The sequence below is a fragment of the Paraburkholderia sp. GAS41 genome, from assembly GCF_050436545.1.
In the GTDB taxonomy this organism is placed as follows: domain Bacteria; phylum Pseudomonadota; class Gammaproteobacteria; order Burkholderiales; family Burkholderiaceae; genus Paraburkholderia.
This window is the reverse complement of record NZ_JBNDMK010000004.1, coordinates 56,764-114,434: the sequence shown is the minus strand read 5'-3', so window position 1 is coordinate 114,434 and position 57,671 is coordinate 56,764. Positions and strand designations below refer to the sequence as shown.

The window sequence follows — 57,671 nt, the reverse complement described above, 5'->3', positions numbered from 1 at the left end:
ACGCAGCGACCCCTCTGCCAAACCCGGTCCCAGCGACGGTTAACACGCAACAGCGGGACGCGCCGCTCGCGCGCCCCGCTGTGCAGGTCGAAGCTTGCCCGGTTTCACCCAAAATCCAGGAGACGATCGTCATGACCCAGATCAACCGCCAACTCGTTCTCGCGTCCCGTCCGGATGGCGCGGCCACGCCGGATAATTTCAGGCTCGTCGAAACGCCGCTGGCGCCGCTCGCGCAAGGCGAGTTTCGGGTGCGCAATCACTACTTGTCACTCGATCCGTACATGCGCGGGCGCATGAACGACAGCAAGTCGTACGCCGCGCCGCAGCCGCTCGACGAAGTGATGATCGGCGGGACCGTGGGCGAAGTCGTGGAATCGAAGCATCCGAAATTCGCCGTGGGCGACAAGGTCGTCGCGATGTTCGGCTGGCAGGAATACGGCACCTCGGACGGAACCGGTGTACGCAAGGTCGACGACACGCATGTGCCGCTCTCCGCGTATCTCGGCTCGGTAGGCATGCCGGGTGTCACCGGGTGGTACGGTCTGAACAGGATCATCGCGCCGAAGGCCGGCGAGACCGTGGTGGTCAGCGCGGCGAGCGGGGCGGTCGGCAGCGTCGTCGGGCAACTGGCGAAGCAGGCTGGTGCGCGGGCGGTCGGCATTGCCGGTGGTGCGGACAAGTGCCGTTACGTGGTGGAGCACCTCGGCTTCAATGCGTGCGTCGACTACAAGGCCGGCAACCTGTATCAGGACCTCAAGGCCGTGACGCCGCAGGGTGTCGACGGGTACTTCGAGAATGTCGGCGGCGAGGTGCTCGACGTGGTGCTGGCGCGGATGAACGCGTTCGGCCGCATCGCATTGTGCGGGATGATTGCCAGCTATGACGGCCAACCGTTGCCGCTCAAACACCCGGCGCTCCTGTTGACGCAGCGTTTGCTGGTGCAAGGCTTCATCGTCAGCGAGCATCCGGAAGTCTGGCCCGAAGCGCTCACGCAGCTCGGCATGCTCGTCGCGCAAAAGAAGCTGCACTTCCGCGAAAGCATCGCCCAGGGGCTCGAACAGGCGCCGGAGGCGTTCATCGGCCTGCTCAAAGGCAAGAACTTCGGCAAGCAACTGGTCAGGCTGATCTGAGACAGCCCGGCCGGTCCGTCAGAACGGATTGGCCGCGTGTCGTATCCGGGACGGCGCCGCTGCACGCGTGCGTCCCGCACAACCCATAAATAACGGAGACACTCGATGTTCCAGTTCGAAGGCAAAGTGGCGGTCATCACCGGCGCGGCGAGCGGCTTTGGGCGGGCGTTCGCCGAAAAAGGTGCGGCGCTCGGCATGAAGCTGGTGCTGGCCGATGTCGACGATGTCGCGCTCGCTCAGACCGTCGAGGCATTGCGCACGGCTGGCGCCGACGCGATCGGCGTGCCGACCGACGTTTCGGATGCCAGCCAGGTTGAAGCGCTGGCCCTCGCGGCCCTCGACGCATTCGGCAAGGTCCATCTGCTGTTCAACAACGCAGGCGTGGGCGCGGGCGGCTTCCTGTGGGAGAGCACGGCCAACGACTGGACGTGGGTGTTCGGTGTCAACGTGATGGGCGTCGCGCACGGCGTGCGCGTGTTCACGCCGATCATGCTGCAGCAGAGCGAACCGGCGCATATCGTCAATACCGCCTCGGTGGCGGGGCTTTTGTCGCCGCCGGCGATGGGCATCTACAACGCCTCCAAGCACGCCGTCGTTTCGCTGACGGAGACGCTTTACCACGATCTGCAGAATACCGGCGGACAGGTGGGATGTTCGCTGCTGTGCCCGGCGTTCGTGCCGACCGGCATCGCCAATGCCGAACGCGCGCGTCCCGACACCTTGCGCAACGACGCGGCGCCGACCCGCTCGCAACTCGCCGCGGGCAAGCAATTGCAGCGGGCGGTGCAGTCGGGCAAGCTGAGCGCGCAGGATGTCGCGGAGCTGACGTTCGCGGCGATTGAAGCAGGGCGCTTCTACATCGTCACGCACCCGGCGATCATGCCGACCGTGCACCTGCGCCACGAAGATATCGAGCAGCAGCGCAATCCGACCGATCCGCTGTCGCTCAAGCCGGAGGTCAAGGGCGCATGAGTGGCGCCGAGTGATCGCTGAACGCCTCGCCGACGCGGGCCACAGCGCGCGGGCCGTAGCCGCTTCATGGCATCATACGGCGCACACTTGTTCCGTGGCGCGTCTGCGCCGCCCGACGCACGATGCCGCTGAATCCGAAGATCGAGCAGGTGCTCGACATGATCGCGCGGGCGAACCGCCCGCCGTACCACACCCTCACCGCGCAACAGGCGCGCGCCGCGTACGAGATGAGCGCGCCGATTCTCGAGATTCCGGGCGCGCCGATGTTTTCCGTCGAAGATCTCAGCGTGCCGACGCGCGATGGCGCGACGATCCGCGCCCGCCTTTATCAGCCGTCCGAGGCGAGTTGGGCCGAGCCCGCGCCTGCGCTCGTCTATTACCACGGCGGCGGGTTGACTGTCGGCAGCGTCGACACGCACGATGCGCTGTGCCGGATGTTCGCGCGCGACGGGCGATGCGTCGTGCTCTCAGTCGACTATCGGCTCGCGCCCGAACATAAGTTCCCCACTGCCGCGCATGACGCGTTCGATGCATTGAGCTGGCTGCACGCCAATGCGGGCTTGTATGGCATCGACACAGGACGCATCGCCGTCGGCGGCGATAGCGCGGGCGGCACGCTCGCCACGGTCTGCGCGGTGTTGGCCCGCGATGCCGGTCTGCCGAAACTAGCCTTGCAAATGCTGATCTACCCGGGCACGAGCGCGAATCAGCAGACCGGTTCGCACGCGAGGCTTGCCGAGGGCTATCTGCTCTCGGGGGCCACGATCCAGTGGTTTTTCGAGCAGTATCTTCACGATGCCGGCGAGCGCGACGACTGGCGCTTTGCGCCGCTCGACGGCACGCGTGGTGCACCCGCTTTCGGTGGTCTCGCGCCGGCCTGGATTGCGACGGCGGAATACGATCCGCTGAGCGACGAAGGCGTCGCTTACGCAGAGAAGCTGCGTGCGGCCGGCAACGACGTCACGCTCAAGCGTTACGCCGGCATGATCCACGAGTTTTTCAAAATGGGCGGCTTCGTTGCCGATGTGGCGCAAGCGCATGCCGACGCAGCCGGCGCGTTGCGCGTGGCTTTCGGGCTCGACCCGGATTGAGCATCGAAACCAAAGCCAAAGACGAAGCCAAAAACGAAGCCCGCCTCAGCGTTCGATATTGAACGCGAAACTTCGCTCGAAATCACCAGGACGGACTACCCGATGCGAGCCGTTGTCGTCGCTGCGTTCGGCGACGGCAGCGCTGAGATGCTCGCCATGCTTGCAGTTCGCCACGACCCTCAATGCGGTCGTGCCGCGCGTGCCATACTCCGGCGACTCAATAAACGCCGCCGATAGCGCCCGTTCGCGTTCGAGCGGAATCCCGGTCGACGGCAACTCGTCGTCGCGGGCGAGGCGCGGATCGCGCATCAGATCGATGAGTCGCTCGAGCGGCACGAGGGGATCCGCGCCGACGAGCGCACCTAACTCGGCACGCTTGCGCACGAGCTTGGGCCATGGTGTGTCGAGCACCGCATTGGAGATGCCGTGCGTACCGGCCGCGAGCAAGGCGGGGCCCGCCGTCGAGCGGTTGCAATACCAGCCGAGCTCGCGCCGCGACCAGTCACCCACCAGCAGGTTAAAACCGTTATAGATCTCGCCGTCCTGGGCGACCTCGTGCAGGTAATCGAGCGGCGCGCGCTGCGCGGACGGTTCGCCCAGCAGCCAGTTGCTGACGAGCGTCCCGCGGGTGGGGGCATCAGGGCGCATTTCGTGCGGCGCCCGGTAGTTCGTCAAGGCTGCGAACCGGCCGTCGCGGGTCATGCCGAGCCACGTGCCGCCGCCCACCAGATCACGTCCAGCCAGCACACCCGGCGCTTGCAGCCACCAGTGCATGGGCTCGGCCGTACGGCGCAGAAACTCGTCGCGATTGGCGGCAAGCGTAAAGAGCGGTCCATCGAGCGCATCGGGCCGCCAGTCGAAGACGATCAGGCACATCGGGGCGAGTCTCCCGCGGTGGGGTAAGGAGGTTCAATGTGGCCGTGCAGCGGTACATGCATGGCGCCGGGACCTCGATAAACGGGCACAAGATACAGGCTCAGGATGCCGGCGACAGCGGTGCGGTAAATGGATTGCGAATCCGCAACTGCTGGTCGACTAGCAGGCCGTCCTGCATGTCTTCGGAGTACAAGGTTTCGCATCCACTCACGAGCGCGGCGCCGACGATCATCGCGTCATAAACGCTGAACCCATATCGCTGCGCCGCCAACCTGCCGCGCTCATGCATTTCGACAGTCAAGGGCTCGACCGCGCACAGCGAGCGTATGAGCGTCAACACTTCATCGAGCTGGGCCCAAGGCATCGCCAGCTTGCGTCGTGCGACATTGGTGATTTCGTTCAGCACCTGCACGCCGATCCGGCCGCCGGCCCGAACGGTGGCCTCGGCGCGGTCAGCTTTGGCCGCATCGGCCGATAGCAGGTAAAGCAATACATTGGTATCGATGAACGCTTTAGCCGCGGGCATTCGCGTCGTCCCGGTCGAACGTGAAATCGGCAGGAAGTGTGCCGCGGAACGCGCGCAGGCGGGCGAGGAATTCCTCGCTTCCGGGTTTCCTGCTCAACTCGAACACCCGGGCGTCGGCGACACGTACTTCAATGTCGTCGCCTTCGTGCAACGCCAGCGCTTCGACCACCGAAGCAGGCAGCCGGATGGCCAGACTATTTCCCCACTTTGAGACTTGCATGGCAGGCGCCCGATTGGTTGATATACATGTCGAAAAGTATATCAACGACGTAGCGCAGCGCCACGCCGTCTCAAACCTCAGCGGGCAACGCGTACGGCAGCGGCAGGAAGGCCAGCGCCGGCCCGTCAGCCGCGCCCAGATGAACCGAACCCGTTTCCAGCGCGGCGAGCTTGACCTCGACCAGCACATCCACGCCGCCATCCGGCGCCGACGCAGCGTTGACGATCATGCCGCACGGCTGACCCGGATCGTCCGAGTGGAACACTTCCGCGCCCGGCGCGACGGTGTCGAGCCCACCCGCGATGTTGGCGAGCGCGGTGCGCCGCTTGATCGTGCCGCGATACTGGCTGCGCGCGACCACTTCCTGACCGGGGTAGCAGCCCTTGCGAAAATTCACGCCGCCGAGCACGTCGAAATTGACCATCTGCGGCACGAACTGTTCAACCACTGGCTGAGTGATGCGCGCCTCGCCCGCGTGGATATCGAGCCAGTCCCACACGGCTGCGGAGGCGCGCGTGAGCTTGCCGTCGAGCACCGGCAAACGTGCTTCGACCTCGGCCTTCGGCCCGATCCACAGATACCGCAAGCGTCCGAGCGCGTCCGGTACGCGGATCAGCGCGCCCGCCGGGCCGTCCACCTTGACGTGCACACCATCCGGCACCGCGTCGAACACGCCCGAGAGCGCCTTGCGCACGTCGCCCGCGAGGCCCACCACCGCCAGTTCGGCGCTGGCATCCGTGAGCTTCGCCTTGGCGCGCAGCACGAACATCGACAGACGCTTTTGCACGGCGGGCTGGACGTCTTTCGATACCAGCAGACGGATCGTTTCGCCGCTGCGCCAGCTCAGAAACGACGCCAGCAAGCGGCCCTTGGCCGAGCAGTAACCGGACAGCCGGGCGATGGCCGCTTCAAGATGCTGGGTGTCGTTGGTCAACTGGCCGTGCAGGAAGCTCGCTGCATCGTCACCGGTTGCGTCGATGACGCCGAATTGCGTCAGCGGCATATACGCGCCGTGCTCCGTCACAGCGTCGAATTCCGCGCGCGCGGGACGCGGCAGCGGCGGGAGTGAGACCGGTGTGGCAGCAGCAACGGTGCCGGGGACAGGAGCGAGCGGTGCATTCATGGATTCACTGAGCAGTCAATTCTGACTTTAGCTAGGGCAAGCAAGTATTATATGGGGTCCACCCCAGCCATGTTTCGCATGTCCCTTCTGAAGAAATGTCTCGTTGCCGGCACGATTGTCGTTGCGCTGGTCGCAGCCGCTGTTGCCGGCGGATATCACTGGGCCAACACCCCCGTCAACCTGAACCCCGCGCAACTCGACGTCACCGTCAAACCGCACAGCAGCCTGCGCAGCGTCACGCTGCAGCTGAATCGCGGCGGCGTGCCGCTCGAGCCGGAGCTGTTCGTCATGATGACGCGCCTGCTCGGGCTGCAAAGCGAGCTCAAATCGGGCAATTACGAGTTCAAAAGCGGCGTGACGCCGTACGAAGTCCTGCAAAAAATCGCGCGTGGCGACGTGAACGAGTATGTCGCCACGATCATCGAAGGCTGGACCTTCAAGCGCATGCGCGCCGAACTGGACACCAATCCGGCCTTGACGCACGATACGGCCGGCATGAGCGACGCCCAGCTGCTGACCGCGATCGGGGCACCGGAAGCGTCCGTTGGCAACGGCGAAGGGCTGTTTTTCCCGGACACGTATCTGTTCGACAAGAACACCAGCGACCTCGACGTCTACCGCCGCGCGTATCGTCTGATGCACGAGCGCCTCGACGAGGCGTGGTTGGCACGGGCGCCAGGCCTGCCGTACAAGACGCCGTATGATGCGCTCACCATGGCATCCATCATCGAAAAGGAAACCGGCAAGCCGTCGGACCGGCCGATGGTGGCGGCCGTGTTCGCGAACCGCCTGCGGGTGGGCATGCCGCTGCAGACCGATCCGACCGTGATCTACGGCATGGGCGACAGCTATGCGGGCCATCTGCACAAGCGCGATTTGTTGACCGACACGCCCTATAACACCTATACGCGGATGGGCTTGCCGCCAACCCCGATTTCGTTGCCGGGGGTTGCGTCCTTGCAGGCGGCGCTCAATCCGGCGCAGAGCACCGCGCTGTACTTCGTGTCGCGCGGCGACGGCAGCAGCATTTTTTCTGACACACTCGGCGATCACAACAAGGCCGTCGACAAATATATTCGAGGGCAATGATGGCGCGGGGCAAATTCATCACGTTCGAGGGCATTGACGGTGCGGGCAAGACCACCCATCTCGCATGGTTTCGCGAGCGCCTCGAACAGCACATCGCGTCCAGCGGCCGGACGGTCGTCATGACCCGGGAGCCCGGCGGCACCGCGCTCGGCGAGGCGCTGCGCGAGATCCTGCTGCATCGGAAAATGGATCTCGAAACCGAAGCCTTGCTGATGTTCGCCGCCCGCCGCGAACATCTTGCCGAGGTCATCGAGCCGGCTCTGGCGCGCGGCGACTGGGTCCTGTCGGACCGCTTCAGCGACGCGACCTTTGCGTATCAAGGCGGCGGCCGCGGCCTGCCGCGCGACAAGCTCGAAGCACTCGAACGCTGGGTGCAGGGCGGCTTTCAGCCGGATCTGACGCTGCTGTTCGACGTGCCGCCCGATACGGCCAGCGAGCGGCGCAGTTCCGCGCGTGAACCGGACCGTTTCGAGAGCGAATCGGACGCGTTTTTCACCCGCACGCGCGCCGAGTATTTACGCCGTGCGGAAGAAGCGCCGTACCGGTTCGCTATCATTGACTCTTCGCAGAATATTCCGCTGATTCAGGAAAGACTCGAAGAGTTGATTGCAACGCTTTGATTTTAAATAAATATAATCGCCAATTATAACGAGTCGACAGTTCTTGTTGCACTTGAGATAGAGTTGTCAACCGATTGAATTCAAAGAGAAACAATGATTTATCCGTGGCAAGCCGATGACTGGAACCGTCTGCAACAACTGCGCGGGCATTGGCCGCATGCGTTGCTGCTTCATGGGCAGGCGGGAATCGGCAAGCTGCGCTTTGCGCAGCATCTGGCGCAAGGCCTGTTGTGCGAGGCGCAGCTTCCCAGCGGCGAGCCGTGCGGCACCTGCGTCGCATGCAACTGGTTCGTGCAGGGCAATCATCCGGACTACCGGCTGGTCGTGCCGGAGGCACTCGCCGCGGAAGCGGGCCTCGCCAGCGCCGCCGCGGACGAAAAAGCCGAAAAGGCCGACGCCGACGACAGCAAAAAGACCCGCACGCCAAGCAAGGAAATCAAGATCGAACAGGTGCGCGCGCTGCTGGATTTCACCGGCGTGGGTTCGCACCGCGGCGGCGCGCGGGTCGTCGTGCTGGCGCCTGCCGAGGCGCTCAACGTCGCGGCCGCCAACGCGCTCCTGAAAACGCTCGAGGAACCGCCCGCGGGCGTGGTGTTCCTGATGGTGTCGGCGCGCATCGACCGTCTGCTGCCGACGATCATCAGCCGCTGCCGTCAGTGGCCGATGACGGCGCCCGCGGCGCAGGTCGCCACCCAGTGGCTGGCCGCGCAGGGCGTGGCCGACGGCGCGGCGCTGCTGGCCGAGGCGGGCGGCGCGCCGCTCACCGCGCTGGCGCTGGCCAGCGACGAAAACCGCACGCTGCGTGACTGGACCCTCAGGCAACTCGCCGCCGGGCCGCAGTGCGACGCGTTTGCGTGCGCCGAGGCGTTGCAGAAGCTGCCGGTGCCGCTCGTGCTCGGCTGGCTGCAGCGCTGGCTGTATGACCTGCTCGCGCAACGCACCGCCGGCGCACCGCGCTATTTCCCGCAGGCTGGAGCGGCGCTCACGCGCTGTGCGGCCCAGGCGGACGCCACCGCATTCGCCCGTTACACCCGGACCGTGACCCGCCAGCGCGCGGTGGAAAATCATCCGCTCAACGCGCGGCTGGTCTTCGAGGAGCTGTTTATCGGCTATCGAGACCTGTTCGCCTGAGCCCCGTTTGATCCACCCTGATTCTGACTTTCCGACTGATACCTGATACGTTCGCCACCGCCATGAGCCTTTCTTACCGCGATGCCACGCTCGACGATCTGCCCGCCATCGTCGCCATCTACAACTCAACCGTGCCTTCGCGGCAGGTGACGGCCGATCTGGAGCCGGTGAGCGTCGAAAGCCGGCTTGCCTGGTTTCATGCGCATGGACCGGAAAAACGGCCGTTGTGGGTCGTCGAAGCAGACGGCCGGGTGGTCGCTTGGCTGAGTTTTTCGGATTTCTACGGCCGCCCGGCCTATTCGCGCACCGCCGAGGTCAGCATCTATCTGGACGACGCAGCGCGCGGCAAGGGACTCGGCAAGCAGTTGCTGGCGGCATCTCTCGAGGCCGCGCCGGCGCTTGGCATCGATACCGTGCTGGGTTTCATTTTCGGCCACAATGAAGCGAGCCTGCGGCTGTTCCGCAGTTTTGGCTTCGGCGATTGGGGTTCGCTGCCGCGCGTGGCGGTACTGGATGGCGTCGAGCGCGATCTCATCATTCTCGGCCGGCGGCTCTAGGCGGCTGCCTGAGGTGTCGGCGTGAGGCGTGGGCTGGCTCGGGGGCCTGAGGGATCAACCTTAGGCAACGGCCCGAAACAACGGCCTGAGTCAACGGCCCAATACCGCGACCCAAAGCCTCGACCCAAACACCCCGCTCCAGAAGCATTCAGACCACTATCGGATTCATCGCAGGACACCACCATGTTTGTCGACTCGCACTGCCACATCAATTTCGAAGGACTCGCCGACCGCCTGCCGCAGGTCATCGAGAACATGCGCAGCCACTCGGTCACGCATGCGCTGTGCGTCTCCGTCGACCTGGAAACGCTGCCGTCCGTGCTGGCAGTCGCCGAGGCGTACGAGAACGTCTACGCGTCGGTTGGTGTGCATCCGGATCACGAGGACGCGCAGGAGCCGAGCGTCGCCGAACTGATCGACCTGGCCCGGCACCCGAAAGTGGTCGCGATCGGCGAGACAGGGCTCGACTACTACCGTCTCGAAGACCGCACGATTGCCGACATGGAATGGCAGCGCGAGCGTTTTCGCACCCATATCCGCGCCGCGCACGCGACCGGCAAGCCGCTGATCATCCATACGCGGTCGTCGGCGCAAGACACGCTGCGGATCATGGCCGAGGAGCAGGCGGGCGTTCCCGGCGGCGTGATGCACTGCTTTACCGAACCATGGGCGATTGCCGAACAGGCGCTGGCGCAGAATTTTTATATCTCACTCTCCGGCATCGTTACGTTCAAGAGCGCAACCGACGTGCAGGACGTGGCACGGCGCGTGCCGCTCGAACGGCTGCTGATCGAAACCGACTCGCCGTACCTCGCGCCCGTGCCGTATCGCGGCAAGCCGAATGAACCTGCGTACGTAAGTTATGTCGGACGCTTCATCGCGCAACAACGCGAGATGCCGGACGCGGCGCTGGCCGCCGCGACGACGGCCAACTTCTTCCGGCTCTTCAGGCTTCCGGCGCCGGCCGGCGTCTGAGCCGTAAAGGCAAACATTATCAACAGGATAGGGACGATTCCTAAAGCCATTTATGAACCAATACTCGACTCAAATCCTCGCCCCGATCAACGCATCGTCCGCCGAAAACCGTCCGCGGAGTCTGTCGTCACTGCGCCTTGGCGCGGTTCGCGTCGCCCGGGCGGCAGCGCGCGTGACCCTGGCAGGCGGTTTCGCCTGCGCCGCGCTGGTCGCACTGCCGGCGCAGGCCGCGCCTGCTGACACCCTGATCAAGGCCGTCAAGTTCGACGACGTCAACGAAGTCAACAAGCAGCTTTCACACGGCATGGACCCGAATCTGACCGACGACCAGGGCATGCCGCTGCTGGTAATCGCCGCCCGCGAAAAGTCGGACAAGGTCGCCGCCGCGCTGGCCGCCAACCCGAAGACCAACCTCGAAATCACGGACAAGGCCGGCGAAAACGCCATGATGCTGGCCGCGCTGAACGGCGACATGGAGATGGTGCAACTGCTGATCTCGAAGGACGCCGAGGTCAACAAGAAGGGCTGGGCGCCGCTCCATTACGCGGCCGCCAACGGCCATGACGACGTCGTCAAGCTCCTGCTCGACCACTCGGCGTATATCGACGCCGGCTCGCCGAACGGCACCACACCGCTGATGATGGCCGCACGCGGCGGCCATGTCTCGACCGTGAAGCTGCTGCTCGACAACGGCGCGGACCTGAACGTAAAGAACCAGATCGGCCTGAATGCGCTGGACTTTGCCAAGCAATACAAGGAACCGGACGTCGTGGAAGGTCTGACGGCGCGCATGCAGCAAACGCCGCAGAAGTAACGCAAGTAACGCAGCCGGTATGCTTCGCATTCCGTAAAAACAGTGCAGAATAACGGTTACGGCGCGCTTTGGGGCGCGCCGTTTCTATGCGGCATCAGACCGCTCGATAATTTCCTGGAAGGATCACCATGCTGCGGGCTTTGATTTGCGCCAGCGCGTTTGCCGTACCGCTCACGGCAGCCGCGTTTACGGGAGGCGACCTCAACAGGCTGTGCGAGAAAACGGACGTGGCGTCACGCAGTGCCTGCGCCGCCTATATCGAAGGCGCGGCTGACGGCGTCTTCAACACCATCGACGCGATCGGCGGCACCACCGGTCCGCGGGTCGGCCAGTACTTCTGCCTGCCGCAGGACGCCCGCTCGCAACAGTTGACCGATGCGGTGCGCAAGTACATCGCGGAGAATCCGAACGCCGCCGGCTATAACGCCAGCACGGCCATTTCGTTAGGGCTCGGCAAGGCGTTTCCCTGCAGAAGCGGCGAGTAAGACCGCATTGATAAGGCCCGGCGCCTCGCGACGGGCTTGCAACTGACCTCCTCGAGGCGGGTCGAAGTGTCATTCTCACCTGACGAGCGTTGCTGGGCGGCGCGCCGGCAGCGGCGTCTCCCGAACCGAGGAGGACAACAGACATGGGCCGACTGATCGTCGTGTCGAATCGCGTCGCAACGCCGACGGAAACCAAAGGATCCGCGGGCGGCCTTGCGGTTGGCGTATTCGGTGCATTGAAGGACGCCGGAGGCGTGTGGTTCGGCTGGAGCGGCGACGTGGTCAGCGAGACCGTCGCCAACGGCGGTCCGACGCTGGAGCAGGAAGGCGCGGTCACGTTCGCGACTGTCGGGCTCACGCGCAAGGACTACGATCAGTACTATCGCGGCTTCTCGAACGCGACCTTGTGGCCGGTGTTTCACTACCGCAATGACCTCGCGCGGTACGAACGCGAGGAGTATGCAGGCTACCGGCGCGTCAACGCCTGGCTGGCACACCGCCTGATCAAGCTGCTCGAGCCCGACGACGTGATCTGGGTGCACGACTATCACCTGATTCCGTTCGCCGAAGCGCTGCGCTCGGAAGGCATGACCAATCGCATGGGCTTCTTCCTGCACATCCCGTTTCCTGCGCCGCAGATCCTGCTCAATATCCCGCCGCACGAAGAACTGGTGAAGTCGCTGTGCTGTTACGACCTGCTCGGCTTCCAGACCGCCACCGACCAGCTCGCGTTCCACGACTACGTGGTCCGGCATGCGCGCGGCAGCGTGAGCGCGGACGGCCACGCGGAAGCGTTTGGCCGCAAGCTGCGCACGGGCGTCTACCGGATCGGCGTGTTCCCCGACGAGATCGCCGAACAGGCGCAGCGCTACGAAAGCCGCCAGCATGTGCTCGACCTCAAGCAGAGCCTCGAAGGCCGCAAGCTCATCATGAGCGTCGACCGGCTCGATTATTCGAAAGGTCTCGTCGAGCGATTTCGCGCGTTCGAGCATCTGCTGGAGCGCTCGCCCGAATGGCGCGGCAATGTCACGCTGGTGCAGATCGCGCCGCCTACGCGCTCCGATGTCGCCACGTATCAGCAGATCCGCCAGGACCTCGAATACGAAGCGGGGCGCATCAACGGCCGCTATTCAGGCCTCGACTACACGCCGATCCGCTATCTGAACCAGCGGTACGATCGCTGGAAACTGATGTCGCTATTTCGCGAGTCGCAGATTGGCTTTGTCACGCCGTTGCACGATGGGATGAATCTGGTCGCCAAGGAGTATGTGGCCGCGCAGAATCCCGACGATCCGGGCGTGCTGGTGCTGTCGATTTTCGCGGGCGCGGCGGCGGAACTGACCGGCGCGCTGCTGGTGAATCCGCATGATTCCGTTGGCATGTGCGAGGCCTTGCAGCGCGCGCTTTCGATGCCGCTCGAGGCGCGTCAGCGCCGTCACGAGATCAATATGGCCGCCTTGCGCGAGAACGATCTGGGCGTCTGGCGCGATTCGTTCCTGAGCGATCTGCGCAGCGTGCCGCTGCATGGAGCCACGCATGGGCCACGCAGTGCGGGACGGTCGTCCTGATGCGAGGGCGGCCGTCATGCTGAGCGCGCTCGCGATTGCCAACTATCGCTCGCTGCGTGAAGTGATCGTGCCGCTCGGCGCGCTGAATATCGTCACCGGGCCGAACGGCAGCGGCAAATCCAGCGTGTATCGCGCCTTGCGGCTGCTGGCGCAGACCGCGCGCGGCGGTGTGATCGGCGCGCTGGCGCGCGAAGGCGGTCTGCCCTCGACACTCTGGGCCGGCCCCGAGCGTTTCGCGCGCGCCATGCTGACGGGCGACATGCCCGTGCAGGGCACGGGTCGCCGCGAGCCTGTCAATCTGCGGCTGGGCTTTGCCAGCGATACGTTCAGCTATGCCATCGATCTCGGCCTGCCGGCCATCCAGCCGTCCGAGACGGCGTTCGCGCTCGATCCGGTCATCAAGCGCGAATGCATCTGGAGCGGTTCGCTGCTGCGGCCTTCGGCGCTGCTCGTAGACCGTCAGGGCGTGTCGATCCGGACCCGCGGGAACGGCGGTGAATGGCAGACCATTCCGCAGCCGGTCGCGAGTTTCGACAGCATGATGACGGAGTTCTCCGACCCGCGAACCGCACCGGAAATGATCGCGGTTCGCGAGCAGATCCGCTCGTGGCGCTTCCACGACCATTTCCGCACCGATAGCGAGGCGCCGGTGCGCTTACCGCAGATCGGCACGCACACGCCGGTGCTGAGCGACGACGGCGCCGATCTCGCCGCCGCGCTGCAGACCATCCGCGAAATCGGCGACGCCGTGGCGCTCGATGCGGCGATCGAGGACGCGTTTCCCGGTTCGCGCGTGTCGATCGCGAGCCTCGAAGGCCGTTTCGAACTGACGATGCGTCAGCATGGGCTGTTGCGGCCGCTGAAAGGCGCGGAACTGTCCGATGGCACCTTGCGTTACCTGCTGCTGGTCGCCGCGCTTCTCACGCCCCGTCCGCCGGCCTTACTGGTGCTGAACGAACCGGAGACGAGCCTGCATCCCGATTTGCTGCTGGCGTTGGCGCGGCTGATTGCGCAGGCCGCCAGGCATTCGCAGGTGGTGGTGGTGTCGCATGCGGCACGCCTGATCGCGGCGCTCGAATGCGAGAACGGCAGCCGTTCGATCGTGCTCGAAAAGGAACTGGGCGCCACGCGGATAGCCGGCGCAGATGAGCTTGATATACCGCCATGGAAGTGGCCGGCAAGGTAACGCGCCGCCTGATTCGTTTGCGATGCGCTAGTGTGCCGGGATGTTTCTTGACTGTAACAGCGCAAAGGAATTGAAAGGATGGCGGTTTTTTTGGGGCGTAATCGGCAATAATCCTATCCAGGGCAAGCCACCTGGAAACGCTCCGGGTCGAGCCTATAAACAGAACGCATGGGCCGGCACGACCAGCCTGTCGCGTTGATTGGAGACACCGGCGTTGGCCTGGTCGCGCGCCGCTGGCGCGAGGCCGCGTAGCGCAGCATCCTGGCCGTCAGTATCACGGAGACACACGATGAGAATTGCCCAGATCGCCCCTTTGACGGAATCGGTGCCGCCCAAGCTGTATGGCGGGACTGAGCGCGTCGTGTCGTACATCACCGAGGCGCTGGTCGACCTCGGCCACGATGTGACGCTGTTTGCCAGCGGCGACTCTGTCACCAGCGCGAAACTCGAAGCGGTGTGGCCGCGCGCGCTGCGGCTCGATCCAGGCATTCGCGACCGGATTGCGCCGCATATGCTGCTGATGGAACTGGTGCGCCGCCAGGCCGATTCGTTCGACGTGCTCCATTTCCACATGGATTACTACTCGTTCTCGGTGTTCAAGCGCCAGGACACACCGTTTGTCACCACTTTGCATGGCCGGCTCGATTTGCCCGAACAGCAACCGGTGTTCGACACCTTCAACACCGCGCCGGTGATCTCGATTTCGAATTCGCAGCGCCAGCCCTTGCCGCAGGCCAAATGGCTGACCACCGTGTATCACGGGCTGCCTGAGATGCTCTATACCCCGCAGCCGGTCGAGCAGAAGTATCTGGCGTTTCTCGGCCGCATCTCGCCGGAAAAGCGCGTGGATACGGCGATTCGCATTGCCGGCCGTTGCGGGCTGCCCATCCGCATCGCGGCGAAGGTCGACTCGGCCGACCGCGAGTATTTCGAACGCGACGTCAAGCCGCTGCTGGATCTGCCGTATGTGGACTTCATCGGCGAGATTGCGGACGATCAGAAAGCCGAATTCCTTTCGGGCGCGCATGCGCTGCTGTTCCCGATCGACTGGCCGGAGCCGTTCGGTCTGGTGATGATCGAGGCCATGGCGTGCGGCACGCCGGTGATCGCTTTCAATCGCGGCGCCGTGCCGGAAGTACTGGAGGATGGCGTGACGGGCTTCATCGTGGAAGACGAGATCGGCGCCGTGGCGGCCGTGAACCGTCTGCACAAGGTGCCGCGGGCCGGCGTGCGGGCCGCCTTCGAGGCGCGTTTTACTTCGCACCGGATGGCGCAGCAGTATGTTGACGCGTATCAGTCGGTGGTTCGCGCGCAAAAACGCTCGCGCTTCAAGGTGATCGATACGACCACGCCGCGTTGAGCCACGCGTCTCGCGCAGCATAAAAAAACGGCGATGCGTGCAGCATCGCCGTTTTTCATGGGGACCTGGCGTCCCGCATGCCGTGCGCCTAGATATGCAGGCGTGAGACCTTCGTGCCGTTGATCGAAATGTCGCCCATCAGACCGGCGTTCGTCATCACGAACACTTCCACCGGCGCGGTGGCCGTGGTGGTGTCGATGGCGCCGTTCGCGCCCATCTTCACGAGCGCCACCGAAGCGTCGCCGCCTGCGGACCAGCCGTCGGTATTGCGGAATTTGTCGAGCGCGTCCTGCGTCATGAACAGGAAGATGATGGCCTTCGACTGCGCACCGGCCTGCAGGCCGAACGAGCCCGAAACCGTGCTGTAGTAGCCGACCGTACTGCCGCCGACCCGCAGCGAACCCTCGCCATACTGGCCGCCGACAATCAGGCCCGCCTGAATGACCGACGGGAATACGAGCACACCACGCGCCTTCGACACGAGCTCACGCGAACCGGGCACCGTCTGGAAGAGGCGCGACATGGTGCCGTCGACACTGGCGTCGATAGATTGACGCTTCGACATGTCGGTCGCCGCGTTGTCGGGCGTACCCGAGGTCGTGGTACAGCCAGCGAGTGCAAGGCCTCCGAAAGCTAGCGCAACGGTAGTCGACAGCATGAAGTTTCGTCTTTGCATCGTTTTTCTCCATCACGGTTCCTGGGCGCAACCTCTGCGTGTGTTGCCGGGCTGCCTGATTAGTTATATCACACGCAAGCTTAAAGGGTGCAAACCCTCGCTCCGCGAGAACCCTTGCGGGACGGGCGTTCGCGGACAATCTGTAAATTCTTTCGGGTAACTCTGACCGATCGCAACGCAACCTTCGAAGCCCTTCGTTTGCTTAAGACACGACGGCTCTTGCGTCCGCGGCGCGCGCTCGGCACCGCCATGCGGTGGGCGCGATGCAGCCGCAGCCGCGTTACTTTTTACCGATTTCCCATACGTGGAGACGGTCTGGAATAAAAATGAAAGAATTGTGCGAATGTGTTGCACGCAAGCCGCAAGGCGCGATGGCAATCCGCACGGAACCCGCTGGCGCCGGCTTTCAATGATTGGGGGTGCTTTTGACCGACGGTGGGCGGCGCAGCGCGCGGCGAATCCCGCCGATCACCATGCCGATCAGAAACAGCGTAACGGCCGGCACGACCCAATAACCGACGAAGGCGTGCCACAGATAGGCGAAGAGCGTGCTGCGACGCAGGGCATATTCGTCGCGCGCCTCTTGCTGGCGCGGCGCGTTGGCCGCCAGCACAGCGGCCGGACAGCCCGCTGCGCGCGCCTCGTCGGGCTCGCCCCGGCAGCGGGTGGCGGCGCCTGCGGCGCGCTGGGCATCGGTGAGATCCCAGCTGGTCAGCGCACGATCGAGGTCGACGGCGTTATACGCCATCTCCTCCTGGATCTCGCGTACCGCGACGATCGCGACCGGAACCGCCCAAAAGACGATGACGACCAGCCACCGTCTAAACCAGCGGTTTTTGTGTCTCCATACCATTCTTGCCTCCGTTCAATGCTCTGTGGCATCAACGACAAGATGGCGGCCCAATGGCGCGTGGTGTTTTATAGACGGGCCGTCTCCGCAGCAATCATAGAAGAAAATGCTGTATTCGGGCGAACGGACTTTGAAAGGTGGGAAAGCGGCCTGACTGGCGGCGCGCGAAAGGATGAGTCTCCGAGCGTCGCGACCGCGGCCGCGGCGCTCAGGGGCGGGGCGCGCCTAGCTCTTGTTGCTCAGGCACGACGACATGAAGGCCTTGCGGTCATCGCCTTTCTTGCCGGTGGCTTGCGCGTTGCAGGCCTTCATCTTGTCCTGCTGGGACATCGGCGCAGCAGCGGGTTTCGCCGACAGACACGAGGACATGAACGCCTTGCGGTCGTCGCCTTTCTTGTCGCCGGCCTGCTTGTTGCAGGCCGTCATCTTCGACTGCTGGCTGTTCTGCGCGAACGCGGGCGACGCCAGCACGGCGCCGAGTAGGAGGGCAGCGAGAGCGGATTGCATCTTCATGGGACACTCCATCGGTGGTGAAACTGTTATTGATAGTCGTACAACCGGGCGTCACAGGCATCCGTTTGCCCATCGCCGTCGTTATTATGGCAAAGCTGTCAGGTAAAACGGATGACACTGTAGGCCGGTTGACAGGCGCAGGGACAGGTTTTCCCTGGCCTGCAGTCGTGGTAATCGTAGGATGACTGCCGCCCAAGCGGCGTCTGTTTAGTAGCGGAGCTAAACTGATACGGAATCCGAATTGAATACCAGTGTGTAACGGGACATTTCGCAAGCTTAATTCTGCTTTCAACGCGACAGGTATGTCCCACCCATTGGTATCTCAGTCATTCGCTCATCCTTCAATAAGAATCCGGCAGAAAATTCCGTAAATAATGTAATGTCGAACAATTGACGGCATTGACTCGATGCCATTTTTATTGTCCTGTAATTCGTGAGGCGCGACCATGCACTATCTGTTGATCTATGACTTGACCGAGGACTATCTCGAGCGCCGCGCCGCCTGGCGCGACGAGCATCTGAAGCTTGCGTGGGCGGCGGCCGCACGCGGCGAATTGCTGCTGGGCGGGGCGCTCGTCGAGCCGACCGATACCGCGATGTTGCTGTTCGAGGGCGACTCATCCGCTGCCGCCGAAGCGTTTGCAAATGCAGATCCCTACGTGCGTGAAGGGCTCGTTGCGCGTTGGCGTGTGCGAGCATGGATGACGGTGGCAGGTGAGCACGCGTCGCATCCGGTGCGGGGCGCCGCAACGCCATGAGCCGCTCATGATTCGCTCGCGATCCGTTCAGGGGGCATGAAAGTGGGCGTTCATCGATGCGCAGCCACACGACGCGACGTACGCGGCCGGCAATTCATCGCGTGCGCCCGGCTTTGTCCGGCTATAAAAAATCCATAAAAACTTTAAGCGATCTTTACGCCGAAATTCTATGGAAATTCCCCTATCTGGATATGCACAATAGCGGCTAGTGCTGTTACCACTGCCAGGATTTCTGTGGCGGCTTTTGGAAATCCAATGTGACAAATAGAAGAAGATTGTTTCCATCAGTAACATCTGTCATTGCCATATTCATGCAAACCCTGGTGGTGGTATGCTTCCTGCACAATTTCTCCAATGCACGAGTGAGACCACGTTTTATGCCTCGCGATGGGGAAGCTTCGCACTGTCGTAGTGCGGCATTCGCGATCGGGCGGGAACGTAAATACATATTTGTGCAACCGAAGGCGCTACACGAATCGTTCACGCTGAATTCGTGAGTAGCCCAAAGCCACAGCCCGGCCAGGCTGTGTGGAGAACCGCATGTTTTTCGATGAGCTAAGCAATGACGAATGGGCGCTGCTGGCAGCGCTCGTTTCCGACGAGCCAGCGGTCCGTTTGAATCGACGCGGCCGGCCGCGCGCCGAGCCACGTGTTGTGGCAAATGCTGTCCTGTGGATTCTGACCACTGGGGAACCGTGGTCGAAACTGCCGGGCCGCTATCCGTCGGGTCCGACCTGCCGGCGCCGTTTTGAAGAATGGCAATTGAACGGCACGCTTGCCGAGATGATCCGGCTGCTTGCTGTGACGGGGCGCACGTTCGTCTATGTGCCGCAAGCGCCGCAACCGGTGGCGGCGAAGCCTGTCGTGGAGGCGCAAGTGGTCAGCGTGCGCGAAGACCCGCTGCGCGGCGTGAACTGGAAGAGTCCTGAGTCATGGCAGACGCCTGCGGGTGTCACGCAAGGCTGGCGCTCGCTCGATCCGCTCGCCGACATGACCCGACAGCTGGCCGGCACGCTGCCCCACGAAGCGGTGCGTGCCGAGCCGTCTATCGGTCGCGCGGATGCGCGCGGCGGCACGCCGCTGCGCGAGCTTCCGCGTAACCCGTTGCCCATGAGTGCGGCGGCGAGCGGCATGCAGGTCGTCGACCGGCGCGGCTATGTGATCCACGTGGCGGCCGAACGTGTGCCGAACGCGATGTATCGCGCATGGGCGGAGATCGAACAGGATGGCCGGCGCGTTGAACGCTCGGGCCTCGTCGGCCCGCGTTTCGCGGATGCGGACGCAGCGCAGGAGTACGCGCTCGAATGGGCGCGTCAATGGATCGACCGGCAATGCCGTATGTTGAGCGCTGCGTCGAGCGGACCCGCGCCCGGTAGCTTCACGCGGCCCTTGCCGGGTGCACGGCACCTGCCGAATACGCCAGGTGCCGGTGCCACGGACACGCATGGCGACGCCTCGGGAAGCGCGCACGTCGGTGATCACGCCGTTGGACACGCGAGCGGGCAACCAGGCGCGCACGCGCCGAAGCCGCTGGGTGGGTCAATGAGTGGCTCAATGAGCGGCCCGCTGCACAGCCCGATCAGCCCGGTCAGCGCGTCGCGAGCACCGTTGCGCCGCTATCCCGGCGAAGCGTCCACAGACGGCCCAGCTGAACGATTCCCGCTGGCGCCAGAGATTTCCCACGCAGGGTGAATCACGCGGCAACCCGCGGCGGGTAGATGCCACCGCCGCAGGAAATCGCATCGCCAGCAAGCAACTCGCCGCACCGTCTATTGTCGTCCGTACGTATCGTCGAAGCGCACGATGTCGTCTTCCCCGAGATACGAGCCGGACTGCACTTCGATCATTTCCAGCGGCATCTTGCCGGGATTCTCGAGACGGTGAGTCGTGCCCAGCGGGATATAGGCCGACTCGTTCTCCGAGACGATCAGGCGCTCGTCGCCACGCGTGACGAGCGCTGTGCCACGTACGACGATCCAGTGTTCGGCGCGGTGATGATGCATTTGCAGCGACAAACGTGCGCCAGGATTGACGACGATGCGTTTGACCTGGAAGCGCTCGCCGCTATCCACCGAATCGTAATGCCCCCACGGACGATGCACCTTGCGATGATTCGCCGCCTGCGGGTCACCGGCGGCGCGAAGCCGTCCGACAATTTTCTTCACGTCCTGCACGCGCGATTTGTCGGCCACCAGAATCGCATCGGCGGTTTCCACGATGACGAGATCGTGGGTGCCGACGCAAGCGATCAGGCGTCCTTCGGAATGCGCGAAGGTCGAGGCCGCGCCTTCGAACATGACGTTGCCGCGGGCTACATTGTGGGCCCCGTCCTTGTCCGAGATCTGCCAGATCGCATCCCACGAACCCACGTCCGACCAGCCCGCCCGCAACGGCACGACCACGCCGGACGCGACTGACGGCGCGCTGCCGAGTTGCTCCATCACCGCGTAGTCGATCGAATTCGAGGGCGAGGCGCTGAAGGCGTCGCGTTGCAGCCGGAAGAAATCGCCGTCTGCCTTGCCGCCGGCATAGGCCGCCTGGCAGGCTGCGAGAATCGCCGGCTGAAAATGGCCAATCGCGGCGAGCCACGTTGAAGCGCGCATGATGAAGATGCCGCTATTCCACCAGTACTCCCGAGATTCGACATAACGTTGCGCGAGTTCGAGGTGCGGCTTTTCGACGAAGCGGTCGAGCTGGTGCGCCTCGCTCGCGCCGACGCGGCCCAACGGCGCGCCCAGACGGATATAGCCGTAACCGGTTTCCGCGTGCGTCGGTACGATGCCCATCGTGACGATATGGCCTTCGTGCGCGTGCTGCACGCCTGCGGCGACCGCCGCATGGAACGCTTCGACATCGGTGACCGCGTGGTCGGCAGGCATCACCACCATGATGCCGTCATCGTCCTCGGCGGCAATCGACAACGCCGCCACCGTCAATGCCGGCGCCGTGTCGCGCCCGGTGGGTTCGAGGATCAGGCGGCTCGCCTTGCCGCTGGTGCGGAGTTGCTCGGCGGTCGTGAAGCGATGTTCTTCGTTTGCCACCACGATCAGCTGGTCGGCGAGCGGATGTCCGGCTTCGAGCGCATCGAGACGGCGGGTGGTGGACTGCAGCAGCGAGTCGGCGCCTAGCAGGCCGATCAGCTGCTTCGGATGCTGCTCGCGCGACATTGGCCAAAGACGGGTGCCGGAGCCGCCCGCCAGGATGACGGGATGAACCTTCAGCTTGACCTTCAGGGGTGCTGCGGTGTCTGGCCGGATGTCGGCGACGGGCGCCGTAACCGTTGCTGTCATGGTGATCTACTCCTCGGGGCTGGGTGAGTGCGTCGAGTTTTATCACGGCGTAAATGACCAATAAAAGATCGTTATTCGTCGATTCAGAAAAATTAATTGAGTCGCGGAATAAAAATCCATCAATGATTTAAGTTTTATTTCAAAGAATTTGCAAAATATAAAAAATAATCGCAGAAAAATTGGTGTGATTTTTGACTGATCCTGACGCACCCGCGGATGCTCAAAAAGAGGGCGGCAAGCAGAGGTCCCGCGCCGCATAAGGTTCCGCTGAAAAGATTGGCAATCGCGCCAGCGCACCGCCGGAACCGGCAACCAATGCGTCCAATTGCAGCAACAATTACCGAAAAAATCCATAAAAAACTAGGCAAATATGACCGATACATTTTGAGATTTTTTGCGATCTTGCAGTGCGAATTTTAATGCCGCCTTATCTAGGCCTGTACGGGTATCTACTCATCCGGATTGACGCTTTTCGAATTGGGCCGATAAGCACAGGCGCTGAATCCTTTGCCATTGCGTGAGTTGCGCGAGGCACACGAAGCGAGTGCCGTCTACCGGATGCCGATACCTTTCCACGCGGTGCGCACGCCCGCTTACTTCACGGATGGACCTTGACTGACGAACTGAGGTGCAGCGCATGCTGAGCGTTCTATCGAGAATCATCGACATCGCCATGGTCGCACTGGGCGCGCTGATCGCAGCGGCCGTGCACAACGGACATGGGGTCTGGCTGGACGACATGCAGAGCGTCTCGCTGGCGTTCGACTGCCTGCTGGTGGTGGTGTTCTTCCCGGCACTAGGGATCTACCAGTCGTGGCGCGGCAAACCGCTGATGGACCTGCTATTGCGGGTCTCGGGCGCATGGGCGATGGTCGAAACCACCGGCGTGCTGATCAGCTTCAGCCTGCACCGCTCGGACCTGCTGTCGCGCCTGTGGCTGCTGTACTGGGCCGCGGCGGTCATCGTCCTGCTGATCGTGACCAAGGCACTGGTGTACTCGGTCCTCAAGGGCCTGCGCCGCGAGGGCTTCAACCACAAGACAGTGGCAATCGTCGGCGGCGCGCCGTACGGCAAGTTTCTGATCGAACAGATGCGCAGCCATCCGGAAGCCGGCTTCAGTCCTTTGGTGGTGTACGACGAAAGCGGCCCAGGCGATCTTGATCAGGATGCCGAAGCGGTCCACGCGGTGGAAGGTGTGCCGGTGGAGCGTGAGTTCGACGCCATGATCCGGCTGGTGCGCGACCGGGGAATTCGCGAACTGTGGCTCGCGCTGCCGATCTCGAAGGAGAAGACCATCCATCGCTTCGTGATGGAGTTGCGCAACGACTTCGTGAACATTCGCTTCATTCCGGACGTGCGCAGCCTGACGCTGTTCAGCCAGCCCATGGTGGATCTGCTCGGCGTGCCGGCCATCAATCTCGCGGCTTCGCCGATCACCGATCTGCGCGTGCTGCCCAAGCGCGTGTTCGACCGCCTGTTCGCCTTCGGCGCGCTCACCGCGCTGGCTCCGCTGATGCTCGTCATCGCGGTGATGGTGAAGCTGTCTTCGCCGGGGCCGGTGTTCTTTCGCCAGAAGCGTAAGGGCATCGACGGTCACCAGTTCGAGATCTACAAGTTCCGCTCGATGAAAGTGCATGCGGAAGTCGCTGGCAAGGTGACCCAGGCAACGCGGCGCGACCCGCGCATCACGGCTGTAGGCGCGTTCCTGCGCCGCACCAGCCTCGATGAGCTGCCGCAGTTCATCAACGTGCTGCGTGGCGAGATGTCGGTAGTCGGGCCGCGTCCGCACGCGCTCGCCCACGACGACATCTACAAGGACCTGGTGAAGGGCTATATGCACCGTTACCGCATCAAGCCGGGTATCACCGGCTGGGCGCAGATCAACGGCTACCGGGGCGAGACCGACCGCATCGAAAAGATGATGGGGCGCGTGAAGCTCGACCTGTACTACATGCAGAACTGGACGTTCTGGCTCGACATCAAGATCGTTGTACTGACGTTCTGGAAGGGCTTTGTCGGCAGCAACGCTTACTGAGCCACGGAATCACCAGGCAATCCTTAAGCGGGCGCCGGCAGGCAAGACGATGCAGGCGCCCTGTTTCAGAACCATTCAAATCTCCGAGGTGTAATTCATGAACCTGACGATCATTGGTAGCGGTTATGTGGGCCTCGTGACCGGCGCCTGTCTTGCCGACATCGGCAACGACGTGTTCTGTCTCGACCTCGATCAGCGCAAGATCGATGTGCTCAACAGTGGCGGCGTACCGATTCATGAGCCGGGTCTGCAGGAGATCATTGCGCGCAACCGTCGCGCAGGACGCCTGAAGTTTTCGACGGACGTCGCCGAGGCGGTGGCGCACGGCGATATCCAGTTCATCGCAGTCGGCACGCCGTCGGACGAAGACGGTTCGGCCGATCTGCAATACGTACTGGCCGCCGCGCGCAACATTGGCCGCCATATGACCGGCTTCAAGGTGATCGTCGACAAGTCGACCGTGCCGGTCGGCACCGCGGTACGCGTGCGCAAGGCCATTGCCGAAGAGCTGGCCGCGCGCGGTGCGCAGCATATGTTTTCGGTGGTGTCGAATCCGGAGTTCCTGAAAGAGGGCGCAGCCGTCGAAGACTTCACGCGGCCCGATCGCATCGTGCTTGGCTGCGACGAGGACATGCCCGGCGAGAAGGCGCGCGAACTGATGAAGCGGGTCTACGCGCCGTTCAATCGCAACCGCGAACGCACCTTGTATATGGACGTGCGCTCGGCCGAGTTTACCAAATACGCCGCCAACGCCATGCTCGCGACGCGCATCTCCTTCATGAACGAACTGGCGAATCTGGCCGACCGCGTCGGCGCGGACATTGAAGCGGTGCGGCGCGGCATCGGCTCGGACCCGCGCATCGGCTACGACTTCCTGTACGCGGGTTGCGGCTACGGCGGTTCATGCTTCCCGAAGGACGTGCAGGCGCTGATCAATACGGCGGTCGAGCATCGCGCGGGCCTGCGCATTCTTGAAGCGGTCGAAGCCGTCAACGAAACGCAGAAGAAGATTCTCGCGCACAAGATCGTGGCGCGCCTGGGCGAAGACCTGTCGGGCCGGACCTTCGGTGTGTGGGGCCTTGCGTTCAAGCCCAACACCGACGACATGCGCGAAGCCCCGAGCCGTCCGCTGATTGCGGAACTGCTCAAGCGCGGCGCGCGCGTGAAGGCCTACGACCCGGTGGCGGTCGATGAGGCGAAGCGGGTTTTCGCGCTCGACCTGCAACATGTGCCGCAACAGCTCGCACGGCTCTCGTTCGAGAGCGAAGAAATGGACGTGGCACGCGGCGCCGATGCGCTGGTGATCCTGACGGAATGGAAAGTCTTCAAGAGTCCTGATTTCGGCAGCCTCAAACAACATCTGAAGACGCCGCTGATTTTCGATGGCCGCAATCTGTATGAGCCGGAGGCGCTGCAGGAACTCGGCATCGAATATCACGCGATTGGCCGCCAGCATGCGCAGCGCGAAGCCTCGGCCCGTGCCGGGTCGCACGCGGCTAGCCACGCCGTCAGCGCGACGGCTGCGGCACGCTGAATTCAAGCGAGGGAGTCCGCCTATGTTCGCCAACGTACTGATTGTCTGCCACGCCAACGTTTGCCGGTCGCCGGCCGCCGAGATGCTCTTCAAGGCGCGCCAGCGCGCGGCCGACGGCACCGACGGGTGTGCGCGGCGCGCGATCAGGTTTCATTCGGCGGGCATTCGCGCCGTCGACGGCTACGCCATGGACCCGATCATGCGCCGCCTGCTTGCCGAGCGCGGGGTGGTCTCAGGCGCGCATCATGCGCGCCGTCTGAATCGCCAGATCGTGCGTGACGCGGAACTGGTGCTGGTGACCGAACGCCGCCAGGTGAAGGACGTCGAGGCGCTCGATCCGGCTTCGCGCGGCAAGGTCTATCCGCTGGGACAGTGGGAGGACTCCGACGTAGCCGATCCGCATGGCGGCGCGGAAACCGAGTATCGCGAGAGCCTCGTGCTTATCGAACACCTGGTCATGGGATGGCTGAAAAAAATATGCTGAAACGAAATCTCACTGTTGCACTTTTGCTGACGTCCTTTCTGTCGGCCTGCGTGACCGCGCCTGGCAACTATCTCGACACCTCCAGCCTCAAGGAGGATTCGTCGAGCAAGCCGGCCGAGACTTATCCAGTTCACCTGATCGACTCGGATCTCGTCATGAGCGAGGCTCAGCAGGCGGCTGAGCATCAGACGATCCTGCCGCCCGGCAAGTACAGCGATCCGTCGCAGTACGTCTACCACGTGGCGCCGCAGGACATACTCGGGATTACCGTCTGGGATCACCCCGAACTGACGACACCGAACGGCAGCACGCTGTCGACCGGCGACAACACCACGCAGACGCTCGCGGGCGCCGTGCAACAGCCGTATACCACGGCCTTGCCGGGCCAGGCCGACCCCTATGGGCAGACGGTCGCGCCCGACGGCACGATCTTCTTCCCGTTCGTGGGCCGCATGCAGGCGGGCGGCAAGACAGTGGGCGACATCCGCAGCGAACTGGCGGCGCGTCTGGTGCCTTACATCCGCAATCCTCAGGTGGATGTGCGGGTGTTGTCGTTCCGCAGCCAGAAGGTGCAGGTGACGGGCGAAGTCAAATCGCCCGGGCCGCTCGCGCTTAGCGACGTCCCGCTCACGCTGCTCGACGCGATCACGCGTTCGGGCGGCAGCACGTCGATAGCGGATATCCAGCGCGTGCGCCTGACCCGCAACAAGCAGCTCTATGTGCTCGACGCCAACAGCCTGCTCGATAAGGGCGATACGCGCCAGGACGTGATGCTGCAGGCCGGCGACATCATCAACGTGCCGGATCGTGAAGATAGCCGCGTGTTCGTGATGGGTGAGGTGAAGAATCCGCAGACCGTCTCGATGTTGAGAGGACGCCTGACGATTGCCGACGCGCTGACCCAGGCCACCGGGATTCTCGATACCGACGCGAATCCGCGCCAGATTTACGTGCTGCGCGGCATGAAGGATCACCCGACCACGCCGGAAGTCTATCGCCTCGATATGACCCAGCCGAACGCCATCATGCTGTCGTCGCAGTTCCAGTTGCAACCGCTGGACGTGGTGTACGTCGGCACGGCGCTTTCCACGACCTTCAACCGCGTCATCCAGCAGGTGTTGCCGGCCATCCAGTCGGTGTTCTACATCAAGGAATTGGCCAACTAGGCGTTTGACCTGCCTCGGATCCTGGGCTGTGCGAAACAATGCGCAGCCCAGGGATCCGGGGCGACCCAACCTGGATCGAATTGTGAGCACTCAAGTAAATCCTCATATGGCCATGCCGGCCAGGACCGAAGAAGAGGACGTCGTCCTCGGTCAACTGCTGCAGGTTCTTCTCGACGACATCTGGTGGCTGATTGCCATTGCGGTGACGATCGTCACGATGGCCGCGCTCTACTGCTTCGTGGCGAAGCCGATCTATTCGGCCGATGCATACGTCCGGGTGGAAACGTCGGACAACACCTCGCAGGCCCTCACGCAGACACAGACGGGCGCGGTGATTTCGAGTCCGCAGACGACGCTGCCCACCGACGCCGAGATCGAGATCATCAAGAGCCGCGGCGTCGTCGGCCCGGTGGTGCAGCAGTGCAAGCTGAACTTCTCGGTCGAACCGAAGACGATTCCGCTGCTCGGCAGCCTCGCCGCGCGGCTCGCTACGCCTGGTGCGCCAGCCCGTCCGTGGCTCGGTCTCACGAGCTATGCGTGGGGGGGGGAACTTGCCGATGTCGACAGCGTCGAGGTCGTTCCAGCGCTCGAAGGCAAAAAGATGGTGCTGACGGCGCTGTCCGATACGCAGTACGAACTGCGGGCGCCAGATGGCATGCTGCTGTTGCGCGGCGTCACGGGTCAAACCGAACAGGGCGGCGGCGTCACGATGCGGGTCAACAAGCTGGTGGCGCGTGCCGGCACGCAATTCACGGTGATGCGCGCGAACGACCTCGACGCGATCACCGCGTTTCAATCGGCGGTCAAGGTGGAGGAGCAGGGCAAGCAAACCGGCGTGATCGAAATCTCGCTCGAGGACAAGGACCCGGCGCATGCCGCGCTGGTCGCCAACGCACTGGCCGAGTCGTATCTGCGCCAGCACATCGCCACCAAGCAGAGCGATGCGAACAAGATGCTCGAATTCCTCAAGAGCGAGGAACCGCGTCTGAAGGGCGACCTCGAACGGGCGGAAGCCGCGCTCACCGCGTATCAACGCCAGTCCGGCTCGATCAACGCCAGCGACGAAGCGAAGGTCTATCTGGAAGGCAGCGTGCAGTACGAGCAGCAGATTTCCGGTCTGCGCCTGCAGATCGCTTCGCTCCAGGAGCGCTATGGCGACGAGCATCCGCTCATCAAGGCCTCGCGCGAGCAGATGGCCGAACTCGAAGCACAACGCGACAAGTACAGCGACCGTTTCCGCGATCTGCCGGCCACCGAAGTCAAGGCCGTGCAGTTGCAGCGCGATGCCAAGGTGGCCGAAGACATCTACGTGCTGCTGCTCAATCGCGTGCAGGAGCTCTCGGTGCAGCGGGTCGGCACCGGCGGCAACGTGCATATGGTCGACGAGGCGCTGCGTCCGGGCACGCCGGTCAAGCCGAAGAAGCTGCTGATCGTGTCGGCTGCGGTGATTCTCGGTCTGATTGCCGGTGCCGGTTTCGTGTTCCTGCGCCGTAATATGTTGAAGGGCATCGACGATCCAGAACGCGTCGAACGCATGTTCCACCTGCCGATCTATGGGCTCGTGCCGCTCTCCGCCGAACAGGCCGTGCTCGAAAACTCGTTCGAGCGCGGCGGCAATCGTCTGCGTTCAGTGCTGGCCGACGCAAAGCCGAAGGACGTCTGCATCGAAAGTCTGCGCAGTCTGCGCACGTCCATGCAGTTCACGATGCTGGACGCGCGCAACCGCGTGGTCGTCCTCACGGGCCCGATGCCTGGCGTGGGCAAGAGCTTCCTCACCGTCAATCTGGCGGTGCTGCTCGCGCATTCCGGCAAGCGCGTGCTGATGATCGACGGCGATATGCGGCGTGGCGCGCTCGAACGTTACGTCGGCGGCGCGCAGAACAACGGTTTGTCCGAACTGCTGAGCGGGCAGATCTCGCTGGAAGAGGCCATTCGCCCCACCAGCGTGGACGGTCTGAGCTTTATCTCCTGTGGCCAGCGTCCGCCGAATCCGTCGGAACTGCTGATGTCGCCGCGCCTGCCGCAGTATCTCGAAGGTCTGGCCAAGCGCTACGACGTAGTCCTGATCGATACGCCACCGGTGCTGGCCGTGACCGATGCGTCGATTATCGGCGGTTACGCCGGCTCGACCTTCTTCGTGATCCGTTCAGGCATGCATAACGAAGGTGAAATCGCCGATTCGTTGAAGCGCCTGAAAGCGGCCGGCGTGCATGTGCAGGGCGGCATCTTCAACGCCATGCCGCAGCGCGCCCGCGGCGGCTACGACCGCAGCTACGCCGCAGTGCAGGAATACCTGAGTGCGTGAGGAATCCCGATAAGGAGCATGAAGCGATGAAAGTAACGGTACTGGTTCCCACCTTTCGCCGCCCCGGCGATCTGGCGCGCTGCCTCGCCGCGTTGCAACGGCAGTTGCGTGCGCCCGACGAAGTGATCGTCGTGGCGCGTCCCGACGACACCGCGACCCATGTGTGCCTGCGCGATCCGGCAGTGATCGGCGCGTTGCCGCTCTCGGTGGCGCTGGTCGAGATACCGGGGCAGGTTGCCGCACTCAATCGCGGCCTCGACGCCGCCAACGGCGACGTGATCGCGATCACCGACGACGATGCCGCGCCGCGCCCCGACTGGGTCGAGCGGATCGCCGCCGCGTTCGCGAACGATGCGCGTCTGGGCGCGCTGGGTGGACGCGACTGGGTGCACGAGAAGGGACGTGTGCTGGACGGCGAACGGCCGCTGGTGGGCAAAGTGCGGCCATCCGGGAAGATCATCGGCAATCACCACCTGGGGGTGGGCGGGGCGCGCGAGGTCGATCTGCTCAAGGGCGCCAACATGAGCTACCGGCGCGAGGCGGTCCGCAAGATCCGCTTCGACGCGCGTTTGCGCGGCGCGGGCGCCCAGGTCCATAACGACATGGCCTTCAGCATGAGCGTCAAGAACGCGGGCTGGAAGCTCGTCTACGACCCGCGGGTGGCGGTCGACCACTACCCGGCTGAACGCTTCGACGACGATCGCCGCGATGCGCAAACGCTGATGGCGGTGCGCAACGCCGCCTACAACCTGCATCTGATCCTGCAGGACCATCTGCCGCCGCTGCGCCGCGAGGCCGCGTGGTGGTGGTACGCGCTGGTCGGCACACGGGTCTATCCGGGCTTTGCGCATGTGGTGCTCGCGCTCGCTTCGAAGCAGGGCCGCACGCGTGTGTCGCGCTGGCGCGCGGTACGCACGGGCGCTCACGAAGCGCGCCGCGCAGCGGCCTCGTAATGCGTGTTCGCCCCATGACCACACTGCGCGAGCTCGCACCGGGGCCGGCGCGGCCCTGTCCTCGCAAACTGATTCACCCCGCAGACCGGAGCGCCTGAATGAGTACGAAAGTCCACGTTCATCTGTTTTACGGCGCCGATCCACGCTTCTATCGCCAGGGCGACAACATCGGCTGCCTGTACGGCTATCACCATGCGGAGTCCGAAGCATTCGCATTGACCTATTCACAGGATGCGCGCGAAAACGCGCCGGTGCGGCTGCTGCGCCGGGCGCTGAAGACGGTGCTCGGCTTCGATCTGATCCATACGTTGCGCAATCGCGACGAGATCCTGCGCTCGGACGTCATCTGGACGCATACCGAGCACGAGTACCTGTCGGTCGCACTGGTGCTGCTGCTGAGCGGCCGCCGTGCGGCACCGCCGTTGTTGCTTGCGCAAAGCGTGTGGCTGCTCGACAAATGGCCCACTTACGGGATGCTGCGGCGCTGGCTGTATCGCAAGCTGATCGCGCGGGCCGACGTGCTGACCACGCTGGCTAGCGAGAACGCCGGGTTGTGCGAGCGCTACCTGGGGCGCAAGGCGACGCACGTGTTCTATGGCCTGAACACCCTCGATTTTCCGGTCAGGATGCCTGATGAATGGCAGCCGCATACGCCGGTGCGGATCGCCGCGATCGGCAACGACCGCGACCGCGACTGGGAGACGCTGATCAAGGCGTTCGGCAACGATTCCCGCTATACGGTCAGGCTTGCGACGCGGCGCCGGATTCCCGCCACGCTGCGCGCCTCGAACGTGGAGATTGCCCCTGCTGCCGGGCTGAAAAAGGCCCGCGAACTGTACGACTGGGCCGATGTCGTGCTGGTCCCGCTGCGGCCGAATTCGCACGCCTCAGGTATCACCGTGATGCTGGAGGCCGCGGCGCTCGGCAAGCCGATGGTGGTCACCAATGTGGGCACGCTCAACGACTATTTCCCGTACCGCGCGGCGGCTTATGTGCCGCCGTTCGACCCCGCCGCCATGCGCGAGGCGGTCGACCGGCTGGCCGCGTCGCCGGCCGAAGGCTTGCGCCAGGCGCGTGCCGCCGCGGAACAGCTGCTATCGCGCGATCTGACCACGCGTCAATTCGCCATGCAGCATGTTCGCATTACTGAGGAACTGCTGCGCCGGCGCGCCGCGCCGAGTGGCCGTACGGCCGACGAGCGGCGCACACCGGTCACGGTGCAGCGTCCGTCTCGCGGAGGTCGCTAACCGATGTCAACGATCGCGCGTAGCGCTGCGAGCGGCGCCGTCCGCCGCCTCAAAAGCGATCCGATGGAATGGGGGCCGCCCGCCATGCTGTGGTGTGTCACCGTGCTGCTGATCGGCGCGCATCAGGGGACGGTGCTCACGCTGGCGTTTCCGGTGCTCGCCACGCTGACGGGTCTCTGGCTGTATTTCAAAAGCCCGGCGCGCTACGTGGGCTTCATGTGGTGGCTATGGTTTCTGAGCCCTGAAGTGCGACGCCTTGCCGACTGGTCGAAGGGCGCATTCACGCCGACCAGCCTGATCCAGGTCGCGCCGCTGGCCGTCACGATGATCAGCGGGCTATCGCTGCTGCGTCATTACCCGGTGCTCGCGCAGCGGCGCGGCTTGCCGGTGCTGCTGATTCTGGCGGGACTCGCGTACGCGTTCATGGTCGGTGTCGTGTCGAGCGGGCCGCTCGCGGCCACTTACGACCTTGCCAACTGGCTCTACCCGATCCTGATCGGCTTTCACATCATGGCGAATACGCGGGACTATCCCGCGTATCGCGACACCATCATCAACACCTTTATCTGGGGCATGCTGGTGATGGGCGGCTACGGTCTCGTGCAGTTCGCCATCATGCCGCCGTGGGATGCGCTGTGGATGCTTGGTTCGCAGATGAACTCGCAGGGCGACCCGGTGCCGATGGGCGTGCGCGTGTTCAGCACGATGAACTCGTCCGGCCCGTTTGCGTTTGCGATGATGGGCGCGATGGTCTACGTCATGGCCGCGAATCACCGCGTGCGCTGGATCGCCGCCACGCTGGGCTTCTTTGCATTCGGCCTGAGCCTCGTCCGTTCGACGTGGGGCGGCTGGGTCATCGCGTTGCTGATCCAGCTGGTCAAGTCGAACAACCGCGTGCGGCTGCGCATTGTCGGCAGCGGAATTCTGCTGGCCGGCCTGTGCGTGCCGCTACTGGCGGTGGGCCCGGTGGCCGACCGGATGCAGACGCGTCTGAACAGTATCGTCAATCTCAAGGACGATCAGAGTTATGCCGCGCGTAACGAGTTCTACGCGACCTTCGCGAAGACCGCGTTTACCGACGTTTCCGGCGAAGGCATGGGCGCGACCGGCACGTCCACCAAGCTGTCTAACGACGGCGGGCAGCTCGGCCAGTACGGCAATTTCGACAGTGGCGTGATGAACATCCCGTTCGTGCTCGGCTGGCCCGGCACGTTGCTGTACCTGTCCGGCATCCTGTGGCTGCTGGTGCGGGCGGTGCTGACTTCGTTCAAGATGCGCGACGACAAATTCGTCTCCGCTTCGTTGAGCCTGGGTCTCGCGATCTTCGCGATGCTGGTGTTCACCAATTCGCTCGTCGGTACAGGCGGATTGCTGCTTTTCATGAGTCTTTTTTCGATCCTCTCCGCGGCGCACTGGCAAAAGCAGCAGCGTCGCCGGGAGTTCATTCTGCACGGAGGCACCTGATTGAGAGTCGCCATAGTCACGCACGTGGTGCGCCATAACGACGGCCAGGGGCGCGTCAACCATGAGATCGCGCGTGCGGCCCTTGACGCGAATATTGCCGTGACGCTCGTCGCCTCACACGTGGCGCCGGACCTGCTCGCGCATCCGTCGGTTCGCTGGGTGCCGATGAAAATCGGCCGCTGGTGGCCGACCAATCTGCTGCGCCAGCAGGTGTTCGCGCTCAAAAGCGCGCTCTGGCTGCGCAGGCACCGCAGCGAGTTCGACGTGCTGCACGTGAACGGCTTCATCACGTGGATGCGCGCCGACGTGAACACCGCGCACTTCGTGCATAGCGGGTGGTTCGGCAGCAAGTACTATCCGTTCGGGCTGACCAAGGGGCTGTGGTCGGCGTATCAGTTTGTCTATACGCGCGCGAATGCCTCGCTCGAACGCTGGGCGTATCGCCGCTCGCGCGTCATCACGGCGGTCTCGCAGAAAGTGGCCGATGAGATCCGCGCGATCGGCCTCACGCCGCGCAACCGTGTCGACGTCATCTATAACGGCGTCGACACTCAGGGTTTTGCAGCGGCACACGGCGATCGCGCGAAATTCAAGCTGCCGGATGACGCTTTCCTGCTGCTCTTCGTGGGCGATCTGCGCACGCCGCGCAAGAACCTCGGCACGGTGCTGGAAGCGTTGCGTCATTTGCCAGAGCATGTGCATATCGCCGTAGCAGGGTATTTGCCTGGCAGTCCGTATCCGGAGCAGGCGCGCGCACTGGGCATTGCTGACCGGGTGCATTTTCTCGGCCTGGTGAAGGAGATGCCGGTGCTGATGCACTCCGTCGATGCGTTTGTGTTTCCGTCGCGCTACGAGGCGATGAGCCTGTCGTTGCTCGAAGCGATGGCAGCAGGCTTGCCGGTCGTCACGGCACGCACGGCGGGCGGCGCGGAGATCATCACGCCCGAATGCGGGATCGTGCTTGAGGATCCGGACGACCCCAAGGCGCTCGCCGGCGCGATTGCACGCCTGGCCGAATCCGACGAGGCGCGCCGCGCCATGGGCGTGGCGGCCAACGAGCTTGCCACCGGCTTTGGCTGGGCACGCATGGCGGCGCAGTACATCGCACTGTACCGGCAACTGGCGGGACAGCAGGAGGGCCGGCAGCGCGCCGGTGCGACGGCCAATGCGGAACCGCTCGCGGCGAGCGGGCTGGCGGGCCATCAGGGAATCGAAACAAGGCATATCGAACTGATCGGTGCCGGATATACGCGCACTGGATACAAGGAGGCCGAATGAACGCACCCACGGCCTTACATGAACTTTCACGCCATACAAGGGACACGGTCATGAACGCGGACTCAATCAAATCGTTGCAAATTGGCATGCACTGGTTCCCGGAGCGGGCCGGCGGGCTTGATCGTATGTACTACTCGCTGGTGGGCGCGCTGCCCGGCGCAGGCGTGGCGGTGCGTGGCGTGGTCGCGGGTTCGCCGCGCGTGGCGGAGGACACAGGCGGTGCGATCCAGGGTTTCGGCCCGGCGGCGCAATCGCTGCCGCTGCGCCTGATGGCGGCGCGTCGCGCGCTGCGCCGCGAGGTCGCGCGGCAGCGGCCCGACGTGATTTCCTCGCATTTCGCGCTCTATACGTTTCCGGGGCTCGATGTGACGCGCGGGATTCCGCAGGTGTCCCATTTTCAGGGTCCCTGGGCGGACGAAAGCCACGTGGAAGGCGCCGATTCGTTCGGCCAGCGCGCGAAGCGTTATCTGGAACAGTCGGTGTACGCGCGCTCTTCGCGGCTGATCGTGCTGTCGGATGCGTTCGGCAAGATTCTCACCTCGCGCTATGGCATCTCGCCGGAGCGGGTTCGCGTCGTACCGGGTTGCGTGAACGTCGATCAGTTCAACTTGCCGATCACGCCAGCCGAAGCGCGTCAGAAGCTGCAATTGCCGCAAGGCCGGCCGATCGTGCTGGCGGTACGGCGTCTCGTGCGGCGCATGGGGCTGGAAGATCTGATCGACGCGGTGAAGCTCCTCAAGCAGCGTGTGCCTGACGTATTGCTGCTGATTGCCGGCAAAGGGCGGCTGCAGGAGGAACTGCAGACGCGCATCAACGAGGCCGGGCTCGACGACAACGTGAAACTGCTCGGCTTCGTACCCGACCAGCATCTCGCGGCGCTGTACCGTGCCGCGACGATCAGTGTCGTGCCAACGGTCGCACTGGAAGGATTCGGCCTGATTACGGTTGAATCGCTGGCTTCGGGCACGCCCGTGCTGGTGACGCCGGTGGGTGGTTTGCCCGAAGCGGTGGCCGGGCTTTCGCCGGATCTGGTGTTGCCCGCGACCGGTTCCGCGGCGATTGCGGAGGGCTTACGGGCCGCGCTGGACGGTTCGTTGAAACTGCCGGATGCCGACGCTTGCCGGGCTTATGCACGAGCCAACTTCGATAACTCGGTGATCGCGAAACGGGTAGCGGCCGTGTATAGCGAAGCGATCGCGGCAGAGGAGGTTCATTGAGGGTGTAGACGAAACGGCCGCCGTCTTCCCGGTTTTCAACACGGGAAGCGCGGCTGCCGGCAGGCTCGAATGCGCGTTGCCTTCAGGTAGCGTGCATCTCGATCTCGATGGGTACTTCAGCGACCGGTCAGGCGCAGGCCCGCAATGCCCGGGCAAAAAGCCACTATCCAGGCACCGCGGGATACAGCGTCAACCTCAAAACGTCTCATGCTCCTGATTGCGCGTGAGATCCGCCGCCACCATCATTTTGCACAACTGCTCAAGGCTGGTTTGCGGCTCCCAGCCAAGCTTTGCCTTGGCCTTGTCGGCGCAGCCAATCAGCAGATCCACCTCGGCGGGGCGATAAAACTTCGGATTCACCCGCACGAGCGTTTTACCGGTAGCGACATCAATACCCGTTTCACGCTGCTCCTTGCCGGACCATTCAAGCTGATACCCTGCCGCAGCAAACGCCATGCGCACGAAATCGCGCACGGTTTCCGTACGATTCGTAGCGAGCACGAACGTATCGGGCTCATCGACCTGCAGCATGCGCCACATGCCTTCCACGTATTCGAGCGCAAAGCCCCAGTCGCGCTTCGCATCGAGATTGCCGAGTTCGAGCGCATCCTGCTTGCCGAGCTTGATCTTGGCGACCGTATCGGTGATCTTGCGGGTGACGAATTCACGCCCACGCAGCGGCGATTCGTGATTGAACAGAATCCCGCTGCTGGCAAAAATGCCATACGACTCGCGATAGTTGATGGTGGTCCAGTGCGCGAACAGCTTGGCAACCCCATAAGGGCTGCGCGGATAAAACGCCGTGTCTTCGCGCTGCGGCACCGCCTGCACCTTGCCGAACATTTCCGAAGTCGAGGCCTGGTAATAGCGCGTCTTCGGGCTCAGAATGCGAATCCCCTCAAGCAGATTCAATGCGCCGATACCGGTGACTTCGGCCGTCGTCACCGGCTGATCGAACGACACGCCGACGAAACTTTGCGCCGCGAGGTTGTACAGCTCGTCGGCCTGCGAACCTTCGAGCAGGCGCAGCGTCGAGCCAAAATCAGTCAGATCGTGTTCCACCAGCCGCAGATTCGGGTGTCCGGAAATCCCGAGTTCGTTCATACGCCAGAAATTGACGGAACTGGTGCGCCGATACGTGCCGGTCACCTGATAGCCCTTGTCGAGCAGCAGTTTCGCCAGATACGCGCCGTCCTGGCCGGACACGCCGGTGATGATCGCTTTGCGTGGGTTGCTCATGGGTTGCCTTGGGTAGCGGTAAGGAAAAAAATGAAGGTTGGAAAGGTAAGGGAAGACGGTGCGGCGCTACGACGCACCCGCCAGCAGCCGCCGCACCAGCGGGTCGATCGCGCGCAGATCCTGGCCGGCCTTGAGGCGATACAACTCGGGCTTCGGATGCGCGCCATCGGACATCATCGATTGCCAGTCCGGCAGGCTGCTTATGAAGGCGTACTGATCGACGAGCGGCACATGCTGTTCGGCGGCCACCCGGCGCGTCATCGCGACCATCGCCGCGAGACGGGCATTGAGGCGGCCATCGGGCATCGGGTTCGAGGTCTGCAATACCGGTTCCTTGCCGAGCGCAAGCGCGGTTTTCACCAGCGCCGTTTCGGCTGCGTAGAACTGCTCGGGCGTCTGGTTATGCATGACTTCGTTGATGCCGTAGTTGAGCGTCACGATCTGCGCGTCCGACGTGGCGAGCCGCTGCGCCCACGGGCCGCCCGTGGCGCGGTCGGTGCCGTTACGCAACTGGTAGGCCATGGTGCCGCCCACGCCGAGGTTGACCACGCTGACGCGCTCGCCGTACGTCGTATGCAACGCGTCCTGCAGCCAGGTCACGGCGTTCTGCGCACGCGGGCTGCAATGCCCGGCGCTGCAGGAAATGCCGAGTGTGGTCGAATCGCCGTAGGCTTCGATCAGCACCTGCGCAGACGGCCGTGCGTGAATCGCGGGCACAGTCGGCGCATCAGCACTCGCCCGGCCGCATGCCGCGACCATCAGCAAGGCAGCGGCCGCGCTGCGCAAGCCTGTGGTGAGTGCACCGCGCGCCACGGGCTTCATGCGCGCGGCTGCGATGCTTGCGAAGCACCGCTGAATAGCGCGGCACGGCCCTCGCGCGCTGCCGGGCCATGAATCAGCCGCCGCTCGAAGGCAAACCACGTGAAACTGGCATATGCAAGCGTGATCGTCAGCGCAAGTGCGGCGGTTACATACCGGTTCATGTGCAACGGCCACAGCATGTAGAGGATGCTCAGGTGAACCAGATAAATCGTGTAGCTGATCGTACCGACATAGACCAGCACCGGCTTGCACAACAATCGTTTGACGATACCCTTGCTTTGCAAGGCGATGACCACGAGCGATGTGCACAGCACCAGCGAAACGCTATACAGCGCCGCATTGGAGAGCGGCGTGTTTTCGGCCCGAAAACGTGGATAGTGAAGATGCAGCCACGCCAGCACAGCGAGCGCGGCCACGCATGCGAGCAGCGCAAGCGGCCTGAACGGTTGCAGCGCATCGGGATTGCGGCGCACGGCGACGGCGAGTAATGCGCCCGCCGACAGCAAATCCATGCGGAACGGCGTCAGATAGTAGATGGGCCAGAAGGAATCGAACCACGGCGTGGCGACGGCGCGCAGTACCGGAACGGCGACGATCAGCGCAGCGGCGACCCACGCGAGGGCACGCTCGGGCAGAAGCAGGATCACAAACGGCCAGACAATGTAGAACTGCTCTTCAACGGCCAGCGACCACAGCACGTTCAGACTGTCATGGCCGCTCTGGCCGAGCGCATCGCCGATGTTGGTCGCGAAAAACGCATACCACTCCCAATGCTTCGCCCAGGCAACGCCGAACAGCAACGACGACACCGCCATCAGCAACAGATACGGCGGCAGAATGCGGCGCGCGCGGCGTGCGTAGAAATAGCCTAAATACGATTGCTGACGCGCCTTGCGCTCCAGCAGAATGCCGGTGATCAGAAAGCCGCTCAGGACAAAGAACAGATCGACACCCATCCACAGCGGCGCCTTCAGCGCGTGCTGTGCGAACACCGCCAGCACGGCAATCGCGCGCAAACCGTCGAGCTGCACGATGCGGCGTGAGTGAGAAGGCGGGGCAGGCAAGGCGCTAGCTGTCATGAACCGTCCATGTCGAGAAGTGGGATTCATTCTAGGGAAAAGAAATTGATGAAAAAACGCGAATGAAATGGAGAAATAGCGCGCGTATTACAAAAAGTATTCGCGTATTAATGAATGAATATTTTTGAATTATTTTCGATTTTCGTTGAGGTGGATCTACGTCGTAATGTGAGCCGGTAACCGCTGCCTGGGCGTTGACATCGCTCGCGGCCGCATGGCTTTGACTGGAGGAACACCTTGGCTCGTCCCATCTTCGCGAAACTGCCCGCTGCACTGCTGTGTCTCGCAGCGTGCGCGGCCTCGGCCGAAACGGTGCTGAATGCGAAGACCTCATGGATCGGCAACAGCTTCGGTTTCGGCGACGGCTCATGGACGCAGATCAATATCACCGCAATTGCCGTCGCTCCGGATGGCAAGGTCTACACCAACGCCCCGTGGGACGAAAGCGGCGCGGAAGCCAGCACGTACCAGAACGGCAAGATGCTCGGCTTCGCGGGCGGCACGCACGGCTGGGGCACAGGCGGCGGCAATGCCATTGCGCTCAATCGCCGCTATGTGTTCATGGCTGTGTCGGTCGGCAATGAGAAGGGGCATCTCGTCGGGCAAGGCATCTGGCCGCAAAAGGGCAAGCAATGGTTCGGTATCTCGCGGCGCAAGATCGAGGATCCGAAGCTCAGTGCGTTGTTTCAGCCCGCGGTGAGCGCGGCGAATGGCGCGGCTGATCCTCATGCGCAACTGGCTGCCGGCTTTTTGATGATGAACGAAGTGGCGGTAGGCGACCACGCGGACATCGACGGACTGGCTGCCAATGACACGACGCTGTACGCGTCCAACACCACGCAAAACCGCATTGAGGTCTACGACGCCGAATCGATGCAGAAGAAGGCGGCATGGAGCGTGCACGAGCCGGGACGCATCGCGCTCGCGCCCGACGGCACACTGTGGGTGCTGACCGGCACGCTCACCGACAGCACGCCGCGCGTCGTGCATTACTCGGCAGCCGGCAAACTGCTCGCCGATACACTCGCGCTACCGGCCGATTCGGTCCCGGTCGACATCGCACTCGACGCGCATGGCCGCGTGCTGATTGCCGACAACGGTCCACGTCAACAGGTGCTGTTTTTCAGCAGGAGCGCAGAGCGCTATGTGGCATCGGGCACGCTCGGCGAACGCGGCGGCATCTTCGCGGGCGCCGCGGGACGGCCAGGTCCGCAGCGCTTCAATGGGCTGACCGGAGTCGGTGTCGATGCGCATGACGACGTCTACGTCGCCACCAACGGCATCGGTCCGCACTACGCGCCGCTTGGCGCAGGGCTCGGCGCCACGCTGGAAAGCTATGCGCCCGACGGCCGGCAACTCTGGCAGGTGCAGGGGTTGCTGTTCGTCGACGGTGCCTGGATCGATCCGGCGCGTCCGGACAGCGTCTACACCGGCAACAAGCGCTTCCACCTCGATCTCACGAAGCCGGCGGGACAGGAATGGAAATACGTAGGGTTCCTGTCCAATCGCTTCAGGTATCCGGACGACCCCGTGTTTCACACCGATCAGTGGCCGGGACTGCCGATCGCGCGTCAATTGAAGGGACACACTTTCCTCTACCTGACGGACATGTACGCCGATCATCTGAAGATCTACCGTTTCGATAACGCGCATGACGGCGAGACGGCGATTCCATCGGGCTTCATCGCGGGTCGCGAGCGTCCGGTGGCCGGTGTGCCGAATGCGCCGCCCGGCGGCGACTGGATGTGGCGCGACCTCAATGGCAATGGCCAGTTTGCGGGCGACGAATTCACGCCTAACACGAGCGGCACCCGGCTCGCGGGCGGCTGGGGCTGGTGGGTCGACAGCCGCGGCGACATCTGGCGCACGAGCGACATCAAGGGCATCCATCGGCTGCATTTCGGCGGTCTCGATGCGAAGGGCAATCCGGTCTATTCGTACTCGGACATGACCACGTATCCGGTGCCGCAACCTTTTACCGAGTTGCGGCGGGCGATCTACGTGCCCGAGACCGACTCGCTTTACGTCAGCGGCTATACGGCCGACGCCCCGGTCCAGAGCGGCTTCTGGAAAGAAGTCGGACGGGTGCTGGTGCGTTACGACAACTGGTCGAGCGGTAAGCCCGTGCAGCGCTACAGCATCACGCTGCCGTGGAACACGCAGGCCAAGCCGATCGAAACGGTCATCGGCCTCACGGTCGAAGGGCAATACATCTTCGCGGTCGAACCGGTGGGGACGGTGCATGTGCTCGACAAGGACAGCGGCCGGGAAGTCGGCGCGATCCGGCCGGGGCCGGAGGTCGGCCGCGCATCGGGCTGGGTGGATGTGCCCAACGGCGTGAGCGCTTACCGGCGCAGTGACGGCGAATACCTCGTATTCGTGGAAGAGGACGCGCGCGGCAAGGTGATGATGTACCGCTGGAAGCCGGGCTAAAGGACCGACTGCAGGCCGCGATTGAAACTCGCCTGCGGCGCCATCGAATCCATCGTCCTGCGAATTATTTTTCTGTCGATTTATGGCGCGCGGCGGCCATTTTTTACGTGCTTTACTTGAAGCAGGCTGTTCGGCGTGACGCCGCGCCGACCCTCTGAATCAAAAGGCATCCGATGGATAAAGGCATTCTCAAGAACGTAGCGATCAATTTCTTTGGCCTCGTGCTGCCGACCTTCGTTTCGCTCGTGACGGTGCCGTCGTATATCCGCTTGCTGGGTGTCGAACGTTATGGCGTGATTGCGCTCGTGTGGACCCTGATCGGCTACTTTTCGATTCTGGATCTGGGCATGAGCATGGCCGCGCAGAACCACATATCGAAAGCACTCGCCTCGAACGATACCGACGAAAGCGCGCGCGTCTTCTGGAGCGCGACCTGGCTCAACCTCGCGACAGGTATCGTCGGCGGCCTGATGATTTATTTTGGCGCTTTTCTCTACACCGCGTATTTCACCAAGGTGTCGCCCGAATTGCAGCACGAGGTCTATATGGCGCTGCCATGGCTCGCGATTGCGATTCCGATCGCCAATGTCTCGTGGGTGTTCGCCGGTGCGATCAATGGGGCCGAGCGCTTTGGCATTTACAACACGAACCAGACCATCGGCACATTCGTGTTCCAGTTGCTGCCGTTGGGCGCAGCATGGCTGATGGGGCCGAGCCTGCAGAACGTGCTCGCTGCGGCGGTGGTGGCGCGCCTCTTCGCGGCGGGGCTGCTGGGACGCTCCGCGCTCAAGGTGCTCGGCCTGCGCCGCATCCAGCCGCCGCAGCTCGGGGTCGCCAAGGGGCTGTTCAACTTCGGCGGCTGGATGCTGATTGCAAGTATCTCGACGATGGTGGCCGACTCGCTCGATAAGGTCTTTCTGGGCACCAGTCTGGGCGCACGTTTCGTGACCTTCTATACCGTGCCGCAGAACCTTGTGACGCGCCTGAACATCGTCCCCACGGCGCTGGTGCGCACACTGTTTCCGCGGCTGTCCGCAGTCGGCCGCGATCACGCTGACCTGATCACGCAGCAATCGCTCGAATTTCTCAATGGGGCTTTCACGCCGGTCGCCCTCGTGGCGATGTTCGTGCTGGGGCCATTTTTGCATCTTTGGGTTGGCAGCGAGATCGCGACGGTCGCTGCACCCGTCGGCCGCATTCTGATCGTCTCGGTGTGGCTGGTCGGGCAGGCCAACGTGACGCGCATCATGATCCAGTCGCAGGTCAATCCTGCTGTGGCGGCGCGCGTTGGCGTCTTCGAACTGCCGCTCTTTGCCGCTGCGCTGTGGTTCGGCATTCATCATTTCGGGTTGACCGGCGCGGCGGTGGCGGTGGCCGGCCGCGCGCTGTTCGACTACGGCGTGCTGCTGCGGCTGTCGTCGATTCGCGCCCAGCCCATCGCGCTCGACATGCTCGCGCATCTCGTCTTTTTGCTGGCCAGCCTGTGGCTGGCCAGCTTCCTGCCTAGTCTGTCACTATCTATCACAGCGGGCGCGCTGGTCGTGGCCGCCAATGTTGCGTGGTCGATCACGATGACGCCCGCATTGCGCGATCTTGCGCGTTCGCTGCTGTTGCGACTGAATCCGAGGAAGAGCGCATGACCCAGGATGTCCTTGACGAAGCCGAATTGCGGCCCAGCCAGCGCAGCGCGCTGGCCGAACTGACCACCCCGCCGGCACCGCTTGCGCCACCGCGCCGTGCACCCCGTGCGCATGCCAATGTGCGCGTCGCGATCGTGCATGATTGGCTCGTGACCTACGCGGGTGCCGAGCGGGTGCTCGAACAGATCGTGGCCTGCTTTCCCGATGCGGATCTGTTCAGCGTGGTGGATTTTCTCGACGATCGCAGCTTTCTGCGCGGCAAGCCGGTGACGACCTCGTTTATCCAGAAGCTGCCGAAGGCCCGCACGAAGTACCGCGCGTATCTGCCCTTGATGCCGATTGCCATCGAGCAACTGGATGTTTCGGCCTACGATGTCGTCATTTCGAGCAGCCACGCGGTCGCCAAGGGCGTGCTGACCGGGCCCGATCAGGTGCACATCAGCTACGTGCATTCGCCGATCCGTTACGCGTGGGACCTGCAGCATCAGTATCTGCAGCAGTCGAAGCTCACCAGTGGGCCGAAATCGGCACTGGCGCGGCTGATTCTTCACTACATGCGCAACTGGGACATCCGCACCTCGAATTCGGTGGATACGTTTGTCGCCAATTCGCAATTCATCGCACGGCGTATCAGGAAGGTGTATCAGCGTGAAGCGCATGTGATCTTCCCGCCGGTGGATGTCGATGCGTTCGTGCTCAACGAGCAAAAGGAAGATTTCTATCTGACCGCATCGCGGATGGTGCCGTACAAGAAGATCGATCTGATCGTCGAAGCGTTTACGCGCATGCCGCAGCGGCGGCTCGTCGTGATTGGCGACGGCCCCGATATGCGGAAGATCCGCGCGAAAGCGACGCCGAATGTGGAAATCATGGGGTATCAGCCGTTCAAGGTGCTGCAGGACAAGATGCAGCGGGCCAAGGCGTTCGTGTTCGCCGCCGAGGAGGACTTCGGCATCTCGGTGGTCGAGGCGCAGGCGTGCGGCACGCCGGTGATTGCGTACGGCAAGGGCGGCGCGCTCGAAACCGTGCGCGATCTGTCGAGCGCGCGTCCGACCGGGATGTTTTTCGACGAACAGCGCGCCGAATCGATCATCGCTGCGGTCGAAGCGTTCGACGCCCACGCGACCCGCTTCGTGGCCGCCGATTGCCGCGCCAACGCGGAGCGCTTCTCGGCCGCGCATTTTCGCGAGCGTTTCTTCGCGCATGTGCGGGCTGCGGTGCCGGCGTTGCAGGGCACGCTCCTGCCAGCTTACGAACCGTATGTGGCAGCGCCTGCGGCCGTCAGCGGTAACGCGCAGGCGCCACGCGTACTGGCGATCGATCAGAGCGGGGTGCTTGGCGGTGCCGAACTGTCGCTGCTCGAGATTGTGAAGGCGCTGCGTGCGCGCGTCGAAGTGGTGCTGTTCGATGACGGCCCGTTTCGCACCGCGCTCGATGCAGCCGGCGTGAACGTGCGGGTGCTCGACTCCGGCGCGTTGCGCGAAGTCCGCAAACAGGGCCGCACGCCGCCGCTTGGCCAGGCGCTCAAAGGCGTCGCGGCGATGGTGCGCGCCACGGTGGCACGTGCACGCGCTGCCGATGTGATCTATGCGAACACACAGCGCGCGATGGTGATTGGCGCGCTCGCGGGGCGCCTCGCGCGGCGGCCGGTGGTGTGGCACTTGCGCGATATCGTGAGCGCCGAGCATTTTGGCGGCAAACAATTGCGCATCATCAAATGGTGCGCGAAGCTGGGCCTCGCGCATGTGATCGCCAATTCGGCAGCGTCCGCACGGGCATTTGCGGAGTTGACCCGGTTCGACGAAAAGCGCATCGACGTGGTGTTCAACGGCATTGCAGCGGCACCTTTCGACGCGCTGCGCCACGTGCCGGTCGCGACATTGCGCGCGCGCCTGAAGTTGCCGCAGGACGCGTTTCTGGTCGGCTCGTTCAGCCGCCTCGCGCGCTGGAAAGGGCAGCACGTGCTGCTCGAGGCGATGGTGCTGAATCCGCATATGCATGCAGTGCTGGTCGGCGCCGCGCTGTTCGGCGAGGATGTCTATGAGCGGGAGTTGCGCGCGTTCGTCGCGACGCACCGCCTGGGCGGCCGGGTGCATTTTCTGGGCTTCCAGCACGATATCGCGGCCTGCATGTGTGCGGTCGACGCGGTCGCGCATACGTCGATCACGCCGGAGCCGTTTGGCCGGGTGATCGTCGAAGGCATGCTGGCTCAGCGGCCGGTTGTCGCGGCGCGGGCGGGCGGCGTGCTGGAGATCGTCGAAGATGGTGTGAACGGGGTCCTGTGCGAGCCGGGTGATGCGCATGGACTGGCCGACGTGCTGGCCGAATTGCGCAGCGATACGGTGTTGCGCGAGCGGCTGGTCAACAACGGCTACGAGACCGCGTTAGGGCGTTTTGGTACTGCCACCTACGTGACGGGCGTCGAGCGGATTCTGAAGCGCGTGGCGGGTGCCGGCAAGGCACGATAAGCGGTACTACGAAGCAAAAGGGCCGCAATGTTATCCGGATGAGGAACCCGGTGACATTGCGGCCCTTTGCATTGGGTCGTCCAGCTCGACACTCACAGCATGCATTCACGTGCAAGCCGCCGCTGGCGCAGATCGATGCGCCGGGCAGCGGTCCTGCTCGCTTACGCCCGCGCCTTGCTTTTAGGCTTCAGACTCGCCGACCACTTCATCGCCGGCAATTCGACCAGCCGGTAAAACACATACGCAACCGGAACGGCCACGAGCATGAAGCCGAACGATGGCCAGATCGACAGTTGCAACGCCGAGCGATACAGCAGCGACGACAGCAACACGAAAATCGGCAGATGGATCAGATACAGCGAGAAACTGAAGTCGCCGAAACGCGACAGCACCCGTGCCAACGGCGTCGCGACTGTCTGCTGTTCGAGCGCCTTATACAGGTAGAAAGCAAAGCCCAGTGACCAGAACTGGAAGGCGGCGTATTGGGCGAAATGAAACGCCACGCAACCGAGCGCCATCAGGACGGCTGCGACCGCGTAGAGTCCTTTCGACGCTGGCCGCGCATCGTTTACAGCGGCCTTCTGTGCCCGCGCGTCAGCGATCCACGCGCCCAGCGTCCACGCAAACCAGTATGACGTGAAGAACTGCAGATCGTGGCGTTCCAGCAACCATGCCGACGCGGCATTCACCAACGCGACGAGCACGAGCAGCGGTGTCATTCCGAGCCGGCGCCGCAGCGCGAACAGCAACGGGTAGATCGCGTAGAACTGCACTTCGAGCGAGAGGGTCCACAGCGCGCCGTTCGACCCATAGGTCTTGCCTGCCACGCCTTGCAGCGAGAACAGATTGACGAGAAACGCATGCAGGCCAATGTCGCGCAGCTTGTGACTGACTGGCGGAAGATGGAAGCTGTTCCAGTCCAGTGCGAATGTCAGCAGGAGTGCCGCGAGCAGCACCGGATAGATGCGCGCAAAGCGGCGGGCCCAGAAATTGAGCGTGCCGAGCGTGTAGTTGGGGGACTGTGCGAGACGAAGCGCGCCGCCGCGATGAATGCAATACCCGCTGATGACAAAGAAAATCGGCACGCCTGCCGAGCCCCACGCAATCGGGAATGTCAGGTAGGCCATGATCGAACTGAAACTCAGCGCGTGGCCCACGGTGTGATGAAAACTCTCCATGCCAACCCACGCGACCTGGCGGCAATGAAAATAGGCAACCAGCAACGCGGCAAAACCGCGCATCGCATCGATGACATGTTCCTTGCCGACGCTGTCCACGCGCGCTTCGCGTTGCGGATGAGCCGTAAAGGGTAGCGATACGCCAGTGGCGTCGAAAGCTGAATCGCTCATACGCGTTCCTTTTTCATACGAGTGAGTGGGCTGAGGGTGTATAGGGCAATGGCGGCGCGCGGTGAAGACAATGCGCGCGCGCATCCGCAGGCACATGCTAGAACATTGCCGGATCAAAAAAATGGATAAAAATTGACCGGACATGACGCTGAAAGACAGATGTATTTCTATTTTTAATCAACATGATCATGGTTTTTATGGCGAATTATTCGCCAATTTTTTCATGATATTTTGGGCATCTGATTATTCAGACCCAAGGTGGAGTCATGAACCTGCATGTGTTCGCCGGCATTGCCGTGCTCCTGATTCTTGTTGCCGCGTCGGCTTACCGTGAGGCGCTGCGCAACGAGCCAATCGGCCGTTTCCGGATCACCCGGAGCAAGCTGCCGCCGGTCGACGAAAACGAGGAAGGCGCCGCTTGACGCCACGGTCGATGCGCTCTTCGGTCCGTAAAAATTACGACGTCACGGCCGCATCGGCCGTAATTGCTTCCTATAGCGGTACATAACTCGTATAACGGACTTTAAGCATTATTTTTTCAGCGTGATAACTTTAATTTCGTCGAAATGTGAATTAGATTAAGGCGATCGTTTCAATCCGCTCTATTCGGCGCCTATCAGGCGAACCGCACACATTTACCAACCGATGTGGGAATGCATACCATGCTGAAAGTCACCAAAGCCGTGTTTCCCGTGGCAGGTCTCGGGACACGGTTTCTGCCGGCCACCAAGGCGAGCCCCAAGGAGATGCTGCCCATCGTCGACAAGCCGCTGATCCAGTACGCTGTAGAAGAGGCGATTGCGGCGGGCATCACCGAAATGATCTTCGTCACGGGCCGCAGCAAGCGGGCCATTGAAGATCACTTCGACAAGTCATACGAGATCGAGTCGGAACTCGAGGCGCGCGGCAAGGAGCAGTTGCTGGAACTGGTGCGCGGCATCAAGCCGGCCAATGTCGACTGTTTTTACGTACGGCAGGCAACCGCACTCGGTCTCGGCCATGCCGTGCTGTGTGCCGAGAAACTGGTGGGCGATAGCCCGTTCGCGGTGATTCTCGCCGACGACCTGCTGCACAGCACGCAGCCCGTGATGAAGCAACTGGTGGACGTGTTCAATCACTATCACAGCTCGGTGATCGGCGTGGAAACCATCGCGCGCGAGGACAGCCGCTCTTATGGCGTGGTGGATGGCCGCGAGTGGGAAGAGGATGTGATCAAGCTCTCGGGCATCATCGAAAAGCCGGCGCCGGACAAGGCGCCGTCGAATCTGGGCGTGGTGGGCCGCTATGTGTTGATGCCGACCATCTTCAAGCATATCCGCGCGCTGAAACCCGGCGCCGGCGGCGAACTGCAGCTGACCGACGCGGTGCAGGCCCTGCTCGCGGAGGAACAGGTGCTGGCGTATCGCTACTTCGGCACCCGTTTCGATTGCGGCAGCAAACTCGGTTATCTGAAGGCGACGGTCGAGTTCGCACTGCGTCATCCGGAAGTGAAGGCGGAATTCGAGCAGTATCTGCAAAGCTACCTGCCGCTTCATCTCACGGCTGCGGCGGCTTGAACTAACCCGCGGAACCGGCGGAGCCAGCGAGGAGGGCGTGTACGTCCTCGTCGGTGGTTTCGTCGAAATCCTGGTAGAACTGACCAACGCTGAAAAAGATTCGCGGCGTCAGCGCGCAGACGAATTCATCGGCGGCCTCGCCGAGCCGCCGCTCGCCATCTGGCGGCGCAACCGGGAGCGCGACGACGATGCGCGCCGGTGCGCGACTGCGCAATGCGCGCAGCGCCGCGAGCAGGGTGGCACCGGTCGCCATGCCGTCGTCCACCACGAGCGCGATTTTTCCTTCAACGGATAGGGCCGGCTGCTGCGCGCGGTATAGCGTTTCGCGTCGCGCGAGTTCGTCGCGCGCTTCGGCGAGTCCATGCTCGAATTGTGCCTCGCTCACGCCCGCTTCGCGCATGAGGCGTCTATCTACGTAGAGTGCGCCGCCGGATGCGATGGCGCCCATCGCCAGTTCCGTTTGCCACGGCACGCCCAGCTTGCGGACCAGCAGGACGTCGAGTGGCGCGTGTAGGTTCGTCGCAACTTCAAACCCGACCGGTACACCGCCGCGTGGCAGCGCGAGCACGATCACGTCCTGGCGCTGCGCATACGCTTGCAGATGTCGCGCGAGCGCGCGGCCGGCGGCTACTCGGTTGAGAAAAATGCTTTCCATGATCGGCACTGCCACGGGTGACGCAGATAGTGTGCCACGGGCGCGCAATAGCCGCTGGCGCGAGGCGTGCCGAGCGTCACGCGCCGCGCGTCTCGCGGGCAAACCACCGCCCGCGAGTCTTCCCTTTCAGACGTTCAGCATTCAGGCTCAGGCGCCAGCCTTCACCTCGAGCCGGAACTTGTGCAGCAACGGTTCCGTGTAGCCGCTCGGCTGCTCGCGTCCTTCGAAAACCAGCGCCTGTGCCGCCTTGAACGCGATGGTGTCGAAACCTGGCGCCATGGGCTTGTAGTGCGGATCGCCGGCATTCTGCCCGTCGACCACGCTGGCCATGCGCCTGAAGGTGTCTTCAACCAGTTCGCGCGTCACCACGCCGTGATACAGCCAGTTGGCGATGTGCTGACTGGAGATGCGCAGCGTCGCACGGTCTTCCATCAGGCCGACGTCATGGATGTCCGGCACCTTCGAGCAACCCACACCCTGATCCACCCAACGCACCACGTAACCCAGAATGCCTTGCGCGTTGTTCTCGATTTCCTGGCGGATTTCGTCGTCGCTCCAGCGGGCCGCCTCCACCACCGGAATGGTCAGGAGTCCGTTCAGTAGTTCGTCGCGTACGCTGGCGAGGTCGATCTTCTCCAGTTCCTTTTGCACCGCCTGCACGTCGACCTGGTGATAGTGCAGGGCGTGCAGCGTTGCCGCGGTCGGCGAGGGCACCCATGCCGTATTGGCGCCGGCCTTCGGATGCGCGATCTTCTGTTCGAGCATGGCATGCATCAGATCCGGCATGGCCCACATGCCCTTGCCGATCTGCGCGCGGCCACGCAGGCCCGCAGCGAGACCCACCAGCACATTGCTGCGCTCGTAAGCGCCGATCCACGCGGTCGATTTCATCTCGCCCTTGCGCAGCATCGGGCCGGCCTCCATGGCGGTATGCATCTCGTCGCCGGTGCGGTCGAGGAACCCCGTATTGATGAATGCCACCCGCGCGGACGCTTCCGCGATACACGCGGCCAGATTGACGCTGGTGCGGCGCTCCTCGTCCATGATGCCCATCTTGATCGTATTGCGCTCGAGACCCAGCAGGTCTTCGACACGGGCGAACAGTTCGCTCGCAAACGCGACTTCCGCGGGGCCGTGCATTTTCGGCTTCACGATATACACCGAGCCGGTGCGCGAATTCAGATTCTGCTTGCGGTCGTGCAGCGCGCACAAGGTGGTGATGACCGCGTCGAGAATGCCTTCCGGGATTTCGCGGCCATCGCTGGTGAGCACGGCCGGGTTGGTCATCAAATGACCGACGTTGCGGATGAACAGCAGCGAGCGGCCATGCAGCACGACCGGCGCCGTGCCGTTCGCGGCGGTGTATACGCGATCGGCGTTCAGATGGCGCGTGAAGGTCTTGCCGTTCTTCGTGACCTCTTCGGTCAGCGTGCCGTTCATCAGGCCGAGCCAGTTGCGATAGAGCTGCACCTTGTCGTCCGCATCGACAGCCGCGACCGAGTCTTCGCAGTCGATGATCGTGCTCACCGCCGCTTCCATCAGCACGTCCTTGACATGGGCCGCGTCGATCTTGCCGATCGAATGGTTGGCGTCGATCTGGATTTCGAAGTGCAGGCCATTGTGCTTCAGCAGCACGGCCGACGGCGCCGCTGCTTCGCCCTGATAGCCGATGAATTGCGCCGCCGTTTGCAGCCCGGTCGCGCCGTTCTTCAGCTTGACGACCAGTTCGCCGTTTTCGACGCTGTAGCGCGTGGCATCGACGTGCGAGCCGTTGGCGAGCGGCGCAGCTTCGTCGAGGAAGGCACGGGCACGGGCGATCACGCGTGCGCCGCGCACCGGGTTGAAAGCGGCTTCTTTCTGCGCGCCATCCGTTTCGGGAATCGCGTCGGTACCGTACAGCGCGTCATACAGGCTGCCCCAGCGCGCATTGGCGGCGTTGAGCGCATAGCGCTGGTTCGATAGCGGTACGACCAGTTGCGGACCGGCCTGCTCGGCGATTTCGCGGTCCACGTGGTCGGTCGTGGCCTTGACGCGGGCAGGCACCGGCACGAGATAGCCAATCCTTTCGAGAAAGCTGCGGTAAGCGGGCAGATCGCGCACCGGGCCCGGATGGGCGCGATGCCACTGATCGAGCTCCGTTTGCAGGCGATCGCGCTCGGCCAGCAAGGCGCGGTTCTTCGGGGCGAGGTCGTGCACCAGCGCGTCGAAACCCGCCCAGAAGGCGGCGCTGTCCACGCCGGTGCCCGGCAGGGCTTCCTGTTCGACAAACTGGTCGAGATTCGCGGCTACCTGCAGTCCGCTTCGCTTGGTCATCTGAGTCATCGACTGCTCCATCTGATTGGGCTGGGCCGGTGTGGGGTCACCGGCTGCTGCTTCGTTACTTCGTCTGCTTCACTTTCGCTGCGTTTTTGCAGCGCTTTTGCTTCGTCTGCCTGCACGGTGCGCTGCTTGACCGGCGACTGCGCGCTGGCCGGCCGGTCCGTTCGGGGTGAAGCCCCAGCTTAACCGTTCAGAGCCGCGGCGCCTGCCCTGGCAATCTGCGCGTCCTGATCCGCCTTCACACCGGATACGCCCACTGCGCCGATCACCTGGCCGTCGACGATCACCGGCACGCCGCCTTCCAGCGAGCCCGCGAGCGGCGCGCTCAGGAAGGCCGTGCGGCCGCCGTTGATCATGTCTTCGTACACCTTCGATTCGCGCCGGCCGAGGGCGGAGGTGCGGGCTTTCTCGGGAGCGATATAGGCGCCCACCGGTGCGCAGCCGTCGAGGCGCACGAGACCCAACAGATGCCCGCCGTCATCCACCACCGCGATCGTGACGGCCCACTGGTTCTTCTCGGCCTCGGCGCGTGCGGCAGCGAGAATCTGGGTCGTTTCGGCAACGGTCAATACGGATTTCGTCAGCATAGTGAATTTCCAGGGTGAGTTTAAGCAAATGAGTCAAGCGAATGAATCTTCCAACCGTGCCATCCAGTGGCGCACGCCTGCGCGTCCTGCACTTTTCAGGTGCGTCGGGCAGCGAGGCCAGGCGGTCACGATCAGATCGGACTGGCCGTATTCCAATGCCGCGAGCTTGCGGAGGCGTAATGTTTCCGCAAGCTGGGGGTGCGATCCGGAATTTTACGTCCAAGCGCCGTGGGAAGTAACCGCCGAAATAAACGTGCGGACGCGCGCGGCGCCGCGCTGATATTTTTGTCAGCTACGTCAGCGGATAACTCGCACTACAATTGCGCTCTACCTGTCTATCAAAACTCACTCCACCATGCCAGCTGTCAGCGGTCTGTACGTGTATCCGATCAAATCGTGTGCGGGTATTGCATTGAAGGAGGCCCGGCTTCTCGAAACCGGTCTGGAATACGACCGCAACTGGATGGTGATCGACCCGAGCGGGCTCATGCTGACGCAGCGCAGTCATGGTCGCCTCGCGCTGATCCGCGTCGCGCTGGGCGCAAGCGAACTGATTATCTCGGCGCCCGGCATGCCTGACTTGCGCACGCCGCTCGCCGTGTCGGCGCTCGACCGGCCGGCGCTGATCGCGACCCGGGTGTGGCGCGATTCCATGTCGGCCTTCGACACCGGTCCGCAAACCGAAGCCTGGTTTTCAAGCTTCCTCGGCGAGCCGGCGCGGCTCGTGCGCTTCGATCCGGCGGTGCGGCGCGTGGTCGATCCGCTATGGACCGGCGATCTCGCCGCGATCACCCAGTTTGCCGATGGTTTCCCGTTGCTGGTCATCGGCGAAGCGTCGCTTGCGGATCTGAACCGGCGTCTGTCCGGCAAAGGTGCGCCGTCGATTCCGATGAACCGTTTCAGACCCAACCTGGTGTTGACAGGGCTCGACGCCTATGACGAAGACTACGTAGAAAATCTCGTCGTCTGGGCGGGCGATGAAGCGGTGCGACTTCATCTTGTCAAGCCGTGCACGCGCTGTCCGATGCCCACCATCGATCAGGTGAGCGGCGCCCCCGACCCGGAATGGCCGAACGAACCGCTCGACACCATGAGCGGGTACCGTGGCAATGTGCGGCTCGGTGGTGCGCTCACGTTTGGCCAGAACGCGATCGCGTCGTCCGGCTTCGGTGCGGTGCTGGGACTCGGCCAGCAGGTCGACGCCGAACTGGGCTTCGGCGACTAGCGGCCGCGCGCGGCACTGTCAGCTCAATGCAAACCTAGCCGCAGGAGCAGACCGAACAGCTCCAGGGCGATCGCCAGCGCGACGATCGTCACCGGCAGCGTCAGAACGACGACCCACAGGGTTCGATACGACTGGCGGGACGGCGTGGGCCCGTTCGACGCGCGGGGCGCGCCCGCTTTGGCCTCGCCGGTCGCTACCGTGTTGGCTGTTCCGCTTTCGCGTTCCATCATGACTGCGCGTCCGTTGGTTGTTGTGGTCGCCAGGCGGGCAGGCGCCCGCGGCGTTTGCGGCGTCCTTGAAAGTACTCGTCACCGCCGTGCGTCGTGCAGGCAAAGCCTGGCACGCGTGGATGATTATGCATCGCATCCGTGATCGCCGCAGATTGGGGGCCGTCGACGCCCAACACGCGGCAACCGAGCTTAAGGTCCCTGCTTAGGGTCCCTGCTTAAGATCCCTGCTTAAGATCCCTGCTTAAGGTCCCTTTAAGGCAGCGCGAATAGATTGGCGGTTGTTCGCCGGGTGTTGCAGCCATTGCCCCGCAATCGGCATTGCCCGCGTCAGTCACGTCCAGTTGCTCCATGGCCTTTGCTACGGAGTAACCTTTGCAGGCCCGGTTCATTGCCGGGCCTTTCTTTTTGCGGTTCCCATGCAATGACACACCGGTAGCCCACTGCGCAGGCGCGCCGGATTGACGCAACGGTGCATGACTCGCCGCCAATCCTCACGCACCCCCGTTCGCGCGTTCGCAATGCGGACCCATCGAAGCATGAATTATCCGGGTCATTTCGCGCAACGCGAATTTCGGCGCAATCAGCCCGCAATCGGGCGCAGATTTCCGCTGGCATCCTCACGTCACACCTTTTCAATTTGAATTGATTACGTTGAAATTACTCCGATTATTGACGTTATTCGTGATTTGCCATGATTGTGCGTTTAATCAGACTAGCGCCATCGAGTTACAATTCCAAAACGTCGGGGGACTTTATTCCAATGGGTGAAAATGAATTGGCATTAAGGCGGATTTATCGCTTTCAGTTCGCAGCGGATGCGCGTAATCTGATGCTGCGGAGGCTTCAAGCAATGGATTCCCCGGTCCGATTGATGCCGCCGTGAAGTAAATCCATTGCGCGCGCCCATGTCGGTCCCGGGAGCGCGCATCTTTTTGTCCCCGCGCGTCGAACGCACGTCATACGGTCATCCCATCGCACTTCACTCATCGTTGCGTCCATGCGCGTACCGTTCGCCTGTCGGCAATTCAGTTCGGATGACTTAGCATTTCGCCAGTGCCTGCCGCGGTTTGCCGTCTCGCCCGGCGGCCCTGAAAGGACGGCATAGGCCGGCCGGACGACACCGTCGCCTCAGCGCGGGTATGATCGATAGCGGCTAGACCGCTTCGCAGATCCCCACGGTATGGCTGCCTCGGCGCGCAAGCCGCACGAGGCGGTTGTGCCGCTCACTATCGCTTGTGGAGGAACTTACCGTATGAGCGCGCCTGAAGAAGTCGTATTCCTGCTCGATGTCGACAACACGCTGCTGAACAACGATGAGGTCGTGGCCGATTTACGGTCCCATCTGAACGCGGAGTTTGGTGCGAGCAGTGACCGGTATTGGGAAATCTTCGAGACATTGCGTAGCGAGCTGGGTTACGCCGACTACCTCGGCGCGTTGCAACGCTACCGCCAGGAGCGTCAGTGCGACACGCGGCTGATGCTGATGTCGACGTTCCTGATCGACTATCCGTTTCCCACCCGCCTGTATCCCAACGCGCTCGCGGCCATCGCGCGTTTGCGCACGCTCGGACCGACGGTAATCCTGTCCGACGGCGACGTGGTGTTCCAGCCGCGCAAGATCAAGCAGGCGGGCCTATGGGACGCGGTGGAAGGGCGCGTGCTGATCTATATCCACAAGGAGCAGATGCTCGACGAAGTTGTGCAACGCTACCCGGCCAAGCGCTACGTGATGATCGACGACAAGCTGCGCATCCTCGCGGCAATGAAGGCGATCTGGAAAGAGCGGCTGATTACCGTGTTTCCGCGTCAGGGGCATTACGCGCTGGACAAGGCCAATCTGGTCACCTATCCCCCTGCCGATATCACGATCGAGCACATCGGCGAACTGGCCAGCATGGACCTCTCGGTGTTTTCGGCCTGATACGCAGCCTGACGCGCGGCCTGAACCCCAGCCTCAAGCGCAGCCTCAAACGCAGCCTCAAGCGCAACCTGAGGCGCAACCGGAAATGGAAATGCAGCACGCGAAGCCGCGTAGGCCGGGGACGCGTTTGAACCTTGCTGTCGCACGTTTGTCACACCCCGGACGGAAAGTGGAATCTCTGACCCCCGTAGCTGAACAGGCAGTCCACACGATGGAGTGACCCGATGGCCGAGATCAACCTTCAGACGCCGGTGCTGGATGCCGAGACGCTGCGCAAGATGGACCGCTACTGGAGCGCATGCAACTACCTCGCGGCCGGCATGATTTACCTGCGCGCCAATGCACTGTTGCGCGAACCGCTCAGGCCCGAGCACATCAAACGGCGTCTGCTGGGCCACTGGGGCTCGGATCCCGGTCAGAGTTTCCTGCTGGTACACCTGAATCGGCTCATCAAAAAGCTCGATCTGAACGTCGTCTACGTGGCCGGTCCCGGGCACGGCGCGCCGGCCACGCTGGCCAGCAGCTACCTCGAAGGCCGTTACTCGGAGGTCTATCCAGACCGCAGCGAAGACGAAGCCGGCATGCAGCGCTTTTTTCACCAGTTTTCGTTTCCCGGCGGGATCGGCTCGCATTGCACGCCTGAAACGCCGGGCTCGATTCACGAGGGCGGCGAACTCGGTTACAGCCTCTCGCATGGCTATGGCGCGGCCTTCGACAACCCGGACCTGATCGTCGCCGTGATGGTGGGCGACGGCGAGGCGGAAACGGGTCCGCTTGCCACCTCCTGGCATTCGAACAAATTCCTCAATCCGATCCGCGACGGCGCCGTGCTACCGGTGCTTCATCTGAACGGCTACAAGATCGCCAATCCGACCCTGCTCGCGCGCATTCCGCGTGAGGAACTGGAGGCGTTGCTGACAGGTTACGGACATAAGCCGTATTTCGTCGAGGGCGATGAGCCGGAGACGATGCATCAGAAAATGGCGGCCACGCTCGAACATTGCATCGGCGAAATCCGCGCCATCCAGCAGCAGGCGCGCGCGAGCGGCCGTGCCGAACGGCCGCGCTGGCCGATGATCGTGCTGCGCTCGCCGAAGGGCTGGACCGGTCCGAAGGAAGTCGACGGACATCGCGTGGAGGGTTCATGGCGCGCGCACCAGGTGCCGATTCCCGATCCCGCCACCAACGAGCGGAGCCTACAACTGCTCGAAGCGTGGCTGCGGCGTTACCGGCCGGAAGAACTCTTCGACGCCACCGGCCGTCTGGTTGCGGAGTTGCGCGAACTCGCGCCTACCGGCGCGCGCCGGATCAGCGCCAATCCCCACGCGAACGGCGGTTTGCTGAGCAAGGCGCTGGAGATGCCGGACTTTCGCGAGTACGGGGTCGAGGTCGATTCACCGGCTACGACCTATGTCTCGCCCACGGATGTGCTCGGCAAGTTGCTCTGCGACGTCATGCGGCGCAACATGAGCGCCTTTCGCGTCTTCGGACCGGACGAAACCGCCAGCAATCGCCTCACTGCGATTTACGAGGCCTCGGAGAAGACCTGGCTCGCCGGAATCGAGCCGAGCGATGCCGATGGCGGCGAGTTGTCGGTGGACGGCCGCGTCATGGAAATGCTCAGCGAGCACACGCTCGAAGGCTGGTTCGAAGGCTATGTGCTGACAGGCCGGCACGGGCTCTTCGCCACCTACGAAGCGTTCGTGCACGTGATCGACTCGATGTTCAACCAGCACGCCAAGTGGCTGGAAAAGGCGAAGCTCGAGTTGAGATGGCGGCAACCGGTACCGTCCATCAACCTGCTCATCACGTCGCTGGTCTGGCGTCAGGATCACAACGGCTTTACCCACCAGGACCCGGGTTTTCTCGACGTCGTCACCAACAAAAGCCCCAACGTGGTGCGCATCTATCTGCCGCCCGACGCCAATTGCCTGCTGAGTGTGGCCGACCATTGCCTGCGCTCGCGCGATTACGTCAACGTGATTGTCGCCGACAAGCAGCCGCATCTGCAGTACCTCGACATGGCGGCCGCCGTCACGCACTGCACGAAGGGCATCGGCATCTGGGACTGGGCCTCGACCGACCACGGCGCGGAACCGGACGTCGTGATGGCCTGCGCGGGCGATATTCCGACCATGGAGTCGCTGGCGGCGGTGGAGATCCTGAAGGCGAAGTTTCCCAGCCTGAAGATCCGTTTCGTCAACGTGGTCGATCTGTTCAGGCTGATGCCCGACACCGAACATCCGCACGGCTTGTCGGACCGTGACTTCGATTCGCTGTTCACGCGCGACAAGCCGGTCATCTTCAACTTCCATTCGTACGCCACGCTGGTCCACAAGCTCACTTACCGCCGCGCCAATCACGACAACCTGCACGTGCATGGCTATCACGAGAAGGGCAACATCAATACGCCGCTCGAACTGGCCATCATCAACCAGGTCGACCGCTTCTCGCTGGCGATCGATGCGATCGACCGCGTGCCGGGACTTCGCGGTGTCGGCGATCATGTGAAGGAATGGCTGCGCGGTCAGATCATCGAACATGTTGCGTATGCGCATGCCGAGGGGATCGACCGGGAAGAGATCCGCAACTGGACCTGGACGGGCTGACGCGATGGCGGACACGCAGATACCGACGCAAATGCAGACGCATAGC

General features: G+C 63.2%; 51 protein-coding genes (2 of these 51 only partly in view). 35 read left to right on the top strand and 16 right to left on the bottom strand.

The genetic code is table 11. From position 1 onward, the window contains the following. The 4 genes from P3T43_RS08550 to P3T43_RS08535 all read left to right on the top strand — a co-directional run. A protein-coding gene (locus tag P3T43_RS08550) for a PaaI family thioesterase (RefSeq protein ID WP_429280608.1) crosses the window boundary here: on the top strand, positions 1–43 show its final stretch. 545 nt of this gene lie to the left of the window's left edge; only the last 43 of its 588 coding nucleotides appear in the window; its start codon lies off the left edge, out of view; the stop codon is at positions 41–43. Positions 44–131: 88 nt separating this feature from the next. Continuing rightward, positions 132–1,130: an NADP-dependent oxidoreductase gene (locus P3T43_RS08545; protein ID WP_429280607.1), complete on the top strand. Its 999-nt coding sequence runs from the start codon at positions 132–134 to the stop codon at positions 1,128–1,130. Positions 1,131–1,235: 105 nt separating this feature from the next. Next, on the top strand, positions 1,236–2,102 hold the full coding sequence (locus P3T43_RS08540; RefSeq protein ID WP_429280606.1) for an SDR family oxidoreductase: 867 nt from the start codon (positions 1,236–1,238) through the stop codon (positions 2,100–2,102). A 122-nt stretch (positions 2,103–2,224) separates the two neighbouring features. Beyond that, positions 2,225–3,193 carry an alpha/beta hydrolase gene (locus P3T43_RS08535; protein WP_429280605.1) on the top strand — a complete coding sequence of 323 codons (969 nt, stop codon included), beginning with the start codon at positions 2,225–2,227 and terminating at the stop codon, positions 3,191–3,193. A 45-nt stretch (positions 3,194–3,238) separates the two neighbouring features. On the opposite strand, the gene P3T43_RS08530 is transcribed toward P3T43_RS08535, so the two are convergent. From P3T43_RS08530 to P3T43_RS08515, 4 genes are all read right to left on the bottom strand, one after another. Next, positions 3,239–4,069, bottom strand: a complete 831-nt coding sequence (locus P3T43_RS08530; protein ID WP_429280604.1) for an NRDE family protein — start codon at positions 4,067–4,069, stop codon at positions 3,239–3,241. A 100-nt stretch (positions 4,070–4,169) separates the two neighbouring features. Then, on the bottom strand, positions 4,170–4,595 hold the full coding sequence (locus P3T43_RS08525; protein WP_429280603.1) for a PIN domain-containing protein: 426 nt from the start codon (positions 4,593–4,595) through the stop codon (positions 4,170–4,172). After that, positions 4,582–4,815 (bottom strand): AbrB/MazE/SpoVT family DNA-binding domain-containing protein, encoded by a 234-nt coding sequence (locus P3T43_RS08520; protein ID WP_429280602.1) that lies wholly within the window; start codon positions 4,813–4,815, stop codon positions 4,582–4,584. The genes P3T43_RS08525 and P3T43_RS08520 overlap by 14 nt, the downstream gene beginning before the upstream one ends. Positions 4,816–4,885: 70 nt before the next feature. Beyond that, positions 4,886–5,938, bottom strand: coding sequence for a YgfZ/GcvT domain-containing protein (locus P3T43_RS08515; RefSeq protein WP_429280601.1), 1,053 nt, complete (start codon positions 5,936–5,938; stop codon positions 4,886–4,888). 78 nt (positions 5,939–6,016) lie between these two features. Here P3T43_RS08515 and mltG point away from each other — a divergent pair, with 78 nt between their 5' ends. The 10 genes from mltG (at position 6,017) to P3T43_RS08465 (ending at position 15,723) form a co-directional block, all read left to right on the top strand. Further along, positions 6,017–7,027, top strand: coding sequence for an endolytic transglycosylase MltG (gene mltG, locus P3T43_RS08510; protein WP_429280777.1), 1,011 nt, complete (start codon positions 6,017–6,019; stop codon positions 7,025–7,027). Beyond that, positions 7,027–7,647, top strand: coding sequence for a dTMP kinase (gene tmk / locus P3T43_RS08505; protein ID WP_429280600.1), 621 nt, complete (start codon positions 7,027–7,029; stop codon positions 7,645–7,647). The genes mltG and tmk overlap by 1 nt, the downstream gene beginning before the upstream one ends. Before the next feature lie 93 nt (positions 7,648–7,740). Beyond that, positions 7,741–8,778 carry a DNA polymerase III subunit delta' gene (locus tag P3T43_RS08500; RefSeq protein ID WP_429280599.1) on the top strand — a complete coding sequence of 346 codons (1,038 nt, stop codon included), beginning with the start codon at positions 7,741–7,743 and terminating at the stop codon, positions 8,776–8,778. 62 nt (positions 8,779–8,840) lie between these two features. After that, positions 8,841–9,335 (top strand): N-acetyltransferase family protein, encoded by a 495-nt coding sequence (locus P3T43_RS08495; RefSeq protein WP_429280598.1) that lies wholly within the window; start codon positions 8,841–8,843, stop codon positions 9,333–9,335. Between the two features lie 183 nt (positions 9,336–9,518). Next, positions 9,519–10,310, top strand: coding sequence for a TatD family hydrolase (locus tag P3T43_RS08490; RefSeq protein WP_429280597.1), 792 nt, complete (start codon positions 9,519–9,521; stop codon positions 10,308–10,310). A 52-nt stretch (positions 10,311–10,362) separates the two neighbouring features. After that, on the top strand, positions 10,363–11,124 hold the full coding sequence (locus tag P3T43_RS08485) for an ankyrin repeat domain-containing protein (protein WP_429280596.1): 762 nt from the start codon (positions 10,363–10,365) through the stop codon (positions 11,122–11,124). A 128-nt stretch (positions 11,125–11,252) separates the two neighbouring features. Next, a complete protein-coding gene (locus tag P3T43_RS08480) occupies positions 11,253–11,609 on the top strand; it encodes a Rap1a/Tai family immunity protein (RefSeq protein WP_429280595.1) in 357 nt (118 codons plus the stop codon). A 143-nt stretch (positions 11,610–11,752) separates the two neighbouring features. Then, on the top strand, positions 11,753–13,177 hold the full coding sequence (gene otsA / locus P3T43_RS08475; RefSeq protein ID WP_429280594.1) for an alpha,alpha-trehalose-phosphate synthase (UDP-forming): 1,425 nt from the start codon (positions 11,753–11,755) through the stop codon (positions 13,175–13,177). Positions 13,178–13,193: 16 nt separating this feature from the next. After that, positions 13,194–14,363, top strand: coding sequence for an AAA family ATPase (locus P3T43_RS08470; RefSeq protein ID WP_429280776.1), 1,170 nt, complete (start codon positions 13,194–13,196; stop codon positions 14,361–14,363). 289 nt (positions 14,364–14,652) lie between these two features. Beyond that, positions 14,653–15,723 (top strand): glycosyltransferase family 4 protein, encoded by a 1,071-nt coding sequence (locus tag P3T43_RS08465; protein ID WP_429280593.1) that lies wholly within the window; start codon positions 14,653–14,655, stop codon positions 15,721–15,723. An 88-nt stretch (positions 15,724–15,811) separates the two neighbouring features. Here P3T43_RS08465 and P3T43_RS08460 read toward each other — a convergent pair whose 3' ends face one another. The 3 genes from P3T43_RS08460 to P3T43_RS08450 form a co-directional block, all read right to left on the bottom strand. Beyond that, positions 15,812–16,399: a BPSL1445 family SYLF domain-containing lipoprotein gene (locus P3T43_RS08460; RefSeq protein WP_429280592.1), complete on the bottom strand. Its 588-nt coding sequence runs from the start codon at positions 16,397–16,399 to the stop codon at positions 15,812–15,814. A gap of 406 nt (positions 16,400–16,805) precedes the next feature. Then, positions 16,806–17,252: a hypothetical protein gene (locus P3T43_RS08455; RefSeq protein WP_429280591.1), complete on the bottom strand. Its 447-nt coding sequence runs from the start codon at positions 17,250–17,252 to the stop codon at positions 16,806–16,808. Positions 17,253–17,474: 222 nt separating this feature from the next. Next, complete coding sequence (locus tag P3T43_RS08450) at positions 17,475–17,762, bottom strand: PsiF family protein (protein WP_429280590.1); 288 nt, start codon at positions 17,760–17,762, stop codon at positions 17,475–17,477. Positions 17,763–18,208: 446 nt separating this feature from the next. Between P3T43_RS08450 and P3T43_RS08445 the strand changes: the two genes are divergently transcribed. Then, a complete protein-coding gene (locus P3T43_RS08445; protein WP_429280589.1) occupies positions 18,209–18,520 on the top strand; it encodes a YciI-like protein in 312 nt (103 codons plus the stop codon). A gap of 540 nt (positions 18,521–19,060) precedes the next feature. Beyond that, positions 19,061–20,212, top strand: a complete 1,152-nt coding sequence (locus P3T43_RS08440; RefSeq protein WP_429280588.1) for a DUF6566 family protein — start codon at positions 19,061–19,063, stop codon at positions 20,210–20,212. A 77-nt stretch (positions 20,213–20,289) separates the two neighbouring features. Here the strand turns inward: P3T43_RS08440 and P3T43_RS08435 are convergent, their stop codons facing one another. After that, the gene (locus tag P3T43_RS08435) at positions 20,290–21,810 is read right to left on the bottom strand and encodes a mannose-1-phosphate guanylyltransferase/mannose-6-phosphate isomerase (RefSeq protein WP_429280587.1); all 1,521 of its coding nucleotides are present in this window, start codon (positions 21,808–21,810) and stop codon (positions 20,290–20,292) included. Positions 21,811–22,447: 637 nt separating this feature from the next. Between P3T43_RS08435 and P3T43_RS08430 the strand changes: the two genes are divergently transcribed. The 10 genes from P3T43_RS08430 (at position 22,448) to P3T43_RS08385 (ending at position 35,493) form a co-directional block, all read left to right on the top strand. Beyond that, entirely contained in the window at positions 22,448–23,845 is a 1,398-nt protein-coding gene (locus P3T43_RS08430) for an undecaprenyl-phosphate glucose phosphotransferase (RefSeq protein ID WP_429280586.1), read from the top strand. Between the two features lie 97 nt (positions 23,846–23,942). After that, a complete protein-coding gene (locus tag P3T43_RS08425) occupies positions 23,943–25,379 on the top strand; it encodes a UDP-glucose dehydrogenase family protein (RefSeq protein WP_429280585.1) in 1,437 nt (478 codons plus the stop codon). A 22-nt stretch (positions 25,380–25,401) separates the two neighbouring features. After that, the gene (locus tag P3T43_RS08420; protein ID WP_429280584.1) at positions 25,402–25,863 is read left to right on the top strand and encodes a low molecular weight phosphotyrosine protein phosphatase; all 462 of its coding nucleotides are present in this window, start codon (positions 25,402–25,404) and stop codon (positions 25,861–25,863) included. Next, entirely contained in the window at positions 25,857–27,029 is a 1,173-nt protein-coding gene (locus tag P3T43_RS08415; protein WP_429280583.1) for a polysaccharide biosynthesis/export family protein, read from the top strand. Before P3T43_RS08420 ends, P3T43_RS08415 begins: the two co-directional genes overlap by 7 nt. Before the next feature lie 106 nt (positions 27,030–27,135). Then, on the top strand, positions 27,136–29,334 hold the full coding sequence (locus tag P3T43_RS08410) for a polysaccharide biosynthesis tyrosine autokinase (protein ID WP_429280775.1): 2,199 nt from the start codon (positions 27,136–27,138) through the stop codon (positions 29,332–29,334). Between the two features lie 26 nt (positions 29,335–29,360). Further along, positions 29,361–30,287 carry a glycosyltransferase family 2 protein gene (locus P3T43_RS08405; protein ID WP_429280582.1) on the top strand — a complete coding sequence of 309 codons (927 nt, stop codon included), beginning with the start codon at positions 29,361–29,363 and terminating at the stop codon, positions 30,285–30,287. Positions 30,288–30,385: 98 nt separating this feature from the next. Further along, positions 30,386–31,534 (top strand): glycosyltransferase family 4 protein, encoded by a 1,149-nt coding sequence (locus P3T43_RS08400; protein ID WP_429280581.1) that lies wholly within the window; start codon positions 30,386–30,388, stop codon positions 31,532–31,534. A gap of 3 nt (positions 31,535–31,537) precedes the next feature. Continuing rightward, positions 31,538–32,998, top strand: coding sequence for a glucose-6-phosphate isomerase (locus P3T43_RS08395; RefSeq protein WP_429280580.1), 1,461 nt, complete (start codon positions 31,538–31,540; stop codon positions 32,996–32,998). Further along, entirely contained in the window at positions 32,999–34,276 is a 1,278-nt protein-coding gene (locus P3T43_RS08390; protein ID WP_429280579.1) for a glycosyltransferase family 4 protein, read from the top strand. It abuts the gene before it with no gap. A gap of 50 nt (positions 34,277–34,326) precedes the next feature. Continuing rightward, on the top strand, positions 34,327–35,493 hold the full coding sequence (locus tag P3T43_RS08385; RefSeq protein WP_429280578.1) for a glycosyltransferase family 4 protein: 1,167 nt from the start codon (positions 34,327–34,329) through the stop codon (positions 35,491–35,493). Between the two features lie 195 nt (positions 35,494–35,688). Here the strand turns inward: P3T43_RS08385 and gmd are convergent, their stop codons facing one another. The 3 genes from gmd to P3T43_RS08370 form a co-directional block, all read right to left on the bottom strand. Beyond that, a complete protein-coding gene (gene gmd, locus P3T43_RS08380; protein WP_429280577.1) occupies positions 35,689–36,732 on the bottom strand; it encodes a GDP-mannose 4,6-dehydratase in 1,044 nt (347 codons plus the stop codon). 66 nt (positions 36,733–36,798) lie between these two features. Further along, positions 36,799–37,554, bottom strand: a complete 756-nt coding sequence (locus tag P3T43_RS08375; RefSeq protein WP_429280576.1) for an SGNH/GDSL hydrolase family protein — start codon at positions 37,552–37,554, stop codon at positions 36,799–36,801. Then, on the bottom strand, positions 37,551–38,633 hold the full coding sequence (locus tag P3T43_RS08370; RefSeq protein ID WP_429280575.1) for an acyltransferase family protein: 1,083 nt from the start codon (positions 38,631–38,633) through the stop codon (positions 37,551–37,553). The genes P3T43_RS08375 and P3T43_RS08370 overlap by 4 nt, the downstream gene beginning before the upstream one ends. A gap of 237 nt (positions 38,634–38,870) precedes the next feature. On the opposite strand from P3T43_RS08370, the gene P3T43_RS08365 reads away from it, so the two are divergent. The 3 genes from P3T43_RS08365 to P3T43_RS08355 all read left to right on the top strand — a co-directional run bounded on the left by P3T43_RS08365 (position 38,871) and on the right by P3T43_RS08355 (position 45,174). Further along, on the top strand, positions 38,871–41,066 hold the full coding sequence (locus P3T43_RS08365; protein WP_429280574.1) for a hypothetical protein: 2,196 nt from the start codon (positions 38,871–38,873) through the stop codon (positions 41,064–41,066). 173 nt (positions 41,067–41,239) lie between these two features. After that, positions 41,240–42,706 carry an oligosaccharide flippase family protein gene (locus tag P3T43_RS08360; protein ID WP_429280573.1) on the top strand — a complete coding sequence of 489 codons (1,467 nt, stop codon included), beginning with the start codon at positions 41,240–41,242 and terminating at the stop codon, positions 42,704–42,706. Beyond that, a complete protein-coding gene (locus P3T43_RS08355) occupies positions 42,703–45,174 on the top strand; it encodes a glycosyltransferase family 4 protein (protein WP_429280572.1) in 2,472 nt (823 codons plus the stop codon). The genes P3T43_RS08360 and P3T43_RS08355 overlap by 4 nt, the downstream gene beginning before the upstream one ends. Positions 45,175–45,335: 161 nt before the next feature. Here the strand turns inward: P3T43_RS08355 and P3T43_RS08350 are convergent, their stop codons facing one another. After that, positions 45,336–46,523: an acyltransferase family protein gene (locus P3T43_RS08350; RefSeq protein WP_429280571.1), complete on the bottom strand. Its 1,188-nt coding sequence runs from the start codon at positions 46,521–46,523 to the stop codon at positions 45,336–45,338. A gap of 266 nt (positions 46,524–46,789) precedes the next feature. On the opposite strand from P3T43_RS08350, the gene P3T43_RS08345 reads away from it, so the two are divergent. Continuing rightward, positions 46,790–46,945, top strand: coding sequence for a hypothetical protein (locus tag P3T43_RS08345; protein ID WP_429280570.1), 156 nt, complete (start codon positions 46,790–46,792; stop codon positions 46,943–46,945). A gap of 240 nt (positions 46,946–47,185) precedes the next feature. Then, positions 47,186–48,079 (top strand): UTP--glucose-1-phosphate uridylyltransferase GalU, encoded by an 894-nt coding sequence (gene galU / locus P3T43_RS08340; RefSeq protein ID WP_429280569.1) that lies wholly within the window; start codon positions 47,186–47,188, stop codon positions 48,077–48,079. A gap of 1 nt (position 48,080) precedes the next feature. On the opposite strand, the gene P3T43_RS08335 is transcribed toward galU, so the two are convergent. The 3 genes from P3T43_RS08335 to P3T43_RS08325 all read right to left on the bottom strand — a co-directional run bounded on the left by P3T43_RS08335 (position 48,081) and on the right by P3T43_RS08325 (position 51,640). Continuing rightward, positions 48,081–48,734 carry a phosphoribosyltransferase gene (locus P3T43_RS08335; protein WP_429280568.1) on the bottom strand — a complete coding sequence of 218 codons (654 nt, stop codon included), beginning with the start codon at positions 48,732–48,734 and terminating at the stop codon, positions 48,081–48,083. A gap of 147 nt (positions 48,735–48,881) precedes the next feature. Next, on the bottom strand, positions 48,882–51,056 hold the full coding sequence (locus tag P3T43_RS08330; RefSeq protein ID WP_429280567.1) for a malate synthase G: 2,175 nt from the start codon (positions 51,054–51,056) through the stop codon (positions 48,882–48,884). A 179-nt stretch (positions 51,057–51,235) separates the two neighbouring features. Continuing rightward, positions 51,236–51,640 carry a heme-binding protein gene (locus P3T43_RS08325; protein WP_429280566.1) on the bottom strand — a complete coding sequence of 135 codons (405 nt, stop codon included), beginning with the start codon at positions 51,638–51,640 and terminating at the stop codon, positions 51,236–51,238. 355 nt (positions 51,641–51,995) lie between these two features. Here P3T43_RS08325 and P3T43_RS08320 point away from each other — a divergent pair, with 355 nt between their 5' ends. Further along, positions 51,996–52,865: an MOSC domain-containing protein gene (locus P3T43_RS08320; RefSeq protein WP_429280565.1), complete on the top strand. Its 870-nt coding sequence runs from the start codon at positions 51,996–51,998 to the stop codon at positions 52,863–52,865. Between the two features lie 23 nt (positions 52,866–52,888). Here P3T43_RS08320 and P3T43_RS08315 read toward each other — a convergent pair whose 3' ends face one another. Then, on the bottom strand, positions 52,889–53,095 hold the full coding sequence (locus tag P3T43_RS08315; RefSeq protein ID WP_429280564.1) for a hypothetical protein: 207 nt from the start codon (positions 53,093–53,095) through the stop codon (positions 52,889–52,891). A gap of 1,252 nt (positions 53,096–54,347) precedes the next feature. On the opposite strand from P3T43_RS08315, the gene P3T43_RS08310 reads away from it, so the two are divergent. The 3 genes from P3T43_RS08310 to P3T43_RS08300 all read left to right on the top strand — a co-directional run. Then, positions 54,348–55,016 carry an HAD family hydrolase gene (locus P3T43_RS08310; protein ID WP_429280563.1) on the top strand — a complete coding sequence of 223 codons (669 nt, stop codon included), beginning with the start codon at positions 54,348–54,350 and terminating at the stop codon, positions 55,014–55,016. Positions 55,017–55,240: 224 nt separating this feature from the next. After that, positions 55,241–57,625, top strand: a complete 2,385-nt coding sequence (locus tag P3T43_RS08305; RefSeq protein WP_429280562.1) for a phosphoketolase family protein — start codon at positions 55,241–55,243, stop codon at positions 57,623–57,625. A gap of 4 nt (positions 57,626–57,629) precedes the next feature. Next, positions 57,630–57,671, top strand: partial view of an acetate/propionate family kinase gene (locus P3T43_RS08300; RefSeq protein WP_429280561.1) — the 5' end (the start) only. It continues 1,200 nt past the right edge of the window; 42 of the gene's 1,242 nt are visible here — the first part of the coding sequence; it begins with the start codon at positions 57,630–57,632; its stop codon lies beyond the right edge, outside the window.

Bases quoted from the DNA above. Each gene is read 5' to 3' on its own strand.
- P3T43_RS08545 (WP_429280607.1), top strand. From the start codon at position 132: ATGACCCAGATCAACCGCCAACTCGTTCTCGCGTCCCGTCCGGATGGC.
- P3T43_RS08540 (WP_429280606.1), top strand. From the start codon at position 1,236: ATGTTCCAGTTCGAAGGCAAAGTGGCGGTCATCACCGGCGCGGCGAGC.
- P3T43_RS08535 (WP_429280605.1), top strand. From the start codon at position 2,225: ATGCCGCTGAATCCGAAGATCGAGCAGGTGCTCGACATGATCGCGCGG.
- P3T43_RS08530 (WP_429280604.1), bottom strand. From the start codon at position 4,069: ATGTGCCTGATCGTCTTCGACTGGCGGCCCGATGCGCTCGATGGACCG.
- P3T43_RS08525 (WP_429280603.1), bottom strand. From the start codon at position 4,595: ATGCCCGCGGCTAAAGCGTTCATCGATACCAATGTATTGCTTTACCTG.
- P3T43_RS08520 (WP_429280602.1), bottom strand. From the start codon at position 4,815: ATGCAAGTCTCAAAGTGGGGAAATAGTCTGGCCATCCGGCTGCCTGCT.
- P3T43_RS08515 (WP_429280601.1), bottom strand. From the start codon at position 5,938: ATGAATGCACCGCTCGCTCCTGTCCCCGGCACCGTTGCTGCTGCCACA.
- mltG (WP_429280777.1), top strand. From the start codon at position 6,017: ATGTCCCTTCTGAAGAAATGTCTCGTTGCCGGCACGATTGTCGTTGCG.
- tmk (WP_429280600.1), top strand. From the start codon at position 7,027: ATGGCGCGGGGCAAATTCATCACGTTCGAGGGCATTGACGGTGCGGGC.
- P3T43_RS08500 (WP_429280599.1), top strand. From the start codon at position 7,741: ATGATTTATCCGTGGCAAGCCGATGACTGGAACCGTCTGCAACAACTG.
- P3T43_RS08495 (WP_429280598.1), top strand. From the start codon at position 8,841: ATGAGCCTTTCTTACCGCGATGCCACGCTCGACGATCTGCCCGCCATC.
- P3T43_RS08490 (WP_429280597.1), top strand. From the start codon at position 9,519: ATGTTTGTCGACTCGCACTGCCACATCAATTTCGAAGGACTCGCCGAC.
- P3T43_RS08485 (WP_429280596.1), top strand. From the start codon at position 10,363: ATGAACCAATACTCGACTCAAATCCTCGCCCCGATCAACGCATCGTCC.
- P3T43_RS08480 (WP_429280595.1), top strand. From the start codon at position 11,253: ATGCTGCGGGCTTTGATTTGCGCCAGCGCGTTTGCCGTACCGCTCACG.
- otsA (WP_429280594.1), top strand. From the start codon at position 11,753: ATGGGCCGACTGATCGTCGTGTCGAATCGCGTCGCAACGCCGACGGAA.
- P3T43_RS08470 (WP_429280776.1), top strand. From the start codon at position 13,194: ATGCTGAGCGCGCTCGCGATTGCCAACTATCGCTCGCTGCGTGAAGTG.
- P3T43_RS08465 (WP_429280593.1), top strand. From the start codon at position 14,653: ATGAGAATTGCCCAGATCGCCCCTTTGACGGAATCGGTGCCGCCCAAG.
- P3T43_RS08460 (WP_429280592.1), bottom strand. From the start codon at position 16,399: ATGCAAAGACGAAACTTCATGCTGTCGACTACCGTTGCGCTAGCTTTC.
- P3T43_RS08455 (WP_429280591.1), bottom strand. From the start codon at position 17,252: ATGGTATGGAGACACAAAAACCGCTGGTTTAGACGGTGGCTGGTCGTC.
- P3T43_RS08450 (WP_429280590.1), bottom strand. From the start codon at position 17,762: ATGAAGATGCAATCCGCTCTCGCTGCCCTCCTACTCGGCGCCGTGCTG.
- P3T43_RS08445 (WP_429280589.1), top strand. From the start codon at position 18,209: ATGCACTATCTGTTGATCTATGACTTGACCGAGGACTATCTCGAGCGC.
- P3T43_RS08440 (WP_429280588.1), top strand. From the start codon at position 19,061: ATGTTTTTCGATGAGCTAAGCAATGACGAATGGGCGCTGCTGGCAGCG.
- P3T43_RS08435 (WP_429280587.1), bottom strand. From the start codon at position 21,810: ATGACAGCAACGGTTACGGCGCCCGTCGCCGACATCCGGCCAGACACC.
- P3T43_RS08430 (WP_429280586.1), top strand. From the start codon at position 22,448: ATGCTGAGCGTTCTATCGAGAATCATCGACATCGCCATGGTCGCACTG.
- P3T43_RS08425 (WP_429280585.1), top strand. From the start codon at position 23,943: ATGAACCTGACGATCATTGGTAGCGGTTATGTGGGCCTCGTGACCGGC.
- P3T43_RS08420 (WP_429280584.1), top strand. From the start codon at position 25,402: ATGTTCGCCAACGTACTGATTGTCTGCCACGCCAACGTTTGCCGGTCG.
- P3T43_RS08415 (WP_429280583.1), top strand. From the start codon at position 25,857: ATGCTGAAACGAAATCTCACTGTTGCACTTTTGCTGACGTCCTTTCTG.
- P3T43_RS08410 (WP_429280775.1), top strand. From the start codon at position 27,136: ATGGCCATGCCGGCCAGGACCGAAGAAGAGGACGTCGTCCTCGGTCAA.
- P3T43_RS08405 (WP_429280582.1), top strand. From the start codon at position 29,361: ATGAAAGTAACGGTACTGGTTCCCACCTTTCGCCGCCCCGGCGATCTG.
- P3T43_RS08400 (WP_429280581.1), top strand. From the start codon at position 30,386: ATGAGTACGAAAGTCCACGTTCATCTGTTTTACGGCGCCGATCCACGC.
- P3T43_RS08395 (WP_429280580.1), top strand. From the start codon at position 31,538: ATGTCAACGATCGCGCGTAGCGCTGCGAGCGGCGCCGTCCGCCGCCTC.
- P3T43_RS08385 (WP_429280578.1), top strand. From the start codon at position 34,327: ATGAACGCGGACTCAATCAAATCGTTGCAAATTGGCATGCACTGGTTC.
- gmd (WP_429280577.1), bottom strand. From the start codon at position 36,732: ATGAGCAACCCACGCAAAGCGATCATCACCGGCGTGTCCGGCCAGGAC.
- P3T43_RS08375 (WP_429280576.1), bottom strand. From the start codon at position 37,554: ATGAAGCCCGTGGCGCGCGGTGCACTCACCACAGGCTTGCGCAGCGCG.
- P3T43_RS08370 (WP_429280575.1), bottom strand. From the start codon at position 38,633: ATGACAGCTAGCGCCTTGCCTGCCCCGCCTTCTCACTCACGCCGCATC.
- P3T43_RS08360 (WP_429280573.1), top strand. From the start codon at position 41,240: ATGGATAAAGGCATTCTCAAGAACGTAGCGATCAATTTCTTTGGCCTC.
- P3T43_RS08355 (WP_429280572.1), top strand. From the start codon at position 42,703: ATGACCCAGGATGTCCTTGACGAAGCCGAATTGCGGCCCAGCCAGCGC.
- P3T43_RS08350 (WP_429280571.1), bottom strand. From the start codon at position 46,523: ATGAGCGATTCAGCTTTCGACGCCACTGGCGTATCGCTACCCTTTACG.
- P3T43_RS08345 (WP_429280570.1), top strand. From the start codon at position 46,790: ATGAACCTGCATGTGTTCGCCGGCATTGCCGTGCTCCTGATTCTTGTT.
- galU (WP_429280569.1), top strand. From the start codon at position 47,186: ATGCTGAAAGTCACCAAAGCCGTGTTTCCCGTGGCAGGTCTCGGGACA.
- P3T43_RS08335 (WP_429280568.1), bottom strand. From the start codon at position 48,734: ATGGAAAGCATTTTTCTCAACCGAGTAGCCGCCGGCCGCGCGCTCGCG.
- P3T43_RS08330 (WP_429280567.1), bottom strand. From the start codon at position 51,056: ATGACTCAGATGACCAAGCGAAGCGGACTGCAGGTAGCCGCGAATCTC.
- P3T43_RS08325 (WP_429280566.1), bottom strand. From the start codon at position 51,640: ATGCTGACGAAATCCGTATTGACCGTTGCCGAAACGACCCAGATTCTC.
- P3T43_RS08320 (WP_429280565.1), top strand. From the start codon at position 51,996: ATGCCAGCTGTCAGCGGTCTGTACGTGTATCCGATCAAATCGTGTGCG.
- P3T43_RS08315 (WP_429280564.1), bottom strand. From the start codon at position 53,095: ATGATGGAACGCGAAAGCGGAACAGCCAACACGGTAGCGACCGGCGAG.
- P3T43_RS08310 (WP_429280563.1), top strand. From the start codon at position 54,348: ATGAGCGCGCCTGAAGAAGTCGTATTCCTGCTCGATGTCGACAACACG.
- P3T43_RS08305 (WP_429280562.1), top strand. From the start codon at position 55,241: ATGGCCGAGATCAACCTTCAGACGCCGGTGCTGGATGCCGAGACGCTG.